General features: G+C 41.4%; 45 protein-coding genes and 1 tRNA gene. 29 read left to right on the plus strand and 17 right to left on the minus strand.

Annotated elements, in window-relative coordinates; translation table 11 throughout:
- Positions 1-180: 180 nt before the first annotated feature.
- Both PWQ49_RS07490 and aroC read left to right on the plus strand, forming a co-directional pair.
- The gene (locus PWQ49_RS07490) at positions 181-1,044 is read left to right on the plus strand and encodes a cation diffusion facilitator family transporter (RefSeq protein WP_300609542.1); all 864 of its coding nucleotides are present in this window, start codon (positions 181-183) and stop codon (positions 1,042-1,044) included.
- 48 nt (positions 1,045-1,092) lie between these two features.
- A complete protein-coding gene (gene aroC, locus PWQ49_RS07495) occupies positions 1,093-2,190 on the plus strand; it encodes a chorismate synthase (RefSeq protein WP_300609544.1) in 1,098 nt (365 codons plus the stop codon).
- Between the two features lie 39 nt (positions 2,191-2,229).
- Here aroC and PWQ49_RS07500 read toward each other — a convergent pair whose 3' ends face one another.
- A complete protein-coding gene (locus PWQ49_RS07500; protein ID WP_300609546.1) occupies positions 2,230-3,387 on the minus strand; it encodes an LL-diaminopimelate aminotransferase in 1,158 nt (385 codons plus the stop codon).
- Positions 3,388-3,664: 277 nt separating this feature from the next.
- Here PWQ49_RS07500 and PWQ49_RS07505 point away from each other — a divergent pair, with 277 nt between their 5' ends.
- The 7 genes from PWQ49_RS07505 to PWQ49_RS07535 all read left to right on the plus strand — a co-directional run bounded on the left by PWQ49_RS07505 (position 3,665) and on the right by PWQ49_RS07535 (position 11,937).
- Positions 3,665-4,588 carry a zinc ABC transporter substrate-binding protein gene (locus PWQ49_RS07505; protein WP_300609548.1) on the plus strand — a complete coding sequence of 308 codons (924 nt, stop codon included), beginning with the start codon at positions 3,665-3,667 and terminating at the stop codon, positions 4,586-4,588.
- Between the two features lie 12 nt (positions 4,589-4,600).
- Entirely contained in the window at positions 4,601-5,356 is a 756-nt protein-coding gene (locus PWQ49_RS07510) for a metal ABC transporter ATP-binding protein (protein ID WP_300609550.1), read from the plus strand.
- A 10-nt stretch (positions 5,357-5,366) separates the two neighbouring features.
- Positions 5,367-6,176 (plus strand): metal ABC transporter permease, encoded by an 810-nt coding sequence (locus tag PWQ49_RS07515; RefSeq protein ID WP_300609551.1) that lies wholly within the window; start codon positions 5,367-5,369, stop codon positions 6,174-6,176.
- Between the two features lie 75 nt (positions 6,177-6,251).
- Positions 6,252-8,561, plus strand: coding sequence for a PAS domain S-box protein (locus PWQ49_RS07520; protein WP_300609553.1), 2,310 nt, complete (start codon positions 6,252-6,254; stop codon positions 8,559-8,561).
- Between the two features lie 22 nt (positions 8,562-8,583).
- A complete protein-coding gene (locus tag PWQ49_RS07525) occupies positions 8,584-9,027 on the plus strand; it encodes an ATP-binding protein (protein ID WP_300609555.1) in 444 nt (147 codons plus the stop codon).
- A 97-nt stretch (positions 9,028-9,124) separates the two neighbouring features.
- Complete coding sequence (gene argH / locus PWQ49_RS07530; RefSeq protein WP_300609557.1) at positions 9,125-10,600, plus strand: argininosuccinate lyase; 1,476 nt, start codon at positions 9,125-9,127, stop codon at positions 10,598-10,600.
- A 56-nt stretch (positions 10,601-10,656) separates the two neighbouring features.
- On the plus strand, positions 10,657-11,937 hold the full coding sequence (locus PWQ49_RS07535; protein ID WP_300609559.1) for a methanogenesis marker 16 metalloprotein: 1,281 nt from the start codon (positions 10,657-10,659) through the stop codon (positions 11,935-11,937).
- On the opposite strand, the gene comE is transcribed toward PWQ49_RS07535, so the two are convergent.
- The 6 genes from comE to PWQ49_RS07565 are packed head-to-tail and all read right to left on the minus strand — an operon-like array spanning position 11,900 to position 16,345.
- Positions 11,900-12,469, minus strand: coding sequence for a sulfopyruvate decarboxylase subunit beta (gene comE, locus PWQ49_RS07540; protein ID WP_300609561.1), 570 nt, complete (start codon positions 12,467-12,469; stop codon positions 11,900-11,902). The genes PWQ49_RS07535 and comE overlap by 38 nt on opposite strands.
- Positions 12,466-12,975 carry a sulfopyruvate decarboxylase subunit alpha gene (gene comD, locus PWQ49_RS07545; RefSeq protein WP_300609563.1) on the minus strand — a complete coding sequence of 170 codons (510 nt, stop codon included), beginning with the start codon at positions 12,973-12,975 and terminating at the stop codon, positions 12,466-12,468. Before comD ends, comE begins: the two co-directional genes overlap by 4 nt.
- A 13-nt stretch (positions 12,976-12,988) precedes the next feature.
- Positions 12,989-13,636 carry a (Fe-S)-binding protein gene (locus PWQ49_RS07550; RefSeq protein WP_300609565.1) on the minus strand — a complete coding sequence of 216 codons (648 nt, stop codon included), beginning with the start codon at positions 13,634-13,636 and terminating at the stop codon, positions 12,989-12,991.
- Complete coding sequence (locus tag PWQ49_RS07555) at positions 13,633-14,331, minus strand: GTP-binding protein (RefSeq protein WP_300609567.1); 699 nt, start codon at positions 14,329-14,331, stop codon at positions 13,633-13,635. The genes PWQ49_RS07550 and PWQ49_RS07555 overlap by 4 nt, the downstream gene beginning before the upstream one ends.
- Positions 14,328-15,092 (minus strand): ATP-binding cassette domain-containing protein, encoded by a 765-nt coding sequence (locus PWQ49_RS07560; protein ID WP_300609569.1) that lies wholly within the window; start codon positions 15,090-15,092, stop codon positions 14,328-14,330. The genes PWQ49_RS07555 and PWQ49_RS07560 overlap by 4 nt, the downstream gene beginning before the upstream one ends.
- Positions 15,089-16,345 carry a cysteate synthase gene (locus PWQ49_RS07565; RefSeq protein ID WP_300609571.1) on the minus strand — a complete coding sequence of 419 codons (1,257 nt, stop codon included), beginning with the start codon at positions 16,343-16,345 and terminating at the stop codon, positions 15,089-15,091. The genes PWQ49_RS07560 and PWQ49_RS07565 overlap by 4 nt, the downstream gene beginning before the upstream one ends.
- Before the next feature lie 607 nt (positions 16,346-16,952).
- Here PWQ49_RS07565 and gatD point away from each other — a divergent pair.
- Positions 16,953-18,197 carry a Glu-tRNA(Gln) amidotransferase subunit GatD gene (gene gatD, locus PWQ49_RS07570; RefSeq protein WP_300609624.1) on the plus strand — a complete coding sequence of 415 codons (1,245 nt, stop codon included), beginning with the start codon at positions 16,953-16,955 and terminating at the stop codon, positions 18,195-18,197.
- Positions 18,198-18,387: 190 nt separating this feature from the next.
- Here the strand turns inward: gatD and PWQ49_RS07575 are convergent, their stop codons facing one another.
- The 5 genes from PWQ49_RS07575 to PWQ49_RS07595 form a co-directional block, all read right to left on the minus strand.
- Positions 18,388-18,750: a type IV pilin N-terminal domain-containing protein gene (locus tag PWQ49_RS07575; RefSeq protein WP_300609573.1), complete on the minus strand. Its 363-nt coding sequence runs from the start codon at positions 18,748-18,750 to the stop codon at positions 18,388-18,390.
- A gap of 48 nt (positions 18,751-18,798) precedes the next feature.
- Positions 18,799-19,005, minus strand: a complete 207-nt coding sequence (locus tag PWQ49_RS07580) for a DUF5371 family protein (protein WP_300609575.1) — start codon at positions 19,003-19,005, stop codon at positions 18,799-18,801.
- Positions 19,006-19,146: 141 nt separating this feature from the next.
- The gene (locus PWQ49_RS07585) at positions 19,147-20,304 is read right to left on the minus strand and encodes a formate--phosphoribosylaminoimidazolecarboxamide ligase family protein (RefSeq protein ID WP_300609577.1); all 1,158 of its coding nucleotides are present in this window, start codon (positions 20,302-20,304) and stop codon (positions 19,147-19,149) included.
- Between the two features lie 69 nt (positions 20,305-20,373).
- Positions 20,374-20,946, minus strand: coding sequence for a stage II sporulation protein M (locus PWQ49_RS07590; protein WP_300609579.1), 573 nt, complete (start codon positions 20,944-20,946; stop codon positions 20,374-20,376).
- 31 nt (positions 20,947-20,977) lie between these two features.
- A complete protein-coding gene (locus PWQ49_RS07595) occupies positions 20,978-21,826 on the minus strand; it encodes a DUF63 family protein (protein ID WP_300609581.1) in 849 nt (282 codons plus the stop codon).
- Positions 21,827-21,976: 150 nt separating this feature from the next.
- Here PWQ49_RS07595 and PWQ49_RS07600 point away from each other — a divergent pair, with 150 nt between their 5' ends.
- The 9 genes from PWQ49_RS07600 to endA all read left to right on the plus strand — a co-directional run bounded on the left by PWQ49_RS07600 (position 21,977) and on the right by endA (position 30,614).
- A complete protein-coding gene (locus PWQ49_RS07600; RefSeq protein ID WP_300609583.1) occupies positions 21,977-23,038 on the plus strand; it encodes an NAD(P)-dependent glycerol-1-phosphate dehydrogenase in 1,062 nt (353 codons plus the stop codon).
- Between the two features lie 34 nt (positions 23,039-23,072).
- A complete protein-coding gene (locus PWQ49_RS07605; RefSeq protein ID WP_300609585.1) occupies positions 23,073-23,516 on the plus strand; it encodes a UPF0179 family protein in 444 nt (147 codons plus the stop codon).
- A 24-nt stretch (positions 23,517-23,540) separates the two neighbouring features.
- A complete protein-coding gene (locus tag PWQ49_RS07610) occupies positions 23,541-24,161 on the plus strand; it encodes a DUF2150 family protein (RefSeq protein ID WP_300609587.1) in 621 nt (206 codons plus the stop codon).
- A 156-nt stretch (positions 24,162-24,317) separates the two neighbouring features.
- Positions 24,318-24,713 (plus strand): sirohydrochlorin nickelochelatase, encoded by a 396-nt coding sequence (gene cfbA, locus PWQ49_RS07615; RefSeq protein ID WP_300609589.1) that lies wholly within the window; start codon positions 24,318-24,320, stop codon positions 24,711-24,713.
- A gap of 12 nt (positions 24,714-24,725) precedes the next feature.
- Positions 24,726-26,078 (plus strand): coenzyme F430 synthase, encoded by a 1,353-nt coding sequence (cfbE, locus tag PWQ49_RS07620; RefSeq protein ID WP_300609626.1) that lies wholly within the window; start codon positions 24,726-24,728, stop codon positions 26,076-26,078.
- Positions 26,079-26,085: 7 nt separating this feature from the next.
- On the plus strand, positions 26,086-27,213 hold the full coding sequence (gene cfbD / locus PWQ49_RS07625) for a Ni-sirohydrochlorin a,c-diamide reductive cyclase catalytic subunit (RefSeq protein ID WP_300609628.1): 1,128 nt from the start codon (positions 26,086-26,088) through the stop codon (positions 27,211-27,213).
- Positions 27,210-28,004 carry a Ni-sirohydrochlorin a,c-diamide reductive cyclase ATP-dependent reductase subunit gene (gene cfbC, locus PWQ49_RS07630; RefSeq protein ID WP_300609592.1) on the plus strand — a complete coding sequence of 265 codons (795 nt, stop codon included), beginning with the start codon at positions 27,210-27,212 and terminating at the stop codon, positions 28,002-28,004. The genes cfbD and cfbC overlap by 4 nt, the downstream gene beginning before the upstream one ends.
- A gap of 10 nt (positions 28,005-28,014) precedes the next feature.
- Positions 28,015-29,487, plus strand: coding sequence for a Ni-sirohydrochlorin a,c-diamide synthase (gene cfbB, locus PWQ49_RS07635; RefSeq protein ID WP_300609594.1), 1,473 nt, complete (start codon positions 28,015-28,017; stop codon positions 29,485-29,487).
- Positions 29,488-29,558: 71 nt separating this feature from the next.
- Positions 29,559-30,614, plus strand: a complete 1,056-nt coding sequence (endA, locus tag PWQ49_RS07640; RefSeq protein ID WP_300609596.1) for a tRNA-intron lyase — start codon at positions 29,559-29,561, stop codon at positions 30,612-30,614.
- Between the two features lie 23 nt (positions 30,615-30,637).
- Here the strand turns inward: endA and PWQ49_RS07645 are convergent, their stop codons facing one another.
- Genes PWQ49_RS07645 through PWQ49_RS07660 form a run of 4 tightly spaced genes read right to left on the minus strand, consistent with a single transcriptional unit; the run spans position 30,638 to position 33,791 of the window.
- Complete coding sequence (locus PWQ49_RS07645) at positions 30,638-31,339, minus strand: ABC transporter ATP-binding protein (RefSeq protein WP_300609598.1); 702 nt, start codon at positions 31,337-31,339, stop codon at positions 30,638-30,640.
- Entirely contained in the window at positions 31,340-32,551 is a 1,212-nt protein-coding gene (locus PWQ49_RS07650) for an FtsX-like permease family protein (RefSeq protein ID WP_300609600.1), read from the minus strand. It abuts the gene before it with no gap.
- Positions 32,552-32,565: 14 nt separating this feature from the next.
- Complete coding sequence (locus PWQ49_RS07655) at positions 32,566-33,051, minus strand: hypothetical protein (RefSeq protein WP_300609602.1); 486 nt, start codon at positions 33,049-33,051, stop codon at positions 32,566-32,568.
- Between the two features lie 2 nt (positions 33,052-33,053).
- Entirely contained in the window at positions 33,054-33,791 is a 738-nt protein-coding gene (locus tag PWQ49_RS07660; RefSeq protein ID WP_300609604.1) for a CARDB domain-containing protein, read from the minus strand.
- Between the two features lie 520 nt (positions 33,792-34,311).
- Between PWQ49_RS07660 and thsA the strand changes: the two genes are divergently transcribed.
- The 7 genes from thsA (at position 34,312) to PWQ49_RS07695 (ending at position 41,317) form a co-directional block, all read left to right on the plus strand.
- Positions 34,312-35,937 (plus strand): thermosome subunit alpha, encoded by a 1,626-nt coding sequence (gene thsA / locus PWQ49_RS07665; RefSeq protein ID WP_300609606.1) that lies wholly within the window; start codon positions 34,312-34,314, stop codon positions 35,935-35,937.
- Between the two features lie 500 nt (positions 35,938-36,437).
- A complete protein-coding gene (locus PWQ49_RS07670; protein WP_300609608.1) occupies positions 36,438-36,866 on the plus strand; it encodes an ester cyclase in 429 nt (142 codons plus the stop codon).
- 97 nt (positions 36,867-36,963) lie between these two features.
- Positions 36,964-38,646 (plus strand): site-2 protease family protein, encoded by a 1,683-nt coding sequence (locus PWQ49_RS07675; protein WP_363321840.1) that lies wholly within the window; start codon positions 36,964-36,966, stop codon positions 38,644-38,646.
- Between the two features lie 15 nt (positions 38,647-38,661).
- Positions 38,662-39,696 carry a potassium channel protein gene (locus PWQ49_RS07680; RefSeq protein ID WP_300609610.1) on the plus strand — a complete coding sequence of 345 codons (1,035 nt, stop codon included), beginning with the start codon at positions 38,662-38,664 and terminating at the stop codon, positions 39,694-39,696.
- Positions 39,678-40,367 (plus strand): NAD-binding protein, encoded by a 690-nt coding sequence (locus PWQ49_RS07685; protein WP_300609612.1) that lies wholly within the window; start codon positions 39,678-39,680, stop codon positions 40,365-40,367. The genes PWQ49_RS07680 and PWQ49_RS07685 overlap by 19 nt, the downstream gene beginning before the upstream one ends.
- A gap of 12 nt (positions 40,368-40,379) precedes the next feature.
- On the plus strand, positions 40,380-41,153 hold the full coding sequence (locus PWQ49_RS07690; RefSeq protein WP_300609614.1) for a sulfite exporter TauE/SafE family protein: 774 nt from the start codon (positions 40,380-40,382) through the stop codon (positions 41,151-41,153).
- Positions 41,154-41,217: 64 nt separating this feature from the next.
- A tRNA-Arg gene (locus PWQ49_RS07695) sits at positions 41,218-41,317 on the plus strand.
- 9 nt (positions 41,318-41,326) lie between these two features.
- Here the strand turns inward: PWQ49_RS07695 and pheT are convergent.
- Positions 41,327-42,946, minus strand: coding sequence for a phenylalanine--tRNA ligase subunit beta (pheT, locus tag PWQ49_RS07700; protein ID WP_300609616.1), 1,620 nt, complete (start codon positions 42,944-42,946; stop codon positions 41,327-41,329).
- Positions 42,947-43,366: 420 nt separating this feature from the next.
- On the opposite strand from pheT, the gene PWQ49_RS07705 reads away from it, so the two are divergent.
- Genes PWQ49_RS07705 through rnhB form a run of 3 tightly spaced genes read left to right on the plus strand, consistent with a single transcriptional unit; the run spans position 43,367 to position 48,368 of the window.
- A complete protein-coding gene (locus tag PWQ49_RS07705) occupies positions 43,367-45,478 on the plus strand; it encodes a type II/IV secretion system ATPase subunit (RefSeq protein ID WP_300609618.1) in 2,112 nt (703 codons plus the stop codon).
- 19 nt (positions 45,479-45,497) lie between these two features.
- Complete coding sequence (locus tag PWQ49_RS07710; protein ID WP_300609620.1) at positions 45,498-47,717, plus strand: type II secretion system F family protein; 2,220 nt, start codon at positions 45,498-45,500, stop codon at positions 47,715-47,717.
- 9 nt (positions 47,718-47,726) lie between these two features.
- Positions 47,727-48,368 carry a ribonuclease HII gene (gene rnhB, locus PWQ49_RS07715; protein WP_300609622.1) on the plus strand — a complete coding sequence of 214 codons (642 nt, stop codon included), beginning with the start codon at positions 47,727-47,729 and terminating at the stop codon, positions 48,366-48,368.
- The last annotated feature ends 167 nt before the right edge of the window (positions 48,369-48,535 follow it).

Raw genomic sequence — 48,535 nt, forward strand, 5'->3', positions numbered from 1 at the left:
AGATATTTCAGAATAATTGACTGGGAAACAGGCAAATGGAACAATAATAAGAACAAATTTTATCGAAGTTCTGGAAGAGGAACGTTTATCAGAATCCTCTTTAGTATTATCTCTACAACATAAACCTTAAGGGATATATCTGATATCCGCGGATAATTTAAATGTGGAGATGACAGAAAAATGGAAAGATATGCTAAAATCAGGAAGGTGCTGTTACTCGTTTTAGTCCTGAACTTAGCCGTTTCCTTTGCAAAAATCATCTATGGTTCAATAACCAACACCCTAAGCATGCAGTCTGATGGGTATCATTCCCTTTTTGATGGTATTTCGAATATAACCGGTATTTTAGGTATTCATATTGCTTCTAGACCCCCTGACAAAAAACATCCCTATGGTCACCAAAAATATGAGACTCTTGCATCGGTTTTTATTGCTGTACTTTTAATATTCGTGGCGTTTGAAGTGATCATCCAATCAATAGAGAGGTTTACCAGAATAAGCAGCCCTGAAATAACGACACTAAGCTTTGTGGTAATGATACTTACCATTGGCATAAATCTTTCAGTGACAACCTATGAAAAACGAAAAGGTGAAGAACTCAAAAGCGAGGTGTTGGTTGCCGATTCCATGCACACCCGAAGTGATATATACGTTTCCATTTCGGTTATTGCAGGACTTTTGGCAGTTAAATATGGATATCCCATTGTTGACCCATTGATAGCGTTAGTTATTGCTGCATTAATATGCAAAGCTGCTTTTGAAATAATCCGAAGCAGTAGCGGAGTTCTTTGTGATAAAGCACCACTTGACGAGAATTTAATCTGTGATATTGCAAAACAGGTTCCGGGAGTTCTGGACTGCCATAAGATCAGGACAAGAGGAGGTGTTGGGAATTATCACATTGATCTTCACATCTGGGTAGATCCTGAAATGCATGTTGATAAAGCCCACAGCATGTCCCACATGGTAACTGATAAGCTTAAAGAAAATATAGATGGAGTAGATGATGTGGTGGTGCACATCGAACCCTGTGAGCAAAAATAAGTACTATTATTGCAAATCAATAAATATCGGGGTGTGTAACATAGTATCATGGTAGCTAACACTTTTGGCCATTCGTTTAAGATAACCACATGGGGAGAATCACACGGCAAAGCCATCGGCGTCGTGGTGGATGGCGTTCCTGCCGGCCTTGAGATTTCAGCAGGAGATATTCAAAAAGATCTGGATCGCCGTAAACCCGGCCAGAGTGAAGTAAGCACCCCACGTTCCGAAAGTGACAGTGTAGAAATTCTTTCTGGAGTTTTTCAGGGAAAAACCACTGGGACTCCTATATCATTAATTGTTTTTAACCGGGATGCCGATTCAAGCGCATACGAAAAAATACATAATTTCCCCAGACCCGGACATGCTGATTTTACCTATGAAGAAAAATACGGATTCCGTGATTTTCGTGGAGGAGGGAGATCATCTGCCCGTGAAACAATTGGGAGAGTAGCTGCCGGAGCAATTGCTAAAAAGCTCCTCCAAATGAAAGGAATAGAGATCATTTCACATGTTGTAGAACTTGGGGGTATAAAAGCAAATGTCAAAGATATTCGGGCAATGAAAAGTAATATTGAAGAGAACCCAGTGCGCTGTGCAGATCCAAAAGCTGCAAAAGAAATGCTCGAAATGATCAAGGAAGAAAGAGTCAAAGGTGACAGTGTAGGAGGCATTGTTGAAACAGTTGCATTCGGAGTTCCTGCCGGCATCGGAGAGCCTGTTTTTGATAAACTCGATGCGGATATTGCAAAAGCAATGGTTGGAATAGGTGCCGTGAAAGGTGTAGAAATCGGAGCCGGATTTGAAGCCGCCCGCATGAAAGGAAGCCAGATGAATGACTCATTCTGCATTGAAGATGATAGGATTGTAGCATGTACCAATAATGCCGGAGGCATACTTGGAGGTATTTCCAGCGGGATGCCTATTATTTGCCGTTGTGCTGTAAAACCCACTCCATCGATTTCCATACCTCAAAAAACAGTTGACATGGAAAAAATGAAGGAAGAAGAAATCACCATTGCCGGTCGGCACGATCCGACAATACCTCCAAGAATGGTGCCGGTAGCCGAGGCAATGATGGCACTTGTAATAGTCGATCATATGATTAGAAGCGGGCACATCCACCCAAACAAAATAATAGGATAAAAAGAAAGACTGGCAGGATTTCCTGCTCCAATTTATTGATTAAACATCGAGTTGTTCCATTCTTCCAACGGCTTCTTCTATGCGATCTACAGATTGAGTCAGTGCAAACCGGATGTATCCCTCGCCGTAATTGCCAAAACCGACACCTGGTGTTGCAACAATACCAGCATCTTCCAGAAGCAGCCTGGAAAAGTCAATGGAATTGTATTTCTCAGGAACCGGTGCCCAGATGTAGAAAGTTGCTTTGGGTGGCTTTATGTTAATCCCAAGAGCATCCAGTCCTTTAAGTAATGTATCACGCCTTTCCTGATAAATTCTATTCATATCAGCAACACATTGTTGGGAGCTGCTTAAAGCAGTAATTCCGGCTCTCTGGACAGCATCAAATGCCCCTGAATCTATGTTGGATTTTACTTTTCCAAACCCTTTAATAAGATCTGCATTGCCCACTGCAAAAGCAATCCTCCAACCTGTCATGTTATATGTTTTGGAAAGTGAGTAAAGTTCAATACCTACGTCCATTGCACCATCAATTGCCAAAAAACTTGGGGCTTTATAGCCGTCATAAACCATTTCGGAATATGCATTATCATGGACAACAACAATCTTGTTCTCATGTGCAAAGTCAACAACCTCTTTAAAGAATCTGGTAGTTGCTGTTGCCGAGGTAGGGTTGTTGGGGTAATTAATGAACATTAATTTTGTTTTTGCAAGGACATCTGACGGAATAGCATCCAGATCAGGAAGGAAATCATTCTCCTCAAGAAGTGGCATAATGTGAGGAATACCACCTGCAAACTGTGTGCCGATTTTGTAAACCGGGTATGCGGGATCAGGAACCAATGCGACATCTCCCGGATTGACAAATGCAAGAGGAATATGGGCGACTCCTTCCTTTGAACCGATCAGTGTAAGGGCTTCTGTAGCAGGATCAATGTCTATGCCTTTTGTTTCCTTACACCAGTCTGCTGCTGCTGTTCTGAATTCCATGAGGCCTGTATAAGATGGATAGCGATGAGTGGCAGGATCTCTTACAGCTTCACACATAGAATCTACTATATGGGATGGAGTTGGCATGTCCGGGTCTCCAACACCCAGATCGATAACATCCACACCTTTTGCAACCATGTTGGCCTTTGCTTCATCTATCGTTGCGAACAAATATGGGGGTAATGCATTGATCCTGTCTGCGTACATTAAATCACCTGATTAAAGGGCTCCTGTTTGCCTCCTTAATTGCAATACATCTATTTAAAAATCATGGGTAAACGCGGATTCATAGAAATCAACTGCTATACTATTTTTTTTGATACATACCAAAAATAGACAAGATTTATATGAATCTATAAACATATTCAAATTCCTACTCAAATAGAAAATGTTGTGCAAACAAGTGTTTTTCTAATTACGCGAACACAAAAGTAACATGAGTTTGTCCCCATGTTTGCATAGTATGCAAAAAGGAGATTTCAACATGCTTAGCCTCTTAAAAAAGAAAAAATATGCCATTATAGTTGCATTAATCCTATTGGTTGGAACCTGTGGATGCATATCTGAGAATGGAGGGGCTGAATCAGAAAGTGAAAAAATAATTGTAGCAGTAAGTGTTCTTCCACAACAGGAATTTGTAGAAAAAGTTGGTGGAGATAAAGTAAAAACAGTACTTATGATTCCACCAGGAGCAAGCCCTGCAACGTATGAACCAACCCCGAGGCAGCTTCAGGAGATCTCTGATGCAAGCATGTATGCAATTGTGGGATCCAACTTGCCCTTTGAAGAAGTGTGGCTTGACAAATTACTGGATATCAACAAAGACATGGTCATTGTTGATTGTTCTAAAGGAATTCAGCTCAGGGAAATGGATGAGAACCACAATGAAGAAGACAAACATGAAGAAGAGCATACCCATGAAGGAATTGATCCCCATATATGGACAAATCCAATAAATGCACAGATAATGGTCAATAATATCCATGAGGCACTTGTTAAAATTGATCCCGAAAATGAGGAATACTACACGAAAAACCGGGACAGCTACATTGCGGAACTTGAAGAACTTGACAGCCGTATAAGAGCATCACTTGAAGGAAAACAAGGCGCCTACATAATGGTATTTCACCCATCATGGGGATATTTTACAGATGAATACGGTCTGCACATGCTTACTATCGAAATAGAAGGTAAAGAGCCCACTGCAAAAGAACTTAGCAGGATCATTAATTCTGCAAAGGAACATGAAATAAAAGTCATATTCGTCCAATCACAATTCAGCACCCAGTGTGCCGAAGCAATCGCAGAAGAAATCGACGGGGAAGTAGTTCAAATAGATCCACTTGCAAAGGACTATATAGAGAATCTGGATAATGTAACAGAGGTCTTTGCAGCAGTTATCGGCTAAGAGGGTAAACAATTGGAAGAAGTAATAGATATCCGAAATGTCTCTGTATACTATGGCAGTGACAGCATCCCTGCCCTAAAAGAGGTGAATCTCAAGGTATTCAGGGGTGATTTCCTCGGAATCATTGGCCCCAACGGGGGAGGAAAGAGTACATTACTGAAAGTCCTGCTGGGGCTTATAAAACCAGATTCCGGTGATGTAAGAGTTTTTGGTGAAGAGCCTGCAAAAGCAAGAAAATATATCGGATATGTCCCTCAGAAAAGTGCGTATCAACCTGATTTTCCCGTAAGCGTCAGGGAAGTTGTGCTAATGGGAAGACTGGGAAAACATATGCTGCTGAAAAATTATAGCCAAAAAGATCTTGAAGCTGTTGACAACGCACTCCAGAAAGTCAAAATGCTCGATTTCAAAAACCGACAGATTTCCGAACTTTCGGGAGGCCAACAACAGAGGGTTTTCATTGCACGTGCCCTTGTAAGGGAGCCTGAAATCCTTTTGCTGGATGAACCTGTTTCCGGAATTGATGAAATGATGCAAAAGGAGTTCTATGAAATACTTACAGATCTTAAATCAAAAGTCACGATCATAATGGTGTCCCATGATTTAACTGCAATCTCCAATTATGTGGATAAGATTGCGTGCCTAAACCAGACTCTTTTCTTCCATGGTTCAAAGGAAATACCTGAATCTGATCTAAAACAGGCATACTGTTGCCCCGTAGAATTGATTGCACACGGAATACCCCACAGGGTATTGAAAGAACATTGAGGAATCCAATATGCTGGAAATCTTGCAATATCAATTCATGCAAACAGCTATTATTGCAGGACTGCTTGCCAGCATTGCGTGCGGCATAATCGGGGTTTATGTTGTCGTTAAGAGAATCGTATCTATAAGTGGAGGGATTGCCCATGCATCTTTTGGAGGGATCGGGCTTGGATATTATCTAGGACTTAATCCCATATTGAGCGTCCTTCCGTTTAGCATCCTTACTGCAGTAGTGATGGGACTTGTTAGCCGCAGGACAAAAATTGCAGAGGATACTGCAATCGGGATACTCTGGGCTGTAGGAATGGCTTTAGGTATTATGTTTGTGGGACTTACTCCCGGCTATGCACCGGATCTTATGACTTACCTATTTGGTAATATCCTGACAATACCCAGGATGGATCTGTACTTAATGGCAATCCTGGACGTTATGATAATTGTATTCGTGTACCTATTTTACAAGGAATTTGTGGCAATCAGCTTTGACGAGGAATTCTCTGAAGTATCAGATCTCCCCGTGGAAAAACTAAATTTGCTACTGCTTTGTCTCATAGCATTGACAATTGTTGTAATGATTCGTATTGTAGGATTGATTCTTGTCATAGCACTACTGACAATCCCGGCATCAATAAGCCGTAGTTTTTCAGGAAACCTGATAGGAATGATGAAGTTGTCTATTGCTTTTGGAACCGTTTTCACAATTTTGGGCCTGTTTCTTTCTTACCTTCTTGATGTACCTTCCGGATCCACAATCATCCTTGTAATGGCCATAGGTTATCTGTTACATATACCACTTAAGAAAATGATGACTGCTTCATAAAAACAATAAGTATTTAATGGGAGCAGGCAAATACTTTTAACGTAGTTTCTGTAATGATCAGGAGTGGCAGGGTTTATGGATTTATGCAAAAAGATCCTTGATAACATATCTATCGGCGTATGGGCTGTTGATAAGGATAAAAAATTCATTTATTTTAACTCTGGTATGGAGAGGATCACTGGGTTAAAAGAAAAGGAAGTATTGGGAAAAGAGTTGAAAACATTCCTGACTCCTACACAGAGAAGTGTGGGTGATGAAGCCCATTTCAGGGAACTTTTCCGGAAACTACAGCAAACACTGCAACCTGCACCATACAAATCATTGCCAATTATTACAAAAAAGGGAGATCTAAGCTTCCAGAACGGTCGTCTTATCCCACTGCTGGATGAGAATGGCAAATATGACGGAATGGTTTGCACAGTTGAAGAGGTAGTTAAACGTAAAATCGGCCAGAAAACACTCCGAGATCAATTAAAATCAGAGGAAAAACTTCAGGAAATCTACAGGAATAGCCCGGTAGTTGCATTTCTCTGTACAGCAGAGGAAAACTGGCCTCTTGAATTTATTTCTGAAAATGTGTCCCAATTTGGGTATACAGTCAATGATTTCATTTCAGGAAAAATGAATTTCGGAAACTGGATCCACCCCGATGATCTTGAAGCGGTCAAATCTGATGTCACTGAACTTGAAATTGCAGGCAGAACTTATTTTTCAAAGGAATATCGCGTTCTGACTAAATCCGGTGATGTAAGGTGGGTCACAGAGAGATCATACCTGGGAAGAGATGAAATGGGAAATCCATCCTATTTCCAGGGCATACTTATTGATATAACCTCTAGGAAACTGGCAGAAGAAGCAATGCTTGAATCAGAAAAAAACTATCATCTGATTTTTGACAATTCCCCCCTAGGAATATTTAATTTTAATTCTGATGGAATTATTACCCATTGCAATGATAATATAGCTATTATATTTGGAACAACAAAGGAAGAAATAATCGGGTTTAATCTCTTAAAAGGGGCGAAAGATGAGGAAATGCTTAATGCCATTAAGGCAGTTTTCCAGAAAAAACAGGGCCATTATGAAGGAAAATTCTGTTCACCATTCAGTAACAAAATCATTCCGATTAAAGCCGATTACAACCCTAATATCTCCAAATCCGGAACCCTTCTGGGTGGAGTCGGGATTGTTGAAGACATTAGCGATCGTATGAAGGCTGAGGAGGCCCTTCGACTTGACGAATCACGTCTTGAAACACTTGTCAAATTAAACATGATGACAGAAGCATCTCTTCAGGAAATCATTGATTTTGCCCGCGAGGAGGGGGTTCGTCTCACCAGCAGTAATATGGGATACATTGCATTTGTTGATGAAGACGAGATGAAAATGCGAATCGTATCATGGACCGACAATGCAATGAACCGTTGCAAAGTGGAAGATAAAAAGCTTGAATATAAGATTCGAAAAACCGGACTCTGGGGAGAAGCAGTCCGCAAAAGAAAGGTATTTATCAATAATAATTACAAGGATCCTAATCCCCTCAAACGCGGTTATCCAAAAGGGCATGTTGACATTGTAAGACACATGGATGTACCTATTTTTGAAGGAGGCAGAATTGTTGCACTTGCAGGTGTCGCTAACAAGATGGAAAACTATGATAGTTCTGATGTAAGACAGCTGAAATTGCTTATGCAGGGAATGTGGAGGCTTATACAGCGCCGCAAATCCGAAGAAAAAATCAGAAAATCAGAGGATAAATTCAGAACCATATTTTCAAGCACCAATGATGCTATTTTCGTGCATGATTTTGATGGAAACCTGATCGAAGTAAATCGTGCTGCATGTGAGAAACTGGGTTATTCCCGTGAAGAAATGCTCACCATGAATACCATAGATTTAAACACCCGTCTGTCCATGCAAGAAATCCCCAAGCGTATCAAGTATGTAAAAGAAAAAGGACATGCTATCTTCGAAGCAACTTATAAAAATAAAGCTGGAACACCCATTCCTGTAGAAATTAGTGCACAAATTATTGAATATGACGATAAACCCGGTATTCTAGTAGTGGCACGTGATGTTACAGAACGTAAAAAGGCGGAGGAAGAGCTGAAAAGGTACGCTGAAGAGCTTGCCGAAGCTAACGAAGAACTGAAATCTCTGGACAAAATGAAAGATGAATTTCTATCAAATGTCAGCCATGAACTAAAAACACCACTCACATCAATCATAGGATATTCCCAGTTGCTTTCGGATGGGACTTTTGGAAAACTAAACGAGGAACAACTCCATGCCCAGAAAATTGTAAATCGAAATGCTAATCGTTTAAAAAGGCTAGTTGATAGCTTGCTGCAGGATTCAGGCTGGAAAGTTAGAGTACTTCTTTGAACCATTACAAATTGATAAATTAATGGAAACTGTTCTGGAAGATTTGAAGATCCAGGCTGATGAGAAAAAGATCAATCTGAAATTAAACCTCGATGAAAATATACCTGAAATAAATGGTGACTGGGATAAATTGACTGACATGCTGACAAACGTTGTGGATAATGCAATCAAGTTCACCCCCGTAGGAGGAAAAATCACACTCAGTGCCTTTAGGGAGGATAAGAAGATCCACATTGTCGTGAAAGACACGGGAATCGGGATCCCTAAGGACATGATCGGAAAACTGTTCCAGCGGTTTTATCAGATTGATGCATCACGGAAGCGTAAATACGGTGGCACCGGGCTTGGATTATATATTTCAAAAACCATAGTCGAAGCCCATAAAGGCGAAATGTGGATAGAAAGTGAAGGAGAGGGGAAAGGTACGGAAGTTCATTTCAGATTACCCGTTGTTAAAGTTGAGTGAAATCAGATAGCTGAAAATAGCTACTTTTATTTATCAAGACCTTCAATAAAAGGGTCAGTTACTACCTTTATATTTATCCATAAACCTGAGGCATTTTATGAGTGATATCCTGCGACGTGGACGGCTTGAGTTAGTACCTGATAAAGAGATTATGGAATATACCACATCTCTTAAAGCTGACAGATGGATTTTTGATGCAGACATACTTGTGGATTTTGCACACACTGTTATGCTTACAGAACAGGGGATCATAAAGCGGTCCGCCTCCGAATCTATTCTTAAAGGTTTAATGCAGATCAGGGACGAAGGAATTGATCAGCTTGATAATTCATACGAGGATATCCACATTGCCTTGGAAGCACGGCTCATCGAACTTGTTGGTGAAGACATTGGTGGACGGATGCACTCAGGAAGATCACGCAATGATGAAGTTGCCACATGTATCAGGCTGAGATTACGTGAGGAACTGCTGGGAATAATGGAAGATTTGCTGCATTTGCGTGCCGTTTTGCTGGATATTGCAGATAAAAATCGGGACACAATAATGCCAGGTTTTACTCACCTGCAGCATGCACAACCAACCACCATGGGACACCACATGATGGCACACCAACAGGCGTTTGGAAGAGACTTTGAGAGAGTAATGGATTGCTTTGCCCGCGTGAATCGCTCACCGTTGGGAGCTGCTGCGTTTGCCTCAACTGGCTTTGCCATAAACAGGGAAAGAACCCGTGAACTGCTAGGCTTTAATGAAATTATTGAGAACTCAATGGATGCTGTGAGTAGCCGAGATTTTTTGATAGAGACTGCTTCAGTGATTGCATGCATTATGGTTAACCTGACCCGCATTGCAGAAGAACTGGTACTCTGGTCTTCAAAGGAATTTTCATTCATTGAACTTTCAGATCAATATGCATCCACTTCGTCGATTATGCCGCAGAAAAAAAATCCGGATACTGCAGAGCTTTTAAGAGGAAAAAGCGGAGTTGCAACCGGAAACCTCATGGCATTACTTACAATTTGTAAAGGTTTGCCATTAAGCTACAACAGGGATCTTCAGGAAGCAACACCCCTCATCTGGAATAGTATCCAGACATGCAGGACATCCCTGAGAATTACAGCAGGAATGCTTGCATCCATGAAAATCAATGAAAATGTGCTTGCAGAACAATCAACAACCGGATTTACCACTGCTACTGAACTTGCCGACACTCTTGTAAGGGAATGTGATATACCATTTAGAACAGCTCACCAGATAGTCGGTCAACTTGCGAGGATGGAGGGAGTACCCACATTTGCCGATATTGAACGGGTCGGAAAAGATATTCTTGGGGAAAGTCTCATTGAACGCGGACTCAGTGAACAGATGCTGAAGGAAGCTCTTGATCCGATGCTGAATGTTAAGAGACGTAATACAACAGGCGGACCTAATCCAGATGAAATCAGCAATTCAATCATGCGGATAAAAAAACAGCTTTCAGCGGAAGAAGAAAAAGTCACCAATATACGACAAAGCATTGATAGGGCTTTAAATAACCTCATGCAAACTGTGGATAAATACACTGGCAATTAAACTTACAGTTAATTTTTATAATCCCGCAAAACCGGAAAGCGAAGGGCAATGGTAATATGGAACGATCCATCAGTGACATCCAGAAAAAGTTAGAAAATCATGATGCCGTTGTTATGACAGCTCAGGAGATTTGTGAACGTGTTGAAAAAGAAGACATAACAATCCGGGATGTTGATGTTGTAACCACCGCCACCCGGGCCATTATGAGTGGGACATATGCAGTAATGTCTTTTCCTGCAAAAGCACCTTTCCATTTTACAAGAGCGTCAAAAGTCCTTCTCAATGGTGTACCCACCCATGTGGGACCATGCCCAAATGAAAGCCTTGGAATACTTGACCTCATGGTTTTCGGCACAGCTCATTCAAGTATAAGGCGCGGATATGGGGCTGGCCACCTGTTTCGTGATATGGTCGAGCAAAAAACAATTGACGTATCGGTCACCACCAATGACAACAATACGTTCCAGAGCGAGATTACGCTGGATGAGATGCCATACGCCAAACTCCATTCCACAAGAAACGTTTTCAAAAACTACTCCGCTTTTGTAAACTGTTCGGATATCCCTGTCAATACAATATTCCATGCGACTCCTTTCGAACCGGATATGGAAAGTGCTACACTTTCCGGATGTGGACAGATAAACCCTGTGAAAAACGACCCGCTGTTGCAGACAATCGGCATGGGTACACGGGTTATTATAAACGGTGGGGAAGGTTTTGTCATCGGGTGCGGTACACGCAGCAGTCCTGAAAAACCAAACCTTACAGGAATTGCTGACATGCATAATATGGATCCGCAGCTTATGGGGGGATTTTTAACATCTGCAGGCCCGGAATGTATTGTATCCTGGGCGGTTCCTATCCCTGTATTAAATCAATCAATCCTTGATGCCATAATCACACCGGACCGAGAAATACCAATGCCGGTGATGGATGTTGACAAAAGAGTTGCCATATCTGCCAGCAACTATGCAGACGCATGGGAAAATGTTGACCTTTCAGTGAAATTTGAGCCATCTTCATGCCTGCGCTGCAAAGTATGTAAGCCTATTGAAAACTGCCCCATGGACGCCATATACCACAAAAACGAAAAACTGCTACTTGACAGGAATTTATGCTTTAATTGCGGACTCTGCGCTACAAACTGCCCCGGGAATGTGTTCAGTGCAGAGCTTGGAGCAGTCCGGGTGGAAAAAGAGGGAAAAATGCGGGAAGTTCCTATTGTGCTCAGACAGTCCGACCGTAAGAGAGCGCTCAGCATGGCGGAAAAACTAAAGAAAGATATTATTGATGGTTCGTTTAAACTGACCGGGACGCTCGGGAGGATTCAGCCATAAATCTGCTCAGTATTGCTTCCGGAATCATCTGAATTACCGGAACATCCTCATTCCCGGGCTGTGCCTTGGCCACGATGATACCACTATCCTTTTCTCCTAAGATCGTATGCAGCCTTTGAAGACTATCCACTTCAAAGACATCCCTGTTTCCAGCACCTTGTGCAACCTCCTCAAGGTTCACATGATTTAAGGTAGCCGTCGGTTGGTTACCTGTAGAACCATAAGCCCCGTTATCAACAATTACAAGCAGGTAATTCTGCGGCGCCTGAGAAGCAATCGTTGCAAGGGTGCCCATATTCATAAGAATTGAGCCATCACCATCAATTGTTATGACATTGCGCTCAGGTCTGGATAATGCCAGCCCAAGACCGATGGAAGATGCGAGGCCCATGGAACCCAGCATGTAGAAATTATTAGGCATATCGGAGACACTATACAATTCCTTGCACGGAATGCCTATGTTGGCAATCAGCAAGGCATCCGAATCCCGTGCCTTGTCCGCAACTTCACGAATGACATCAATTCGTTTCATGGTTGGCTCCAGAAAGGTATAGGCAACAAAATTGCCACCGGTCTTTTTTCCTCGACCGCCCGTATCCACGCGATACGTACTGCCTTTGTAGCATCTGCCTTTGATGATGGAAGATAATATGAAATGCCAAGAGTATCCAGCAGTGGCGCTGTCATCTCCCCCATTGGCACCTGTGCACAGATTGTTTCGTCCCCTATCCCGCGATGACTTATGATCATAAGCAGAGGAATACCGTAGAGCAGGTTCAATGAAGAAAGAGCATTGATAGAATTACCAAGCCCTGAATTCTGCATCAGTATTGCTGCTTTTTTTCCACCCATGTAAGCACCTGCACACACCCCTACCCCTTCCTCCTCCCGGGTCACAGGTATGTGAATAACGGATGATTCCCTGTCCACCATCGGGATCAGGTCCTTCAGGTTGACACAGGGGACACTTACGATAAAATCAATACCCACATCCATAAGGCCATTGAATACCGCCTCAGTTGGCGTAATGTCTTTCATATCTGAGATTGTATCACCACACTTTAAGGTCAATACCTTCGATCCGTACTTTTTTTCCTTCAACACCTACAACCACGCCAGAATGAACTTTTTGCATCATACAATACTCAGGAATAAATTTCACAGTCTGTCCTACTTTCGGAATCCCGCCTTTTGAAACAATACCCTCAAAGGCAAGAATCATCGCAAGCCCCACGTCCTTGAACCGGAAATCTTCCTGACCCAGCCGATGCAACGGCCCTACAAGATGAATTGTGTATATCCCGGGAGAAACATCAATGACTCTGGCAAAATGCGTAATAGGACACGCCAGTGGCCTGTAGCGCAGGAAATCACCAGTCTCAATCGTAACCAAGCCATTAAAGGGATGTATCTCTTCCCTGCAGGAACCCTCGTTTTTAAGCGGGGCAAGTATAAAATCCGCATTCAGGCCATCTATGACTCCTGTGATTTCTGCCTGCTCACTGCAACCGGAATCATTGCCTTGCAGAAGAGTTATCAATTGATCCAGATGTTCCTTAAACTGACTCCTTAACAGAAAGGGACATTTTCTGAGAGTATCGGGGTTTTTGATATTAGCAGCAAAATCGGCACAGCGCCTGAAACCACAGCTTCCGCAATTATAACCGGGCAGGTGCTTTGTTATCTCATCCAGTTTCATTCCCCCCTGTACTCCGTAAAACCATCCATCTGCCTGAGGACACCCATGTGATGTTTGCGGGCAATGCGGGTTTCCCCGGTGCATAGAGAGCATATTGCAAGAGGGGGAGTGTGGCGCAGGACAATGTTATCACAAACATTCATACCTGCCTCGATAAGTTCGGCAATCTCAGATGCGCCTTTTCCGGTGAGACCATTGGCTTCCACAACCATACAATCAGGATTCACGTCAAGTACTCGTTCCCTGAAAACCTCTCTTTCGGCCTGGGATACAATATCACCTTTTGTCATGACAACTATATCGGCAGTAGTAAGCAAAGGACCCACCTTCAGAGGTGTGTTCGGCCCTGTAGTAACATCGATAACACAAATTGCAAGGCATTTATCAGGATATGGGGCACAACGCAGGCAAAGCCCTGCAGTTTCATTCAGGAGCACATCAGCACCTTCAGCTTCGGCCCATTTTAGCATCTCCTCGGTATTGTAAATTGTAAAATGATCAGGGCACATGTCTCTGGCAAGCCCCACACGTACCGGGATGTTTAGCCTGTCGAATCGCTGATCATCATCTGTCCAGAGGCAGTCAACCTTCACAACTGCAGGTTTATTACCATCCCTTACAAGCACCTTAATGACATGGAGCAAAACAGACGTTTTTCCGGAACCCTGAGTTCCTGCAAGTACTACCAGTTTCATGCCATATCCTCCACAATATCACCTCTACGAATAGTTTCCCTTAGAGACATAAGCCAATTATCAACCTCAACGATTTTGTTACAGACATGCTGCTCATTGGCACTGGTGGTAATTATGTTTGTCATAGCGCCATTACGAATAACTATCCTGCGGGCCGCCATAAGAGCCAGCATTGGATCATGGGTTACAACTATGACTATCTTACCCTCACCTGCCAGTAATTCAAGCGCTTCCTGTTTCTTAATACCCGCATTCTCTATCTCGTCTATGAGAACTACCGGGGAATCGCTTATCACTGCAATATCTGCAGTCATGAGTGACCTAGACTGTCCGCCACTGAGAACCGTAAGAGGACAATGGGGAGCTATTGGTTCTCCGGTAAGAGTGTTTGCAAGCTCTATCACCTTCTCCGAAAGACATTCAGCCTTTCCCCTGCTGCGTGCATGCATTTGCAGAAAATCCTCAACATTCATATCAGCCAGAAAATGCATGTTCTGGGACAACTGTGATACAAGCTTCTTTCTGGGATCAACACGAGTGCATGCATCAGGTTTTACTCCATCGATAAGAATAGTCCTCCCTGTTGCAGTGTCTCCCTGTGCAAGCTGCTCAATATCAGCGATGAGCGTGCTTTTGCCTGAGCCGGTGGGACCTACGATACCCAGTATCTCCCCCGGGCTTACCTCCACGGATCGTATTGGCTCCGGGACACCATCCTTATCCACACCACCAAGAATTGTAAGAATAGGTTTTTTGTTCATAGTCTCGTACCAAATACTTCTGTTGCAGCCTCAACAATTCTGTCTTCAGCACATGGATCATCTGCTGACACTGCTATGGATGCAAGCAACTGCCTTGGCTGATAATCCTGCATCAGGCGCTTTTGCCCGCCACCGGTAATATTCAACACGATACTGTCATCGGGTTTGATGTTGCCCTGCTCCACTGCCTGCATCAGCGAAGCTACTGCCACGGCTGCAGCAGGATTTATGTCAATTCCTTCTGTTTTTTCGAATAGTGCCTGTGCACCGGACGCCTCTTCATTGGAAACTGCATACATTGTACCATTTGTGGCTTCAAGGGCATCCCTGACACCGCCTGTGATGGCATAAGGAGGTTTCCTGTTAAAGAGGACATCAGCATACATTCCTTCCGGACATGTGGCTGAAACTTCGCCCACGTCATTCCAGAGAGAATAAAGAGGAGCACAAGGAAGACTCTGTCCCAGATGCAAACGCGGGAGCTTTGAGCCGAATCTGCCATCTCCAATAAGACGAAGTGACGCTTCCCATGCTGAAATCCCACCGGTGCCACTTCCCACAGCCTGAAAATAGTGATCAAATAACTGTCCTGATGTCAGAACCGCATCCAGCATCACTGTGCCCATGCCATCCCTTCTGGCAACGTTTTTTGCCCCGCCTTCATTGACAAAACCATCCCTTGCGGCAATATTTCCTGCCAGTGCAATGGCATCAGAATAATCACCTTCCACTGTGGCAAGACATATGGATGAACTGTCAGCCCTAATGGTCCAAAGCCGGTGCAGGCTGGCTTCCGGAATCACAAGAAGCAAGGGCTGTCCTGTGATGCTGCATACATTTGCAAACGCCCTTGCGGTATTACCTGCCGATGCCACTACCATGACACGGGTTTCTTTGAGTTCCTTCAAACGCTGCATGGTGGGGAAAGCCTCCAGATCTTTGAAAGTACAGGTCATCAGCTCCGCTCCTTTTTCAGGCCAGTAGCCATTAAAAGCTATCCACAGAGAATCAAGCCCCAGTTCAGATGCAAAGGCTTCACTTCTGTACGTTACGGTTTTTCCTGAACCCTGTTCTATAATACCATTAACCGGCAGCCAATCATAAAACTTCCAGATACCCGGCAGATCCAATGGCATCAGCTGCTTTGCCGAGTATTCAGTGCGGAGAAGGGATGTATCATTGTTTTTGCAATTCATGGAATATGGATCATGAATCTGCATGCATTGCAAACATCTGACAGCATACTTATTCATATATCAGGCTGGGAAAAAGCGTTGATAAAAGTTTCCCCATTTTGATGAAAATTATCCGTATTGTGATAAAAAGCGATGATCAATAATACATTTAGACAAGTTGTGGATGAAATATATTAGTGAAGATATTAAAAGGAAGAAGTATTCGAAAAAGTGTTGAAAATATTTGCCCCACACAGAAAAGAGCAGGGGATAAGCATATATCAGAGAACTTTTCCGAGGGATGCAGGAGAAAACATGACTCTCATATCCCGTATCATTGCCAAAAACTACGAAGGATATCCTGATCCGCAACCAACTACTTCATTGTATTACCTGCGGTATTGAAAATAAGGCCCTGTAGAAAACCTATGTTTCAGATATGAACCACAGAGTTCACAGAGAACACAGAGAAGAAGAAAATCCTCTGTGAACTCTGTGTTCTCTGTGGTTCCATTTGCATTCTAAAGAGGATTTCTACAGAGCCGAAAATAGCTACTTTTATGTACCAAGACCTGCAATGAAAGGGCAGTTAACACCTGTTAGATTATCCTTTGAGCCTGTGAAGAAAGCAACCGCAGATAAACAGGCAGACAATTATGCATCACAATTACACAAAGGGGAAAACATGGATTACGAATTGGGAGACATAATCAGAGTCACAAGAAATGGCAATGAATATGAGGGTGTGGTCATGCCTTCAGTGACCGACCATATTGTGCTGAAGATGAAAAACGGCTATAATGTGGGAATCGAGCTGGAAGGCGCAGAAATTGCAATTATTGAAAGAAAAAGTGATGCAAAACCTACCCCACATAAAGAAAAAACACCGATCAATAAGAAACTCCCAAACATTACAATTCTTTCCACAGGGGGTACGATTGCAAGTAAGGTGGATTATCGCACAGGTGCTGTGACAGCTCAGTTTTCTGCCGATGACATTGTTAAAGCAATTCCCGAACTAGAGGATATTGCTAACATTCGTGGCAGGGTAATTACAAACATTCTGTCTGAAAACATGAAATCGGAAACCTGGGTTGATCTTGCGCATGCTGTCGCAGAGGAAATCGAAAAAGGAGCCGACGGCATTGTTATTGCCCATGGAACCGATACAATGATGTATTCGGCAGCTGCCCTTTCCTTCATGTTGCGCACCCCGGTTCCTGTTGTCTTTGTAGGATCCCAGAGAAGTGCGGATCGCCCCAGCAGCGATAATGTTATGAATGCCATATGCGCTGCAACCGTAGCAACCAGTGACATTGCTGAAGTGTGTGTCGTGATGCATAACAGTAGTTCCGATGACATGTGCGCTATCCATTATGGCACACGCGTGCGGAAAATGCATACCTCCCGCAGGGATGCTTTCAAATCCATCAATTCCGAACCTATCGGCTACGTTGATTACTCTGACCGCAGGATTTCCACAAATCTGGAATACACAAAACGCGGTGAAAAAAAGCTCGAACTTATTAACACAATACAGCCAAAATGCGCCTTAATCAAATTCATCCCCGGAGCAGATCCAGCGGTTCTTTCCTACTATATTGATACAGGATACAAAGGAATTGTAATCGAAGGAACTGGTCTTGGACATGTCTCCACAAACTGGATTCCGGAAATTGAACGTGCCACAACCGCAGGAATCCCGGTAATTGTAACGTCTCAGTGCCTCAACGGACGCATCTGCAACAGGGTTTATGATACCGGAAGAGATATGACCAAAGCAGGCGCCATTGAAGCTGAGGATATGCTGCCGGAAGTAGCACTTGTCAAACTTATGTGGGTTCTTGGGCAGACAAATGATATGAATCGGATCAGGAAACTCATGCAGAATCCGGTTAGCAACGAGATTGCATACTGCAGTCTCAAATAACGTTTTTAATAAAGCCAAAAAAAAGATGTCAGGCAGTTAGTACTGCCCAAGATATTTAAGATTAGAACCTTACGTCAAAGACTGCGACCAACTGTTGGCTATTTACATCAATGAATTTGACGTTTGCAGTTTCCCCAGTTTCGACAACATTGCCATCCGCGTCTGTTGTTGCATTTGTATAAGTTCCAAGTCATATTGTACTACTATTATTATAATTATAGAGATAAAGTGTTTCACCCGTTTCAAATGCTTTAAGATCTGAAGTATCCAATGCTGAAAGATTCACATTATCTCCATTGAGAATTACTTTTGTATTTGCATCACTTAAAGTGACAACTTCGCCACCCTGATGCTCAATCTTAATGACATTGTGATCATTTAATTCAGCAGAGCTTCCTTTAATACTCGCCTGTGGAGCAGTTTCAGGTGATCCCATTCCAAGCACGAATGCAGCGATAACGGCGGCAAGGATTACAGTGATAGCAACCATCAGGATTACACCGATGACTGGTGACAGTGCATCGTCTTTCTTAAATACTTCTGGCAATTTCATTATTTACACTCCTTTTAGTGGGTTATTTATATACACTCATTATTATCCTTATTCGTTTATATTCTTTTTCTTATTCTGTACCACTTTCTCAAGTTTGCGGGTCCACATTTCATCATTCATAGTTGTATATTCACACTCGAGATAATGGTGTACAGCAACACTGAGAGCCTCCTTGGTTGAAGGTTCATTGGTTTTCTTCTTTAGAGCCTCCAATTGCTCTTCTGTTAATACAGTCTGTGCATGTACAATTTTCATTCTGAAAGCTCCATATTATATCATGTGAGTGTTACACTATCTTTATATGATCTTATGATGGGTCTTGATATATATTGCTATCCCATACACAAAAGCAAAAATAGGTAAGAAGCAAGCAACTATAAAAAGAAAAATAAATGATCAGGTTATAATTTTTCCAAGCTGATCGGTATCAATAGCACGTTTTATTTCCATAGCAACCCTCCGCCCTGTACTCATTGGTTTTCTCCAGAGGGTATTACCATAGGGGTGCCCCACAGACATATGCACATTCGTACCACCGCCTACACGGGGAGCTACATCATAAATATAGAAATTAAGATCTTTATCAATACAGGTTTGCAGGCAGAAAGGACCGATAATTCCCGGCTCATAATGTTTCTGTGAAGCCTTCACGTAAATCTCGGCAAGTTCAAACACTTTCTCCAGAAGAGATTCCCTCAAGGTAGCCGAATTATGCCCGCACACAGTATATTCGGGAGTGAGTTGGTGTTCTGCAAGGGTCATTTGCTGAGGTGCCGGAAGTCTTACATGACCATCAAGACTTGTTTCAAATCTCCAGTCAATTCCGAGCAATTCCACTTTTTCCATTTCCTCCTCTATCGGAGAATAGAACAGATCAAAGTTGAAAACCGGACCTATAATATACCTTTCAATCCGAGCTTCTGAAAGTGCCTCTGGAGTAATTACACCCTGCCTGATAAGAGACTCGGATTTTTCCAAATATTCATTATATGTACCTGCAGTGAAGAATCCACGTTCGAGTTTTTTCACTGCATGAGGGAGTTTTACCATGCAGAGTGCATCAATGTCCTGTGGGTCGTTGATCTTTTCTGGAAATGGGAGACCTGCCTTTTCAAGCAGCCAGTAATAATCCTGATCAATACCTCGTTCTTCACTGCGCAGCATATTTCGGCTGCCAACAAGAGGTACTGCAAAATTATCTTCAATTTCATCAATGCTGCAATATGAAGTGAATGAACGATTCGGAATAAAAAGGGTATTATTATCAACAAGTTTCTGCTGATTTTCTTTTAATAATACTTCATCGAAATTGTCATAGCAGACGTAATCATCAACTATTCCACGCACAACATTACCCTCTGTATCCCTCATGGAACGGAAATACTTTGTGTAGGTTTTTTCACGTCCACTCCTGCAGACTGCATACGTCCTGAACCCTTCTTCCACGGCACCATCAAATACATCAAGTCCTGAGTGAGATGCAATCGCCCCAATGCGAATATCATCATAGTTATAATTTTCAGCAATTTCGATTATCTCTTTCCTGTCTATCATCTGGAAATCCTCATAATTACTTTCAGGATAACTAATATGAGAGCTAAATAAAAGACTTTTGTGGCTAACTTAAACTGAAACAATAAAAAGTGGTGTTATAAGCGTCTCCACCACTGCAGCAATAAGAAGCATTGGAACCACAAACCTGAAGAATATTGAAAGCCCGCGTGTAAGTTCTTCCTTCACATTTGACGGTCGCCCGCGCACAACATCAAATGAAGCAATGCCCACCCGCATACCAATAGCAACCGAGAGAAATATCATGGGCAATTCAATAATCCCATGTGGCAGGATTGCAGCCAGAATAAAAATAAGACCTTTGTCAGAGAAAACATAGGATACAACACCCACTAAGAATCCATTGTATGCGAGGAAAAGAAATGGAATTATTCCCAGTAATACGCCAAGCAATATTGCAAAGAGACTTTTAATTGAATTATTCAAAAAAATAAGCAGCATTATCTGCAGTGGCGTTAGTCCCTCCATTAGCTCCACAATGGATTCCAATTCCTGAAGAGATAAATCTGCCATTTCCGGATTCATTGATGTAAACACATATCCTGCCACGGCACTGATGAAAAACACCACTATGGATAAAAGAAGTAACTGTTTTATCTCATTAACATATGTCCGTATCTCCATAATATCTAAATCCGAAAGTAACCCATACATCTTAAATCCCCAGAGTCATCCGTAATGTATTCCTACATGCAGGAGACAATCCCAATATAATAATTACCATTTTCACAAACGTTGTTAAAGATGTTGATCCATCTTCTTTAAACTGTGTATCCAGTATATAAATCACCGGAAGGAAAATTGTAAGTTTAAGCGGGATCATGACCAATGCCGTCCCGGTAAGATCTATAAGGTATGCCGGAACAACATGTTTTTCGTAGTAACCCAAAAAATCAACGCCTACGAAAGTGGATGATGCATCCAGCAAATGAACCCACAGTATGGTTAAATTAACCCTGTCTGTTATAATTGAAAACCCTGCTCTTGCAGAAATATAGAAGATAAGGAAAGCTAAACCACTTCCCAAAAGGACGATTGCAAGGAATACAGCCGGCATCCGGACATCTTCGAAATACAACAAAGTAATTAGATTGCAAAGAAACCAGAAAAATCCAAAGCCTGAAAACAAGCGATGCCAGTTATTTATTTTCCCAATATCATACAACTTTTTTGAGAGGACAAGACATGACAGTGTTACAATAAAAACTACAACATAAATGTTTGGAGTTATGAAAAGATAGCTAAGGGGGGCAGAGAAAACACCCGCATCTTCAAGAACTCTTAAAGAAGATCCGGCAAGAACAAAGGGGATTACCGAATAGATGAAGTGCTCGTCTATTTCCACATCCATTCTTTTCATTAATCTGACAACCCCAAAAACACATATACCGAGAATCAAACCCCATGTAATGGTGTTTACCGGATTGTATCCACTATCATAAATTACAGGGTCAATATAGTACCGGCTTATGAACTGCATTAGCTGCTCTGCAAATTTACCCATCCTGCTCCTCCCTAGAAAATGCTTTCCGGATTATTAGATAGTGAATACTGGACATCTTCACATCGAAGAGTACACCGTTTATAGCATAGGTAACTCTAATATAAGTGTTTTCATAACTCTTTTTAATAGAAAACAGGGTATGTTTAAGTGATGGAAATCGTGAAGGACAACAAATGGATGCAACTCCCAAGGGATATACTTGTAGGTAGTGGAGTTATTAACAAAGTTGATGAGGTTTGCCAGGACCTGTTGCTTGGAGATCATGGACTTATTATAACAGGAAAAAAAACCGCTGCAATTGCAGGAAAACCTGTACAGGAGATGCTCGAAGACAGCGGAAAAAACATCGATATATTCATTGCAAAAAGAGCTTCAATGGAGGAAATCGAAAGAGCAATGGAAGTTGTTAATCAGGATCACATAGGATTCCTGATGGGTGTTGGCAGCGGAAGTTCGATCGATGTCGCCAAGCTTGCAGCCACAAATCTCGACGTTCCTTTTCTGAGCATCCCAACTGCTGCATCACATGATGGTATAGTCTCATCAAGAGCATCAATAATTAAGGACGGAGATAGTGTATCCATACAGGCCAATGCCCCAATGGCAGTAATTGCAGACACCGAGATTATTGCAAAAGCACCATATCGCCTGCTTGCAGCAGGATGTGGGGACATCATTTCCAATTGCACTGCCGTGCTGGACTGGGAACTGGCACATCGGCTCCAAAATGTAGCATTTAGTGAATATGCAGCAGCTCTTTCCAGAATGACTGCAAACATCCTTATTGATTCTGCTGATTCGATAAAACCCAAGCTTGAAAGCTCCGTAAGGATGGTAGTAAAAGCACTTGTTTCCAGTGGTGTTGCAATGAGTATTGCCGGATCATCTCGCCCCGCATCCGGATCTGAACACATGTTCAGCCATGCCCTCAACAAGATTGCACCAAATCCGGCACTTCATGGGGAGCAATGCGGAGTTGGAACAATTCTTATGATGTATTTGCATGGTGGAGACTGGAAGAAAATTAAGCACGCCCTTGAAACCATTAATGCACCCACTACCGCAAAAGCTCTCGGCATTGAAGATAAATATATATTAGAAGCGCTTGTTCAATGTCATAAAATCAGGCCGGAACGATATACTATCCTTGGAACAGGCATTACAAGGGATGCTGCGGAAATTGTTGCAAAAACAACCGGAGTAATTTCATAATTATATGTACAGTTACTAAATTCAGGTGATAATAATGGATGACGACACCAAAATCACACTTATCGGAACCCAGCTTGCCCGGGAGGGACTGGAGTTTATTTTTGAGAAAGGAGCACCCGAATGTGAGAAATGTAAGTTTAAAAGTACTTGCCTTGATCTTGAGAGGGGGAGAAAGTACAGAATTACTGGGATTCGATCTGATAAGGTGCAGGAATGTTTTGTTCATGAAGAGGGAGCATATGTAGTGGAAGTTGAAATGGCTCCCATTGTAGCAATAATCGAATCAAGAAATGCAGTAGAAGGTGCAACAATCAGGTATAAAGCACCAAATTGCGAAACAGAAGATCCGGCAATTTATGAATTGTGTCATCCTGCCGGACTGAAAGAAGGGGACAAATGTATAATTAGTAAACTATTTGGACCTGTAGAAATCGATGACGAGGAAAACCTGAAAAAGGTTGAACTGAAATTAGCATAATTGTTATTAACGGGGTTTAAGAAGATGCCGACAACCCAACATAAGCAGATTACACATGAATTTTATACTGAAGAACGCTGGGCAAACTGGTTAAAGCAGGTAGAGGAAAGTGACTTCAAGCTCAGCGAAAATGAAGAAGAAAGCAAGGGCGGAGAAATTTTTGTCAACATGCAGGATGATGTGATACTTGCCTGCCTGAAAGTCATTGCAAAATACCAGAATGGCGAATATGACGCAGAAGAGACCGATGATATTCTTGCAAGTATTCAGGATATTGTACTCAAGTCACCTGAAAATATATCAGAAGATGCACAAATTATGATCGAGTCCCTTCAGAATTCATTTGTTGCGGCATTTGCATCATTTGAGAAATACCTCTATGGTAACTTTGATATTAACGCCAATATCGAGGATTTAATCAATGAAGCTGTTAAAGCCGAAGAAGCAGAGGATATTGAAGGAGCACTTGATCTGATAGCCCAGATCGGAGCACTTATACTTAGTGAAAAGGAACTTCCCGCTGAAAAAGTGGAAGAAATACCTTACGGGTTTGTAGCGGAATTCATGGATGGTATTGATTCCATTGAGGCTGCTATGGTTGGTGCTGACAGCTATAAGGAAGACGACGGCGATTATGAAATTTAATCCTTAATACTCGCTATTTTCATTTTATTTTTCTACCACAGTCAATCCGAATTCTTTTTATGTTATTACGTTGCTCATATGGAGTAACACAATCCACTACTGAAAGTAAGAACCTTACTTTAAATACATTCAATGTACAAAAATGGTGATTTGAATATGAGTGAAAAAATTGGAATCCTGGCAATCGGACACGGCAGCAGACTTCCATACAACAAGGAAGTAGTTACATCAATTGCAGACACAATTGCAGAAAAGCACCCCGAATATGTAGTAATTCCGGGGTTCATGGAAAACTGCGGGCCTTCAGTGGAAGAAGCTTTACAGAGCTTTGAGGGAACAGGTGTTACACGCATTGCGGCAGTACCCGTTTTCCTTGCATCTGGTGTGCATATAACAGAAGACATCCCTAAAATCCTTGGGCTTGACCCAGAAACAAAGGAAGGAAAGATAACCATTGATGGAAATGAAGTTCCAATTGTTTATGGCAAACCCCTCGGAAACCATCCGCTTCTTGCAGACCTTGTTTTTGAAAGGGCAAAGGAAGTCCTCTGATCATTGGTAAACATGAATACCGGCCAGCAAAAATATGCAGTTCTTGACATGACCCATGGAGGGATTTTCATTGCAGAGAAACTTGCAGATCTGGGCCATACTGTCAAAGCTGTAGACGTTTATGGAACTCTTAAAAAGGAAGTTATTGCTGGCCTCCGGACTTTCGGGATTGAAATTGAAAACAAAACCCTTTTTTCTGAAAAAGATATTGTTATAGCCCCTGTTCATCTGGACCCTGAAAATCCTGTATATCGGTCAGCACTGGCGTCTGGGGCTCAAATTATAACTCACCACCATGCAGTGGGAATTATTCTGAACAAAAACGGGAATTTGAAAGGAAGACAGGTTTTTGAGATAACAGGATCAAAAGGAAAAACCAGCACCGCTTTTTTGCTGGCAGCCATCCTTTCAAAGGATATGTCTGTTGTCCTGCACACTTCCGGTGGTCTTTATCACCTGAGTCCCACAAGAAAAAAACTAATCCGCAAAGGACTGAGCATAGCACCTGCAAGTATTCTTGAAGCTATCAGATCTGTTGAGGAACAAGAACTTTCCATTGATGCATTTATTTTTGAGGACTCACTTGGAGGAACCGGGATTGCAGATATCGGCATAATAACAACTCTGGAACCGGAGTACGGAATTGCAAACAATAAACGAAATTCGAGTGATGCAAAATTGCAGATGGTTAAAAATGCAAAGCATAATTCAAAGATTGTAATTAATTGCGCTGATCTCGGGAAAGCGAAAAATTGCAATTCCAATGGTGAAATATGTACATTTAGCAGCAATGGGGAATGCAATGCAGATGTTGTAGTAACAGTCTCGCCAGATTCATTGGTTCTGAAAAAAGGGTCTAAAAATATCGAAATAGCCCTGAATGGGGATTATGATCCCAGATCTTATTCAATGGCTTTTGCAGCTTCTGCCTGTGCTGCTCTGAAAGCCGGAATTGGCATAGATACAATTGCAGAAGCTTTCTCCGAATTTTCCGGGGTTGAGGGAAGGATGAAAATTACGTCGTTGCAGGGAAGAAAGCTTATCGACAATTCCAGTTCTGGATTAAAAATTGATGATGCAGAAGCAGCCCTGAAAAAGGGATTTGATCCTGACAAAAAACTGACGTTGATAATTGGTGAACACGCTGCACAGGTTTGCGAGGGATTACCTCCGGAAGACGTTGAAAAGCTAGTGGTAAAATACAGTGACAGAATTGATCACCTCGTTCTAGTCGGAAAGCGAATGGAAAGTGTTGGCAGAGATAAAGCCATATATTGCAGCAGCCTTGATGAAGGCATAACAACTGCACTTACATTAACATCGGAAAACGACATAATCATTTCATGCGTGAAATGCTTCAGATAACAGGAGAATTTACATGGAAGATATCACTATTATGCACCCGCGCCCGAGTTCAATCGTGGCTGCACTTTATACTCTCAGGGATCTAAACGTTGATGTGGCCATCCTTCACGGACCCGCAGGCTGTTCATTCAAACACGCTCGCCTTCTAGAAGAAGACGGGATTCGTGTTGTAACCACAGCGCTTGATGAAAGTGGGTTTGTCTTTGGAGGACATGATAAATTGGTGAACATGCTCCACAAGGTTGATGAAATGTTTCACCCAAAACTTATCGGTGTTGTCGGGACATGTGCAAGTATGATAATCGGGGAAGAACTGCATGAGCCAGTAATGGAGGCAAATCTTGATGTTCCGGTTATTGAAGTGGAAGTGCATGCAGGATATAACGATAATACAAAGGGAGTGCTTTTTGCCCTTGAATCAGCTCTTGACGTGGGAATAATTGACAGGCATGAATTTGACAGGCAGAAACACTTGCTTGAGGAAGCAACAAATGTTGAAAAGCGTCATGGTGCTGCCAGCAGGGAATACCTTGAACCGTCACGTGGCGACATGAAGTACAATGTTGCAAAACGAGTCGTTGAATTATTAAATAAAGGGAAAAAAGGCCTTTGCATAATGAATGCAAAGAAAGAAACCGGCTACATGTTTGCAGATATCACTGCAGCTGTCAATGAGGCGGCAGCAAAAATGGGCAAATCAGAAAACCTTGTCAATATGGCAAATATCGACCCTCAATTGGGGCTTCCAAGAGTCCGCGAGCATGCCGCTAACATAAAAGAAGATTTTGAGCAACGCGGGATTCCGATTCACGAAGTAACCGGTGGCCTGGATGAGTATGCAATTGCCGGCGAGCACATCAAAAAACTCATCAACGAGAAATACAGGGATTTCAATTTTGCGATAATCACCGGAGTGCCCCACGCAATCCCAATGGATGCCCTTGGAGGAATGGAAATTATTTCTGTGACAAATGGACCCAGACAGGTTTTACCATTAAAGGAAATGGGACATCAACACGTAATGGTCGAGATTGATCTTCACCCGAAAACATTGGGTGTGCGTGAAATTGTCGAATCCGAATTTGGCGCTACATTAAGAGGAGTAGCAGAAGATCTGATTAAGGTGGATAAATGACGATACAGAAAAGAATCGCTATATACGGCAAGGGAGGAATTGGTAAATCAAGCACTGCCTCCAACGTGGCTGCTGCCTGTGCGGATGAAGGCTACAAAGTAATGATAATAGGATGCGACCCGAAAAGTGATTCGTCCATTACTCTTCTTGGAGGGAAACGTATTCCCACAATCCTTGATCTACTCAGGGATGGTGTAGACATCAAGGAAGAAGATATTGTTTTTGAAGGCTACAACGGAGTCCTGTGCGTGGAAGTAGGTGGACCAGAACCAGGTATCGGCTGTGCAGGGAGGGGAATTATTGTTGCTATCCAGAAGCTCAAGCAGTTGTGTAAATCCATGAATGATATGGATCTTATTATCTATGATGTTCCCGGAGATATCGTATGTGGTGGGTTTGTAGCACCCATCAGGAAAGGATTGGTAAACGAAGCATATGTCCTTACTTCAGGGGAATATATGCCCCTCTATGCAGCAAATAATATCTGCAAGGGGCTGGCACGCATCAATACAAACCTCAACGGTGTAATCTGCAATTCCCGCAGTGTCAGCCGTGAGGAAGAGATCGTGAGAAAATTTGCCGAAGAAATCGGCAGCGAGATGATTGCATTTATTCCCAAGGAACAAATTGTGCAGGACTGTGAACGTGACGGATATTCGGTTCTTGAAAAAGCGCCTGAAACAGATATTGCGAAAGTCTACCGCAAGCTTGCAAGAACAATTATGACACGTAGCGAATCCTTGATACCGGGTTCACTGAATGATGAAAGATTGAGGGAACTCACACGGTAAGGTTTCACAAATGCAGCTGGAAAACAGTTCTGTGGTGACAATTCCACGCATCTTGATCTCAGCAGACAGGTCATCCTCCGGAAAAACCACTATCGTTTCCGGACTGCTTGCAGCACTGACATCAAAAGAATATAAAGTCCAGCCATTCAAAGTGGCACTGGATTACATTGACCCAAGCTACCATTCCGAAATTACGGGCAGACGTGCCCGTAATGTTGACGGCTACCTTATGGATGAGAATACTATTCTTGATGTATTTACCCATGCGTGTGAAGTGGACGGAAAGGCAGATCTGGCGGTCATTGAAGGTGTGAGGGGACTTTATGAGGGGCTGGAAAGCAAAAGCGACATTGGAAGCACCGCCCAGATTGCCAAAATCCTGAAATGTCCCGTCATACTTGTAATCGATGTGAGAAGCATCACACGTTCTGCAGCTGCTATTGTAAACGGTTATCTTTCATTTGATCCTGAGATCAACATTGTGGGTGTCATACTGAACAATGTTGGCAATAAAAAGCATGAGCAAAAAACCAGCGAGGCCATTGAATATTACACAGGTCTTCCGGTTCTGGGAATAATCAAGCGGGACAAATCAATACAGATATCCATGCGCCATCTCGGTCTTGTACCTGCAATTGAAGGACGCAGGAGAGTGGATGACTTCGACAGTCGGATTGAAGCGATTAAGAATCATGTCAGTGCCGGAGTTGACCTTAATAAAATCCTTGAAATTGCAAACCATGCTCCGGAACTGCCAAAACCAAAGCAGACGATATTCACACATGCGAAAAACAAGAAAGAAAAAGTGACTATCGGAGTTGCCCTTGACGAAGCATTCAATTTTTATTATCACAACAATCTCGAATTGTTGGAACTTGCAGGTGCAAATCTGGTTTTTTTCAGCCCGCTTCATGATAAAAGCTTACCTGAGCTAGACGGGTTGTACATCGGAGGAGGATATCCCGAACTCTTTGCCAAGGAACTTGAAGCAAATGATTCCATAAGAAAAGCAATCCTCGAAGCGTCAAAATTGGGATTACCGATATACGGCGAATGCGGAGGGCTCATGTACCTCACCGAAAAACTCACCACTGGTGTCAAAGGAGAAGGTGCATACAATATGGCAGAGATGCCTGAATCTACATACAAGATGGTAGGTGCCTTACCTGGTCACACAATCATGGGTCTTACAAGGGTTGTAAGTTACAATAATGGAACACTGGATTGTGATACGGTAATCGGAAAAAAAGGAAATTCGTTTATTGGTCATGAATTCCATCATTCGGAAATCCGAGACATCCCTGATGATGCCAAATTTGCCATTAAGATCACACGCGGAACCGGGATCCGTGAAGGATGGGATGGTCTCATGGTGAATAAAACCCTTGGTTGTTATGCCCATCTTGAAGCTGCTTCCTACCGGGACTTTGCGATCTCTTTTGTAGATGCTGCCTTTGAATACAGGCAAAGTTGCGGCAAATAATAAGTAAGGGAAACAATGTTAAAGCCTTAAAACGTCAATAGACATTAATCCTTGATTGAAGGTGCAGGCTCTTGATTGGCAGAATAGAAAAGAATCGTGTTGTTGCAGGCAATAATGCAATTGAAGAGTTCTACAAAAAGGGATTCCACGGAAGACCAAAAAACAATAAACTTGAGTTAACGCTAATCGAGGCTGCATATCTGCTTTATCGGAAGAAGCTGACAATCAGTGAATCCGGAAAAGAACTTACATTCCGGGATTTTTTCAAAAAGGCAGCTACCATCGAGTCTGCTTTTGAACTGAAGTATATCGTTTACAAGGATCTCAAGGAACGTGGATATTATGTACAGCCTTCTGCAGTGGATTTCAGAGTTTACCCCCGGGGCAGCAATCCGGGAAGCGGACCCGCAAAGATCCTTGTTTATGTTCAATCCGAAAGGGTGCCACTAAAAGTAAAAGAACTCCTACAGTGTTTAAAAACTGCAGAAAACATGCGTAAGCAGCTTGTTCTGACAGTAGTGGACGAGGAAAGTGACATTACGTATTATGAAGTGAAAAGCAGCAAACTTCGTGGAGGAATGGAAAAGCCTCATCCCAAACTAACTGCGGATGCAACATTCCTTGAAGATCGTATTGTAGTATGGAACCAAGCCGCTTCCGATACTCTCTTTAACAACGGTTTTTACGGCAAACCCCTTGATCAGGAAAGATTGCAGCTTTCACTGGTTGAAGGTGGCTATCTGTTGAGTGAAGGCGTCTTAAAAGTACATTCCATGGAATCCGACGAAATTCTTGGAATTGACGATTTTGTTGAAAAAGCATCCAGTATTGAGAAGGATTTCAGCCTGAAATTCGCCGCATATTCCGATCTGAGAAGTCTGGGTTTTGTTCCTAAAACCGGCTTTAAGTTTGGCACACATTTCAGGGTCTACAGGGAAGTGAAATCACTTGAGAAATTGCCCCATTCAGAGTTTCTCATACATGCAATCCCGAATAATTATGAGTTCTCACTGCCCGTAATGTCAAGAGCAATCAGGCTTTCAAACAGTGTCCACAAGAAAATGATATTTGCCGTTGAGAAAGCGGAGCAGATTAACTATATCGAGATTGGCCGGAAAAAAATGTAAAGCCAACAACATAAATAGGGAAGTCAGATATTATTTTCGCCTCTTTCGCTCATTATTTCATCACTAATAATCTTTCCGTCTTCAAGGGTTATAACCCTGTCAACATAGTTAACGTGCCATGGTTCATGTGTCACCATAACAATTGTCTGACCATATTTATCATTCAATTCCTTGAATACTTCCAGCACTTGTTGGGAGTTTCTGGTATCCAGATTTGCACAGGGCTCATCAGCAAACATGATGTCGGGTTTCTTTGCTATGGCCCGTGCTATGGCGACTCGTTGTTTTTCACCGCCGGAAAGTTCATCCGGAACCCTGTCGGGTTTATCTTTCAGGCCAACTTTGTCCAGCGCTTCAAGCGCTACCATATAGGCTTCTTTTTTGGATTTACCTTCCATCATGGAAAGCACATAGACATTTTCCGCTGCGCTCATCTCATTAATAAGTGCATAATCCTGAAAAACATAACCTACCTGCGTTAACCTGTAATAACTTCGTTCTGCTTCCGGCAGGTTTGAAACCTGCAATCCCCTAATGGTATATTTCCCTTCGGTTGCATCGTCCAGCAATGCCAGGATCCTTAGCAGTGTAGTCTTGCCACTACCGGATGCTCCCATTATCGCTACGAACTCTCCTTTCTTTATTTCGAACGAAACACCATTGAGAGCCTTGACCGCAGTTTCACCTGAGCCATAATATCTTTTCAGGTCTTTAACAACAATCATTTATCTTCCCCATATGGCTTTGAGTATGCTCTCTTTTGATACACTCCATGCAGGGAGTGTTCCGGCTATCACTGATAGTATCAGCATGGTAATTATGCTCCGGATCAGCAGCACAGGATCTATCACAGGCCTTATTATCATAGTCTCATAGAATACCACAGGATTCGCCTGGAAATAAATCATAAGTGAGAAGTATAAGATCAATCCCGCAACTATCCCTGAGCAAACATAAAACAGACTAAGGAAGGCATAAGAAAATACTATCGATCTCGGGGTAATGCCTATTGCCTTTAAAATCCCAATCTCCTTTTTCCTGTTAAGTATGTTGATATAGATTATGATCAGTATCAATGCAGCACCCACGATCAAACTCACAAACTCAGACATGACATTTATGGCACCCATGCTTTGTAGTGCCTGCCGTATAAGCGTCTCTGATTTATCCGCCCATGTGAATATTTGTTCATTCACCCCGGCATCCCTTATCTTGTCCTTAATCTGATCTTCACTCCCCGGCTGGTCAACTCTTACAACCACACTGGTAGCTTTACTCCCTTCCAGACCATATACTTCTTCAATTTCTTTGTAGTGGACCAGTGCATTAAGATCAACAAGTTCAAAATTGCCTTCCATAATGCCCTTGACCTTATAGGTCCTTTTCACACCATTACTATATGTTACGTCAACAAGCGATCCGACTCTGGCTTCACCAAGGTCATCATATATATCTCCTAAAGTTGTACTTGTGCCTGCGATTATGGAACCAAGGATTATCTCATCCCTAGAAAGATCTCCCAGGAAATCCCCCTCAATTATACTATAAGGATATTGTGAGATCTCATACTCTTCCGTGGGAATCATCCCGGTTATAGTCACCCCTACAACTTTTTGTTTGTGCTCAATGGATGCACCCACATCCAGTCTCTTTGTTGCAGCTCTTACCCCTTCCACAGCCCGGGTCTTTTGCAAGACACTATCAGCATCATTAATGTAGGTATTATCCCCAGAGGGTTCAATTACAATATCCCCGAATGGGTAATCCTGCATAATCCCGGTAAACAGGACAGTCATTCCCCCAATCATTGACGGAAGGAACACTAAGTTCATAAAAATGAGCGAGAGAACAAAAATGATAAATGCGAGTGTTTTTTTGTTTCCTCTTTTTATGCTGCTTGCTGCAATGAGAGCTCCCACCCTCATATCATCGATCATATCGACGAGACCTCTTATTCTTCTTTGTTCTTAGCAGAGTTATTGCTACCTTCCATTAGCTGCTTGATTATCTCATCTTTTGACTTTTTTGTCCTGTAATTATAGTAGACCAATCCTCCGATAACTATCAGGACAAGCAGGACTATCACAGCAGTTCCTGCCCCACTCTCACTTTCCAAGACAATAACGTTGATGCTCGTTTCGACCTGCTCTTCACCAAAATCACCAATATATGAAATGGTAACAGGGATTTCATATTCCCCTGCTTCATCAGCTATGAAGGTCAGGACAGCAGGACCATCTTCATCTGGATCAAGGGTTCCGATAAAGGCTTCTTTTACTCCTTTGAATGGATGATCTGCATATACTCTGATCGAATTTATTGTCCTGTCACCGGAGTTCTCGATTCTCATGGTCAGTTCGACAGTATCGCCAACAGTGGGGATCACAGGATCGACCTTAACAGATGCAAGGTTCAGGCTTCCTTTTTTATCAAGCACTGTTATCGTGATGTTATATTCATCGCTTGCCTGCCGAAATCATCTTCATACTCAATAATGACAGGAATGCTGAATTCACCTGCCTTGTCTGCCTTGAACTTAAACAATGCTTTCTGGCTGCCATTTATGTCAAGGGTTCCGATTGTAGATTTCTTAATCCCTTCAAAATTATGGTTCAGACTAACAGATACAGATTTTGCAATTGCTTCGCCATAGTTCTCAATAACCAGCGTTAGGTCTACAGTATTCCCTTCATAGATATATTCAGGATTTGTCGTGACGGAAGATATCCTTGGTTCAGCGTCCTCGCCTCTCACCCTAACTTCAACTTCATAATACTTTGTGGTTTCAAGGCCTTTATTTGGATAGTTAAGTTTCATCTTGATAATATGAGGACCGGGCTTGGCATCAGGAGTTGTTCTCATGTGATATACCAGATGCCTTTCACTTGTAGAATAAGAAAATTCATCAATTGTGGTTACGAGATCTTCAGTGACGACGATATCTGAAGGAATGCTAATTATTTCAAATGTAATGTCTTCAGGGGCTTTGGATCCACAGCTCTCAAGATCTATAGCGAGGATGAATTCTTCATCAATATCTACATAACTGGGACTTAATTCCTTTATCTCTGCTTTTACGCATATCTCCCCATCTGTAAAGCCAGCTGCAGCCACTCCCACAAAAACAATATAAAGAACAAAAAAGACCAGATAGAAAGGTCTTAAATTCAGATTCATTTATTTCTCCCCTCAGTCCTGATATTTTCACTATATTCAATTAATTTTTTGAATATTAATTACAATGCAAAACCATTTGCTGGCAATAATCCACGATGACATTAAAGCATCTCTTCAGGTCCCTCAGACCACTATTCTTGACCATCCAATTATTATAGGGGGTTTTCAAGCGCAGGAACTATCATGCTCTTGATATACAGGGTCCTGAAATTTTTTATATCTTCCATTTCAATACCAATTTTCATAATTTTTCAGTAAGTAGTTACTGGAAATATTAGATATCGGTACTATATAAATGTCTTGACTATGAAGCATTGACAAGAATAAAGCCGGCAGAATCAACTGTTTTTTTGATAATAGGATAAAAAACATCGGCCATTTATCTTTATGTTACAGTTGGATGGAAAGCATGGATTTTGAGCAAAAATGGATGATTGCCAGACTTTGCAAAAAGTATTTATAGAACCATATACAGTTAGTTTTCTCAATATAATGATTATCCATCAGGAGGTTCAAACCTATGGCAGGACAATATGGTAGTCAGCCGATTTTTATCATAAACCCAAACACAGAACACAGGCAGGGAAAAGATGCTCTTTCCATGAATATCGCTGCTTCCAAAGCAGTTGCTAATATTGTGAAAACAACTCTTGGTCCGAAAGGAATGGACAAGATGCTTGTCAACGAAATTGGCGATATTGTGGTTACAAATGATGGAGCCATGATCCTGAAAGGAATGGACATCGAACACCCCACTGCTAAAATGATTGTGGAAGTTGCAAAAACACAGGAAGATATAGCAGGAGACGGAACTACCAGTGCTGTTGTCATTGCAGGTGCATTGCTTGAGAAAGCCGAGGAACTGATTGAGGGAGGGGTACATCCAACAATTCTTATAAAGGGATTCAACCTTGCCACGGAAAAAGCAGTTGAAATCCTCAATGATTTTGCAGTTGACGTTAGCGAAAACCGCAAAATGCTGGAAACCGTTGCAAAAACAGCTATTTCCGGAAAAAGTAGTGAAACTGACAGGGATTTAATTGCAAAGCTCTGTGTTGACGCAGCCCTTGAAATTGCCAAAGATGGTAAGATGAATATCGACGATGATATCATTTTGAGGCAGGATCCAAGCGAAACAGTATCAGATACTGAAATAGTTGAAGGTATTATTTTGTTTAAGTCCCGCCTTCACCCTTCAATGCCAAAGCTGGTTAAAAACGCAAAAATTGCTTTACTAGATGCACCTCTTGAAGTCAGGAAAACCACAAACAAATCCAAGATCCAGATTGAAACGCCCGAGGAACTGGAAGCATATCTGGCACAAGAAGATGCTGATGTCAAAGCTGTTGTTGACAAGATTATCGAGAGTGGTGCAACTGCTGTCTTCACTACCAAGAATATTGATGATCACGCTGTCCATTATCTTCAGAAAGCTGGAATTTTTGCAATCAGAAGAGTTAATGACGATGATATGAAAAACCTTTCATATGCAACCGGTGCAAGAATAGTCAAGAAACCTCACGAAATCGAGGCATTAGACCTTGGAGATGCCGGAAGGGTCGAGCAGGAAGGTGACACCGATCCCGCAACCATCTTTGTGAGTGAATGCCCAAATGCTAAGGTGATCACCATACGGATCAGGGGTGGCACTGAGCATGTTACCGATAATCTGGAAAGAACACTTGATGATGCCCTCAGAGTTGTTAAAGCCGTTTACGAGGACAAAAAGATAGTTGCAGGTGGCGGAGCTTCAGAACTCGAAGTCGCACAGAAACTGAGGGAATACGCATCTTCAATCGGTGGAAGAGAACAACTTGCTATTGCTGCATTTGCGGATGCTATTGAGGCTGTTCCTAGGGCAATTGCCGATAATGCAGGTTTTGAGGGGATGGACATAATCCTGAAACTTCACGCTGCACACCTTGAGGATGCAAACGCCGGTTTTGATGTCTATAGTGGTGATGTCAAAAACATGGTAGAAGCAGGTATTCTCGATCCTCTCAGGGTCAAGACACAGGCAATTCTTTCAGCATCTGAAGTTGCAACAATGGTTCTCAAAGTCGATGACATGATGCGTGCCCAAAAGAAAGATATGATGGACGTTGCACCTGAACACAACATTCACAATTACAACAGGCCTTTCTGAAGACATGTTTAATTATTTTAAGGAATCTTCATGCGAATGCATGAAGACTTCTTTTTTACTTTTTTAATTAAATTTCTGAATTTGATAATTCTATGGAGATATTAAATTAGCCCATAAACCGTTCTAATTTCATTAGTTTGCAATTTTTGCATAATCCTATATAATCAGCACCTATCAGCACATTTATATACATAAAAACATGTTTCCTCCATGTTACTTTCACAAATATTATTAATCAGATCCGCCTCAAGACCAATATTTTATGATTTAATAGAAAATTTTATTTAAGATACATTTTCGCTTTTTACAGAAAAATAAGATTTTTATGCAATTCTATGCAAGGAAGGAAATATAATAATGAATTTTCTTAATAATAGTAAAATTGTTGTGAAATTCTTGGATTTATCTGCAATGTCTACCTTGCAAGAATGAAAAGCTAAAAAGAAATTCCCTGCATCCTGCCAACATTTATAAGCTAATATATCACTTTCTAAAGCACAATGGAAGACGCAAATCCCTCAATACTGGAAGAAAACAAAAAAATAGTTATGAAGGTTGCAACTGCAGGCTGGAAACCGGAAATTGTTTCTGAATACTGTTCAGAGGATTACCTTATCCATTTTGGAACCTCAGATCTTGATCGTGATCAGCTAATGGAGTTTATGGGATCAATTCATTATGCACTACCTGATCTGAGGTATGAGGTTAAGGACATTATTGCAGAGGGAGATAAAGTTGTTACCAGATGGCTGGCTGTGGGCACTCACAGAAGAGCTTTTCAGGGAGTTATGCCCTCTCAACAGCCAGTCAGGTTTAGTGGAATTACCATAAGTCGCATTAAAGATGGGAAAATTGTAGAAGACTGGGAAGAAGTTGACCAGCTGAATTTCAGCCAGCAGTTTGGTGCATTCCCACAGGAATCAATGTAATATAGCAATATAGCCACTTGTCTCATCTGTAGAGACCAGTGAATTTAATACAAAAAGTTACACCTAAACATTAATATTAATCCAGCGGAGAGGTATCTTGATCAATACAACAACTGCATTGGTAGGCTTTTTTATTTACTGGATAATCGTAGGCATGCTTGGAAAACGTGGAGTGCTTGCTAAATACAACATCTCTACTTATGGACCTGTTCTCATGATCAGAACACTCCGGGGACAGGGGCTCCTCAACTGGCTTGCAAGACCTCGCAGTTTCTGGAGAGCATTTGCTGATATTGGTATTGTTCTGATGTTCGTTGGCATGCTTGCCATGTTGCTTGTGGTCATTGTCTCTGATATTGCCATGATCTCTTCCCTTACAGCAGATTCCATGCCTGAACCAGGGAAATTTAATGAAGCAAGGAATATTTTCCTGATACCCGGAATCAATGAATTCATACCTCTCACATGGGGAATTATTGCACTTGTTGTAACCCTCGTGGTACATGAACTTGCACATGCAGTTCTCTGCCGAGTTGAAGACATCCGCGTAAAATCCATGGGACTACTGGTTGCAATAGTACCAATTGGCGGATTTGCCGAACCGGATGAAAATGAACTTTTTGGAGAAGAAGAAAAAGATGAGACGGGAAATGTGCTTGGCAGAGCAAACCCGAAAGCCACACGAAAGCAACGTGCTCGGATCCTTGCCGCCGGAGTAATGTCCAATTTCATTGTGGCTTTAATTGCTTTCACACTCCTTTTTGGTCCTATTCTGGGAGCAATTGCACCAGTTGGAAACGCAATGGTAATGAATGTGCAAAATGGATCCTCCGCAGCAGATGCCGGAATTGAAGAGGGAATGATAATTACAGGAATTGATGATGTCCAGATTGCCAACGTCAGCGAACTCATTACTTACACGGATACACTGACAAACGGCTCTGTAGTAACGGTTTATGCATCAAAAGATAGAATTATTGAACCATATGATGTGACAGTACTTCGAGTGAGTGATGAAATCAGAACAGGCATTCTAATAACTGATATAGTGGATGATTCACCTGCCGAAGAAGCGGGTCTAGAAGCCGGAATGGTTATTCTGGAAATTGACGGAAATCCAACTGAAACTTCAGAAGATTTTATTTCATATATGAACAGCACAACTGCAGGACAGGAAATTGAATTGCTGGTAAAAACCACAAGCAGTAAGAAACCTAAATCCTATACGATCACACTAGCCAAACACCCTGATACTGGAATTGAAAAAGGTTTTCTCGGGATATATTATGCTCAGGATGGCATCCACCAAACACCTCTTGGGATAACCGTTGTTGAATACCCTGCAAAAGAATATCTTGAACTTCTCAAAAGCATTCCTTCAATGCTTCTCGGCATCAGTGGCTGGCTAATCCTCTTTGGACTACCAATAGTAGGTTTTGCAGGAGAAGGTTTCCCCGGATTTAGCGGAACATTGTTACAGCTTTATCAACCAACTGGGTGGGCTGAACCTCTTGGCGTAGGAATATTCTGGATTGCAAACACCTTACTCTGGGTCGGCTGGCTGAATTTTTATGTCGGTCTCTTCAACTGTTTGCCTGCAGTCCCACTGGACGGGGGACATGTTTTCCGTGATTATCTTCAGAAAATTATTGCTGGAATTGTCAAGGATAATGAAAACGCTAAAAAGCTTTCGTCCTCGGTGGCAGCCGGATTTACAATTCTAATTATCATGTCTTTTATTTTTATGATATTTGGTCCATACCTTGTGCACGGCTTCTAAAGAGAGGGAATATGAATGGAATCTTCATCCATTTTACAAAAACCGCTGGCAAAACATATTATTACTGTAATCTCACTAATCATAATAGATATACTCTTGTTCCTTTATTTTGCTTCCAGCGAAGGACAAACAGAATATGTAAACATCATTGATGCAACTTATTGGGTGATCAGTACTGTTACAACAGTAGGATATGGGGATATCGTTCTCACTTCCAAAGCTGGAAAAATTTTCACTATGGTGGTCCAGCTTTCAGGGGTAACCATGGTTTTTGGAATACTGATTTCTTTCGTAGTCACACCCTGGTTTGAAAAGACACTTCGTACACAATTACCCATCAGAGCCCCACCTAATCTGGCTGATCATATTATCATATGTGGATACAATCGCCGTGTTGAGACTCTTATTGAAGAACTTGCGGAACAAAATATTGAATTCCTCATAATAGAAGAAGATGAGCAACTCGTAGAAGAACTGATAAAAAGAAAATTACCTTGCATATTGGGTTCTGCAACAAATGAAGAAACCCTGAAGAACGCAAACATCGAGAAAGCACGGTTTTTGATTGCAAATAGGACGGATGAGGAAAACGCAAATATTGTCCTGACTGCAACAAACCTTGCTCAACTATATGTAATTGCAGTAGCCGAAGAGATTTCCAATGTAAAATATCTCAAATATGCTGGTGCTAAGAGGGTCGTTTCTCCGAAACTTGTTCTTGGGAGATACCTGGGAAAAAAGGCTCTAGATCGATGTTCAAAAAACCTGACGGATGCTATAAATTTCTTTGAGGATTATAGCATAGTAGAAATTCCCATATATCCTAAAAGTGAATTAATTGGCAAAACTCTTGCGAATTCCAGGATCCAGGAAGAATCCGGTGCATGCATTGTTGGCATGCGGAAAAACGGCATCCTGAATTTTGATATAAAACCATCCGATATCATTCGTGAAAATTCTGTTCTTCTTGCAACCGGTACATTGGAACAGCTGTCCGAACTTAAGAGAATGGCACGTGGAGGGGGGGTAACATGCAAACTGACCATATAATCGTCCTTGGATATGGAGATGTCGGAAAAAACATTGTCGAAATTTTAAAAGATGAAAATGTGGACTTTGTTGTAGTAGATAAGTCTAAACAAGCTCTAGAAAAGGCTCCCTTTAAGCATATTATTGGAAATGCTACTGAAGAAGACATCCTTAGAGAAGCAGGAATTGAAAATGCATCAAATGTCATTATTACGTTAAACAATGATACCAGTGTGATCTTTGCAACTCTGATTACAAGGGGATTAAACAATCGTACAAATATCTTCGCCCGTGCAAATTCTGTTGATTCTATTGAGAAGATTTACAAAGCTGGAGCAGATTATGTTGCATCCCTTTCAATTGTTGCTGGACAAATGCTTGCAAAAATTACGGCTACCTGCAGCCACATCGATTGTGAAGAACTCAAGGAAGAATTAGTCTTGTATGAAGGAATTGAAATAGAAAAATACCAGATTCCAAAAAAATCTGCTCTTGCAATGAAAAGCCCAAAAGAATTAGACCTGATACATCAAATGGGATGCCGGATAATTGGAATACAATCAGGGGAAGAAGTTATTATTAAAGACTTTGAGTCACGAAAATTGCTTCCTGGAGACATTATTGCTGTCGCTGGAACACGGAAAAACATAAGTATCTTCAAACAGCGCTACTTGCATTTTGGTAATGACTAAAAGGAAACTATCATGCCACTTCTCGAATTATTAGAATTTATTCCTATTATTTTCTGCCTTTCTGCTCTTTTTGCTCTATTGGGTCTTGGAGGTGCAGTCATCTATGTCCCTTTGTTTTATCTGATGGGTATGGATCTGCTTGTTGCAATTCCCCTGGCGCTTTTGCTTAATCTAATAACAGCCGGCTCTGCATCAATCACTTACATCCAAAAAAAAGCTACCGATTTTCACACAGCCTTTCCAATCATAATCATGGCGGTAGTTGGAGCACCTGTTGGTGCTTATTTCTCCGGGATACTGCCTGAAAAAACACTCATCCTACTGTTCAGTATCACCCTTGTTGTCACCGGCTTAATCTTAATCCAATCAAAAGAAAAGAAAATGAATGTCCATTCAATTCCCCTTAAAAAAAAGATTTTTTTTGGTTCCATTCTTGGCTTTTTTATCGGAGTGATTACCGGTCTCTTGGGTTTGGGCGGAGGAAGTTTTATAGTTCCAATATTGCTGATGCTTGGATACAGCACAAAAGAAGCTCCTGCAACTTCAATGCTGGTTGTTACATTTTCTTCCCTTTCAGGATTTCTGGCACATATTACTGACATCAATATTGAGCTCCCATTTCTTGCAGCACTTTGCATTACAGTACTTGCAGGGAGCCAGATAGGCTCCCGCCTGATGTATACCAGCAAACTGGGACTGGACTGGAGACTCAAGATACATTTCAGGCATATTTTTGGAGTTTTGCTATTGTTTATTGCCCTTTTACTTCAATACCGGACTTGGTGACGTAAAAACTACTTAAAACAGCATAGAAAGGTTTAATACTGACATCATTATAGTTAATTCCACTGGGCCTGTAGGGTAGCGGATATCCTCATGGGCTTCGGAGAACTGTGAAAGTTAAGTTTCGGAGACACCCATTGACCCGTGTTCGAATCGCGGCAGGCCCGCTTCTATTATTATGGAGTAATGTCCAGTTCAAAACCTACTGTAGTATGTCCCAAACCAAAGTTGATAAGTACTTCAGGATGGAATTCACCCATTACACCAACACATATATCATCAACGAAAATATCGGCAGCCCTTCCCCGAATAAATGCCGGATCATCTGATTTTGCAGTCCTATATTCCACGCATCTCTCCCTCATAACAGCATCCACCAGTTCTCTGACTTCTTCAAAGTTTGCCTGTGAGTGAATAGATACTGCTGCAAGATGAATACGATTCCTGCAATCAGTTACTACTTCGCCTACTTCGAAAAGACGCTGAGGAAGCTCATGGTGCTGATTTAATGATAAAATTTCCATGAGATTCGGCAATATAGTAGGACGAACAAGTGTCTGGTCCTCGCTAATCGGTTTCAAGACTTTTGTAATTCCTTCCTGTTCCGGACGTCTCATCCATTCAAATTGTACTTTCTCGCTTGTGAGTGTAAATGGCATAACTTCCATGTACCCCAGACCAACCATGATCTCACGCATTCTTGTCCCGAGAATGGAAAGCGGATGTGCTGCCCCAACTGTCGCGATTTGGGGAGTCACTGGCTCGATATTATCATAACCGATTCCAATTGCAATGTCCTCTATAAGATCGTAGCTGTGAAGGATATCAGCTCTGAAAGAAGGAACCTGAATCTCAATATTGCCATTTCCCATATCTTTTGCACCAAAGCGCATTTTCTCAAGACATGAAATGATCTGATCCACCGTCATTTCTTTACCAATAAGAGATTCGACTTCTTCTTTGGTAAGCTGGCGGACACTGGGAGAAATATCAGGAGTAATTTGTGTGCTCCCGTCTGGATAGATTACTTTAACCGTTTCAATTCGACCGCCTCTTTCAGCGAGAGCAGAAACCACTATATTAAGAGCAATATAGACTTCCTTGCTAAGACCAGTTACATCAATGAAAAGGTCTGTTGTACTTTCTTCTACCATTGTAAGAGTACCGTTAATGATTGGTGGGAAAGAGAGTACATTGTCATTGGCGTCTTTGATGAGCGGGTAGTATTCAAAGCCTTCAAGCAAGCTTGCAAAGCGAACTCCCTTGGGATGCTTTTCAAGGATTTCACGCATGCTCATGGGTTCTGTAAAGCCAAGCGGTACAAATTCAAATTCCGGATCTGCTGCTATATATCGAAATGGTGGAGTAATATTGGAAAGATCATGGACTCCGATAGAAACTTTCTTGCGATCCCTTCCAAGTCCCCAGTGAAGGGATTCCTGAAGATCCATGAGAGATTTAATTGAAGAAGATGTGAACTTGATTCCGCGTATGATTGCACAACCCAACACCGGACGTATATCCGCAATTTTTTCATCCAGATATATCTCAACACCTGACTCGGTAGTGGTGTATTCAGGAAGACCTGATTCAATCTCCATAAAACCACGCATTGCTCTGGCTACGCCTTCAACACTGTAAAGATCGGGGCGATCGGGAAAAAACTCAATGTCAATGGATGATTCTTCTTTTCTTTCAATATCTGCACCGATCATTGGGATACGATCTATAATTGTATCCCTGTCAATGCCGGTAAGCTCTTCAAGGTCGTTGTAATCCAGTGTTATTATAGGCATAGGAATCCCTCGGCCAATTTATAGTGTGGGTGTATTCTACATGCTGGTCTATGATTTAAACATTTTTCATGCTGGAAAATATAAAAAGCAATACATGGAAAATTAAGACTTAGATTTCATTGAGCGCTCATCTATACTTGACATGTCATGCTGGCTTTTGCTTTTTTCATCGCAAATTGGAGGTATTTACATGTTAGTCGTGATTTCATGCACCTATTTATTGCACTTTATGTTAATATACTCACATTTATCAAAATGTGTAGTTGGCATCCAAAAAAAGACAATATTTCAGCCATTTCGCCGAAGAAGAGCTAAACCATTGAAATTTATAGAAAAACATTATATCACTAATTACAGTTATTATTTTGCACATACATCTAGATCATTAGATAAATCACAAGGAAGCTCTGGGGATACAAAATGCATACTGACGATGAACGGGAGAATAAAAATACTTATTCCAATGATACGCAAAGGTATAAACGAAAAATGGCTTCCCAAACAGACAAAGAAAAATCATTTGGACCAAAAATATTCATTCCAAAAAAATCAGAGCAAAACGTTATTAAAAGCCGTCCCCTTAATCCCACAATAATTGTCAAAGAAGACGATACAAAGGATGCAAAGTTCCTTGCTTCAAAAATCGAGAACATCGACATTCACAATGAAGAATCAGAGATTCCAGAGTCCAAAGGTCCGGGAAAAGAAGAAAACGATCTTATCAAAGAATATGAAATTGGAGAATCTGAACAACCTCTAAAAAGCCAGGACAACACAGAAGTAAAAAGTTCATCAACTCCAAAGGAGAAGGAAACAGAATTTGAAGGTACAGAAAAAGAAAATACTGATCTTATCAAAGAATCTGAAATTGGAGAATCTGAACAACTTCTAAAAAGTCAGGACAATACAGAAGTAAAAGATGCATCTGCTCCAAAGACGGAGGATAAATTCACAAGAAAATTAGACATCGTTTGCAAGATCAGAAAATTATTTGAAAATGAGAGTGAACCAATAGAAGCTTATGATCCGGAAAAACACGGAGATATGGCTGTTTTCAATGGTATTGAGAATTATGTAGAACAGGAAAGATATTGGCTCAAAGAACCATATTGTTTTACTGTGATCTTGTATAACCCGGAAATAAACGACCATCTTTACTATGTAGTTGAGCCGGAACTTACCGAATTTGAAGAAGTATTCCTGACAGAAATAAAAGATCGTCTCAGGAATGTTTTACTTTTTGAAGAAATTTCCGAAGAAAGTGATAAGGAAGAAATACTTGAAATACAAGTCAGAAAGATTGTTCGGGACTATGACATTGAAGTAACCCCTATAATGCTTGCAAAGATTCTGTATTATATTAAGAGAGATTTTGTAAGATTTGGAAAAATTGATGGCCTCATGCATGATGGTGGAATCGAAGACATCTCAGGAAACGGACACAATAAACCAATTTTCCTGTTTCATCGTAAATATCAAAATATTGCCACTAACATAATTTTTAAGGAAGAGGAACTCGATTCTTTTATAATCCAACTTGCCCAGAAAAGCGGTAAGCATATTTCAATCGCAGAACCCATGGTTGATGCGACAATGCCGGATGGTTCAAGGATCCAGATGACACTGGGAACCAGTGTGACAACTCACGGTAGTACATTTACCATCCGTAAATTCAATGAAAAACCAATTAGTCCTGTTGATCTGATAAATTGGGGAACCTTTTCGTCTGAACAAATGGCTTATCTTTGGCTTTGTATCGAAAACAACAAGAGCCTGATATTTGCTGGAGGTACCGCGTCCGGTAAAACGTCTTCACTCAATGCAGTATCCCTTTTCATTCCGACAAAAGCTAAGATAGTCACTCTGGAGGATACAAGGGAATTAAAACTACCGCATATCAATTGGATCCCGGGAGTTACACGGGATTCATTCACTGCTGACGATAGAGGAGCCATCGACATGTATGATTTACTAAAGGCAGCTCTTAGACAGCGTCCCGAATACCTGCTTGTAGGTGAAGTAAGAGGTCATGAAGCACTTACCCTTTTTCAGGCAATGTCAACAGGGCATACCACCTTTTCAACCATGCACGCGGATTCGGTTGCATCAGCCATCCACAGGCTGGAAAACCCACCAATCAGTGTTCCTCGTAACATGATCCAGGCACTTGACATCATGAGCATTCAGGCACAGACATATTCGAAGGGAAAAAGGGTAAGAAGGAATATTAAACTTGTAGAGATTATTGATATCGATCCTAATACAAGGAACATCAGGACAAGCGATATCTACACATGGGATTCTACAAGAGACGTTTTCAGAAAAACAGGTGAATCAAAAGCTCTTGAAGAGATCAAAATGCGTAGAGGATGGAACAATGACAGGATTTCTCAGGAACTCGATAATCGAAGAAGGATCATGGAATATATGATCGAGAATAAAATCTTCGATTTTAAAACAATTTCATCCATAATCAATGAATATCAATCAATCCCTGACAAGTTGATGGCAAAATTGGGTTTGGATTATTAATAGGTCAGGCGGGGTAAAAGTGACAGAATTTGAAGAAAAAACAAATGATCTTTCAAACCCGGGAAGCGAACCTGAAAACAATATACCCGAGTTGGATGAACAAATCGATCTGGCCGAAACTCCTGATAAAGTCAAAAGCTCCAAACCAAAGAAAAAACAAAGTAAATTCAACCTTAATAAACTAAAAAGAAAAATAACTAATAAAACAAAAAAAGATAAAACAGCATCCTACGAAAAAAATGTTTTTCATATCATTCAGAAGATAGCATTTACTCTGTTTGGAGATCGCATACGTAATCGAAGAGAGAAATATGTCAATCTTGAACTACAACTCAAGCAGGCACGAATTCCTACATCTTACGATATGTATATCTCCACTGCTATTTTTTGTTCATTGATTGCTTCCATTATTGGAATGTTCATAGGGGTTACACTGGCATACGTGATTCTTGTTGTATTCGGACTACCCGAACAACTCACAAATATCAGGATTAATGAATCCTTCGCCTGGCTGCTGCTATTTAGAGATTTTTTTATTGCAGGAATCCTGATTGTGGGCTCCATCCTCTTTTTTGGAGTAATTACATATGCACTTTTTTTACTATACCCTTCATTTCAGGCAGGTGAACGCAAAGGTAAAATTGATCAGCAACTACCTTATGCGGTTACGTTCATGTATGCACTGAGCAAAGGTGGAATGAATATAATCGAAGTTTTCCACTCTCTAGCAAACTCTGAGAAAACTTATGGAGAAGTGTCAAAGGAAATAGACACGATTATCAGAGAAATGGACTTTTTCGGACACGATCTTCGTTCTGCTATTTCAAAAGTCTCTGAAACAACACCTTCTGAGAGAATGCAGGATTTGCTTTACAACCTCCTTACAATAATAGATAGTGGGGGAGATGTTGTAAAATATTTTCAGGACAAATCGGAACAATACCTGCAAAAGGCAATAATAGACCAAAAAGGTTTCCTGGAAACACTGGCATTGCTGGCAGAATCATATGTTACCGCTTTTGTTGCAGGGCCCCTTTTTATCATAATCCTTGGAGTCATGATGGCAGTAATGGGATCCGGATCAGAGACCATGGTATATGCCATCATTTACGCAGTTCTCCCGATTGGTACCCTCATGTTTGTGGTGATGATCAGTATCATTACACCCGGCGAAATGGGAGATCCACAAATCCTTAAGACCCGAGTAGTACTTGAACATGATATTCCTGAAATACCGGACCACCTGAAACCGGTTTATGATGAGCAGGGGAATCCTATCGATGAAACAAACGAAAAGATTGCTGAAAGGGAAAAATATGAAAGGTTCATCAAATCAAAGGAGTTTTTGAAATTAAAGTTATATGTTAGTAACCCACTAAAGCCATTCATTAAAAAACCCGAGTATTCCCTTGCCCTTTTCGGCCCACTTGGACTAATTGTAATGATAGTACCATTCTTGCTGAATATCAATAATCTGAATACAAGTACTGAAATAATCGATTTTGTAGACGATTATGTTTTTTTTGGTATTTTAACAGCTATTGTACCACTTGCATTATTCTTTGAAATAAAGTCCAGAAGACTTAAGAAACTGGAGCGTAGTATCCCGGACTTACTCAAAAGACTCGCAAGTACAAATGAAACCGGAATGACACTTCAGGAATCAATTAAACTGATTGCAAAAAATGAGACTGATGAAATAAGCAAAGAAGTAAAGAAAGTATGGAAAGACATAACATGGGGACTACATATCAATGACGGATTGATACGTTTTGCAAACCGTCTCCGTACACCGATTGTAGCAAGATCTTTTACTCTTATTACCAAAGCTAACGAATCAAGTGGTGATATCGGGGAAGTGCTCAGGGTGGCTGCAAGGGATGCAGCCACCGATCAGGATATGAAAAGAGAGCGATCAATGAATATGATGATTTATATTGTAATCATTTACATATCATTCCTCGTGTTTGTGGGAGTTATCTATATAATATCCAGCACATTTCTCTCTGAAATGGCACGTGCCGGAGAGCAGGTATCTGCTTCTGGAGCCAGTGGGGGATTCATTACAAATTTTAATCTTGAGGATTATACACGCCTATTTAAGCATGCAGCCCTAATACAGGGACTCAGTTCAGGCCTTATGGCGGGTGCGATGGGTGAAGGAAGAATACTTGCAGGACTGAAACACTCAATAATAATGATGACCATTGCATATGTTATATTTACCATGTTCATCTGATGAGGCAAAATGAGAATTGCAGGAATTGACGAAGCCGGCAAAGGACCCGTAATTGGTCCAATGTGCATTGGAGGGGTTCTCACAGAAGAAGACAAACTCCACTCAATTAATAACCTTGGAGTTGCAGATTCCAAGAAATTAAGTCCATCACGCAGGGAAGATCTTGCCCTCAAAATTGAAAAATATGCATTAAAGATTTTTGTTCTTGAAATCAGCCCATCCCAGATCGACGAATTGCGAAGGATAATGACCATGAATGAAATTATGGTTGTAGGTTTTTCAAAGGTTCTTGAGAATCTCCAGCCGGATACCGCTTATGTAGATGCTGCTGATGTAAAGGCGGAACGCTTCGGGAAGAAGCTTACTGAGAATTATACTCAAAATGTAAGTAAACCTATCACTATTGTTTCAGAGCATAAAGCCGATGACAAGTATCCTATTGTTTCTGCTGCTTCTATCATTGCAAAAGTTACACGTGACAGACGTGTTGCAGAACTCAGGAAAAAGATTGGAATTGATTTTGGAAGTGGTTACCCATCTGACAAAAAAACAAAAGATTTTCTTGAAAACTGGGTTCAAGAATATGGAAGCCTACCCGATTTTGTCCGTCATTCATGGAAGACTGCAAAGAAGTGCCTAAAAAATAAGTAATTAAACCTGTTTCATAAATCCTTTATACTTTTCTCCAGCAGAACATGAAACATTTAATATCCAGCAAATCCTTGAAAACTATATCTTTATATCTGCTTGCTAATCTTCTAAATCACATATTCAACCATGTAAATCTTCTCCTACCAGTAATTGTATTGAAAAAGGTT

The organism is Methanohalophilus sp., from assembly GCF_030156785.1.
GTDB lineage: Archaea > Halobacteriota > Methanosarcinia > Methanosarcinales > Methanosarcinaceae > Methanohalophilus.

Bases quoted from the DNA above. Each gene is read 5' to 3' on its own strand.
- PWQ49_RS07505 (WP_300609548.1), top strand. From the start codon at position 3,665: ATGCTTAGCCTCTTAAAAAAGAAAAAATATGCCATTATAGTTGCATTA.
- argH (WP_300609557.1), top strand. From the start codon at position 9,125: ATGAGTGATATCCTGCGACGTGGACGGCTTGAGTTAGTACCTGATAAA.
- PWQ49_RS07595 (WP_300609581.1), bottom strand. From the start codon at position 21,826: ATGGGTAAATTTGCAGAGCAGCTAATGCAGTTCATAAGCCGGTACTAT.
- pheT (WP_300609616.1), bottom strand. From the start codon at position 42,946: ATGCCTATAATAACACTGGATTACAACGACCTTGAAGAGCTTACCGGC.
- cfbB (WP_300609594.1), top strand. From the start codon at position 28,015: ATGCAGCTGGAAAACAGTTCTGTGGTGACAATTCCACGCATCTTGATC.
- PWQ49_RS07520 (WP_300609553.1), top strand. From the start codon at position 6,252: ATGGATTTATGCAAAAAGATCCTTGATAACATATCTATCGGCGTATGG.
- PWQ49_RS07560 (WP_300609569.1), bottom strand. From the start codon at position 15,092: ATGAACAAAAAACCTATTCTTACAATTCTTGGTGGTGTGGATAAGGAT.
- cfbC (WP_300609592.1), top strand. From the start codon at position 27,210: ATGACGATACAGAAAAGAATCGCTATATACGGCAAGGGAGGAATTGGT.
- PWQ49_RS07690 (WP_300609614.1), top strand. From the start codon at position 40,380: ATGCCACTTCTCGAATTATTAGAATTTATTCCTATTATTTTCTGCCTT.
- PWQ49_RS07645 (WP_300609598.1), bottom strand. From the start codon at position 31,339: ATGATTGTTGTTAAAGACCTGAAAAGATATTATGGCTCAGGTGAAACT.
- PWQ49_RS07680 (WP_300609610.1), top strand. From the start codon at position 38,662: ATGGAATCTTCATCCATTTTACAAAAACCGCTGGCAAAACATATTATT.
- PWQ49_RS07535 (WP_300609559.1), top strand. From the start codon at position 10,657: ATGGAACGATCCATCAGTGACATCCAGAAAAAGTTAGAAAATCATGAT.
- gatD (WP_300609624.1), top strand. From the start codon at position 16,953: ATGGATTACGAATTGGGAGACATAATCAGAGTCACAAGAAATGGCAAT.
- PWQ49_RS07685 (WP_300609612.1), top strand. From the start codon at position 39,678: ATGCAAACTGACCATATAATCGTCCTTGGATATGGAGATGTCGGAAAA.
- PWQ49_RS07580 (WP_300609575.1), bottom strand. From the start codon at position 19,005: ATGAAAATTGTACATGCACAGACTGTATTAACAGAAGAGCAATTGGAG.
- cfbE (WP_300609626.1), top strand. From the start codon at position 24,726: ATGAATACCGGCCAGCAAAAATATGCAGTTCTTGACATGACCCATGGA.
- PWQ49_RS07605 (WP_300609585.1), top strand. From the start codon at position 23,073: ATGGATGACGACACCAAAATCACACTTATCGGAACCCAGCTTGCCCGG.
- PWQ49_RS07550 (WP_300609565.1), bottom strand. From the start codon at position 13,636: ATGAAACTGGATGAGATAACAAAGCACCTGCCCGGTTATAATTGCGGA.
- PWQ49_RS07500 (WP_300609546.1), bottom strand. From the start codon at position 3,387: ATGTACGCAGACAGGATCAATGCATTACCCCCATATTTGTTCGCAACG.
- PWQ49_RS07565 (WP_300609571.1), bottom strand. From the start codon at position 16,345: ATGAATAAGTATGCTGTCAGATGTTTGCAATGCATGCAGATTCATGAT.
- PWQ49_RS07555 (WP_300609567.1), bottom strand. From the start codon at position 14,331: ATGAAACTGGTAGTACTTGCAGGAACTCAGGGTTCCGGAAAAACGTCT.
- PWQ49_RS07600 (WP_300609583.1), top strand. From the start codon at position 21,977: ATGGAAATCGTGAAGGACAACAAATGGATGCAACTCCCAAGGGATATA.
- PWQ49_RS07705 (WP_300609618.1), top strand. From the start codon at position 43,367: ATGCATACTGACGATGAACGGGAGAATAAAAATACTTATTCCAATGAT.
- PWQ49_RS07490 (WP_300609542.1), top strand. From the start codon at position 181: ATGGAAAGATATGCTAAAATCAGGAAGGTGCTGTTACTCGTTTTAGTC.
- PWQ49_RS07585 (WP_300609577.1), bottom strand. From the start codon at position 20,304: ATGATAGACAGGAAAGAGATAATCGAAATTGCTGAAAATTATAACTAT.
- PWQ49_RS07590 (WP_300609579.1), bottom strand. From the start codon at position 20,946: ATGGAGATACGGACATATGTTAATGAGATAAAACAGTTACTTCTTTTA.
- aroC (WP_300609544.1), top strand. From the start codon at position 1,093: ATGGTAGCTAACACTTTTGGCCATTCGTTTAAGATAACCACATGGGGA.
- comD (WP_300609563.1), bottom strand. From the start codon at position 12,975: ATGAAAGACATTACGCCAACTGAGGCGGTATTCAATGGCCTTATGGAT.
- thsA (WP_300609606.1), top strand. From the start codon at position 34,312: ATGGCAGGACAATATGGTAGTCAGCCGATTTTTATCATAAACCCAAAC.
- PWQ49_RS07525 (WP_300609555.1), top strand. From the start codon at position 8,584: ATGGAAACTGTTCTGGAAGATTTGAAGATCCAGGCTGATGAGAAAAAG.
- PWQ49_RS07650 (WP_300609600.1), bottom strand. From the start codon at position 32,551: ATGATCGATGATATGAGGGTGGGAGCTCTCATTGCAGCAAGCAGCATA.
- PWQ49_RS07610 (WP_300609587.1), top strand. From the start codon at position 23,541: ATGCCGACAACCCAACATAAGCAGATTACACATGAATTTTATACTGAA.
- rnhB (WP_300609622.1), top strand. From the start codon at position 47,727: ATGAGAATTGCAGGAATTGACGAAGCCGGCAAAGGACCCGTAATTGGT.
- PWQ49_RS07515 (WP_300609551.1), top strand. From the start codon at position 5,367: ATGCTGGAAATCTTGCAATATCAATTCATGCAAACAGCTATTATTGCA.
- PWQ49_RS07660 (WP_300609604.1), bottom strand. From the start codon at position 33,791: ATGAATCTGAATTTAAGACCTTTCTATCTGGTCTTTTTTGTTCTTTAT.
- comE (WP_300609561.1), bottom strand. From the start codon at position 12,469: ATGAAACGAATTGATGTCATTCGTGAAGTTGCGGACAAGGCACGGGAT.
- cfbA (WP_300609589.1), top strand. From the start codon at position 24,318: ATGAGTGAAAAAATTGGAATCCTGGCAATCGGACACGGCAGCAGACTT.
- PWQ49_RS07670 (WP_300609608.1), top strand. From the start codon at position 36,438: ATGGAAGACGCAAATCCCTCAATACTGGAAGAAAACAAAAAAATAGTT.
- PWQ49_RS07575 (WP_300609573.1), bottom strand. From the start codon at position 18,750: ATGAAATTGCCAGAAGTATTTAAGAAAGACGATGCACTGTCACCAGTC.